Raw genomic sequence first — 46,122 nt, forward strand, 5'->3', positions numbered from 1 at the left:
GCCGCCTTTTGCAGATAGGTCGGGGACTGAATTCCGAGATAAGGCAGGCTGAGCCCCTGCAGCAACGGCGCGAAAGACTGACGATAGCTGATCACGACAGTATTTGCGTTCGGCGCCTCGATCTTGTCGATCGGGCCGAGCAACGACTTCGCATAGCTTGAGGTCGTCTTCGGATCAAGGATACGATCGAAATTATACTTCACCGCCGCCGCATCGAGCGGTGTGCCATCGCTGAAGGTCACACCCGGCCGCAGATGAAATGTATAGACCGTGTTGTCGCCGTTGATCTCCCAGCGCTCGGCCAGCCAGGGGGTGAAGCTGTTGTCCTCGGCCTGACCGACCAGCGAGTCGACGATATTGCGGGTGATGACCGCGGTAATCGAACTGCCGGTGATCGACGGGTCGATAATGGCGGTGTCCGTCCCCAAGCCAACCCTAAGGATACCGCCATCGACCGGCTTGGCGCCTTCGGACGCCGCCGGAGCCCCATGCAATGTCGTTGAGAACGCAAAAGCCGCAAAAAGGATGCGAAGGCGGCTGGTCGTCGAAAGTCTGGAAAATCTACCCCTCATAGAATCCTTCCTATCTTGATAGACGATTGCGATTATCCTGCAGGGAGTTACGGCCATCCGTATCGACAACCGAAACATGCATGATAATATTCATCTACCTCAGTTTGTATATGGGAGTTTTTCCATTTCTTTTGCGACATCAGTCAAAAAAACCATTCGCGAAGCGAGCTGGACAGGACCAATTGGGCAAATGCCGGTACTGAAATCAGTCTATGCGTACGGAGCGAGCCGCAATCTCCCTGCGCGCGCAACACCGATCGCCAAACGCACAAGATCAGATGCAGCCTTGGTGCGCCAATATCAGTGAGAAGAGCACGAAGCATTTGAACTTGCCCAGCAACATCGACTTGAAATATTCCCTGTTTGGGAAAAGCGCGGAGTTCGTGGCGCTTAGCTACGACCCTGGATGCAAGTTCACAGATCCCCTTTGGCCGGGTGAGGCAGACCACGTATCAGCCGCGGTAACGGTCAGGAAGAGTGAGTATGTGGCAGCAAGGTCAGCCGCGCGAAGAGCGATGGGCGAACTTGGATTGCCGTTGGGATCGATAGGACGAAGCAATACTGGAGCACCAGTCTGGCCCGCGGGTGTGATCGGCAGCCTTTCTCATGGTGCTGGAGATGCCATCGCCGTGGTGGGTAGCCGGTCGAACGTGTTGACACTCGGCATAGATCTCGAAGCCGCGATCCCGCTGCCGGAGGATATCGCAAGCGGCGTTATTATGCCGGAGGATCAAGTCGAGGCTGCCAACCTGAGACTACATCACCCCAAATCCTGGCAGATGGTGATCTTTTCAGCCAAGGAAGCCTTCTACAAGGCCTATCATCAATATACTGCGGAGTTTGTAGATTTCGGTGCCATCTTTCTGCGGTTCAATCTGGATGAAGCAGGATATTCCGGCGATTTTCATTGTATACCCAGAGATGATCGATTGAATAGTCGGGGTCTTTTACAACACCTGTCGGGTCGCTGGCTCGTACATAGCGGGAAGATATACACAGCGATGTTAGCGAGCGCTGCGATTGAAAATCCGACCGCAACCACCGTTGGAATGTCTCCGCACGTCGCCTGATCCTAATCTCGATACGGCGGCGCTGCTTGACGTCGCCGGTCTGTCCGCCGGTGAGTGAATCACCCGGAACACGCCTGCGGGCTGGAGCACGTCGACCGAAAGCAGGCTGGTGATGGCGCCGATCGATGCGTCGTCGAGATTGAATGTGGTTCTGGCAACGAAGGAGAAGCGGAACCGACTGCCCCACGGCCTAGGGCGGATCGACATTCATCGGAGCCAGATCATTGCGGCGGCGAGGTGGATGAAGCCTTCGAAGTGAATGGTTCGTCGGTCGTAGCGCGTGGCGAAGCGACGGAAGTGCTTCAACCGGTTGAAGCAACGCTCGATGCGATTGCGATGTTTGTAAACGGCTTCATCGTGCGGGATGATGATCCTGCGCGAGCGGTTTGACGGGATGATCGCCTCTGCTCCCATGTCGGCAATCGCTTCACGCAATGCATTGCTGTCATAGGCTTTATCCGCCAGAACGGCATCGCCGCTCTGGCCGTCCAGAAGAGCTGGAGCTTGCGTGATGTCTCCGACTTGGCCGGCGGTCACAATGAAACGCAGCGGCCGGCCCAGCGCATCGGCGATGCATGTGGATCTTGGTGGTCAGTCCGCCTCGGGAACGCCCCACCGCCTGATCCTTGGCCCCCCTTTTCCGGACGCCGCCTGTTGATGGGTACGAACGATCGTGCTGTCGATCATCAGATACTGGTTGTCGCGGTCGGCCGTCAGCGCCTCGAACACTCGTTCCCATATGCCGGCATGGCACCAGCGGCTGAACCGGCGGTGGACCGTCTTCCACTTGCCATAGCGCTCCGGCAGATCGCGCCAATGGGCGCCGGAGCGCAGAATCCAGAGGCAACCATTGACAAACAAGCGATTATCAGAGCCTGTCCGGCCGGGATCGCCAGCCTTGCCGGGCAACAACGACGCAATCTTCAGCCACTGCCCATCGCTCAATTCATACCGCTTCACACCCATGCAAAAACCTCCGTGCTTCTACACGGTGCTCTATGAATCAGCGATCAACTGATTTGGGAATCCTGAATGTCGATTGGACCTAATGTTCCGTTTTCTGGCCGCGGCCGGCAACAATCCTACTCTTGCTATCGCCCTTCCTCACCTACCCGGCCGCACCAGTGATCGTGCGATATCGATGATGTCGTCGCGCGAGGCGGTCGGATCGAGAATTCGAAAATAATGAGCGGGATAACTGGGGCTCAAATTCGTACGGCGAGCCCCTACTTCGATGGACAGCTGAAGATCTTGTGGAATCTGCGAGCGTAGGTTTGTCAACGATATAACATGCAGAAGCTGAGGACGGTCCCGCACCGATCACAGCTGCGAATTTGAAACTATCCCAAATGACATTGGAAGATGCTGGGGGTTGAGTTCGTCACTAGAAACGGTGGAGGGTGTGCGTTCGAAGGAACCGAAGTGAGCCGATGGGTGAAATTGTTGCTTCGCCTTGAAGGGATTGGAACCGACGACCTTGATGTTACAAAAAGTCCTCCGCCTCAAATTTTTCAATAGTATACGAATGACCGATTTGGTACCGCCAGCTCGAAAGGGGACTTCTGACGTTCGACCGGTGGTGTCCACATGTCGCCCGTATCAGACACTAGGAGGACCGGCTGCCGGACAAACGCTTCGCGCGAATGGTTGAGCGACTTTGCTCCACGCGCGCTTGCAGGCTAAACATCGAGCTACATTCATCACTCGATAGGAAAGCGAACAGGCTTGAGCAGAAACTTCTCCTCCCTCAACGGGGCCGATTTCGAAGATCTCGTACGCGATCTGATAGGTGAAGAACTTGGCATTCGGTTCGAAGCGTTCTGCGCCGGCCCAGACGGTGGGATCGATGGACGGCACGCCCCCTGTGCTGCCAAGACGTCGACTATTCTCCAGGCCAAGCACATGGAAGGTTCGACCTTCGCCGCGCTTAAAGCCGCGATGCGAAAGGAGCGTACATCGATCGACAAACTTGCTCCCTCGCGCTATATGCTGGCCACTTCGCGGCCGCTGACGCCTGCGAACAAGGCGTCGATCACCAGCGAAATCGGCCCGGCCCTTCTGTCGGAAAGCGACATACTCGGTCCAAACGATCTAGAGGCGCTGCTGCGCAAATATCCGAGCATCGAGAAGGCTCATATCAAGCTCTGGCTATCCAGCGCCGCCATTCTCGACCGGGTCGTACGATCCGCATCGCACGCCTACGCCGCCATCACGAAAGAAGAGATCGAGGCTAAGGTGAAGGTCTATGTCCAGAATCCCAGCTTTACGGAGGCGTCTGAGAGGCTAGAAAAACACCATCTCCTCATCATCTCCGGACCGCCCGGCGTCGGCAAAACCACACTCGGCGAAATGGTCGCCTATGCCTATCTCGGCCAGAACTGGGACCTGGTACCCATTCGTAGCCTCGAAGACGGCTTTGCAGCCATTATCGACACTAAAAAACAGGTGTTTCTCTTCGACGATTTTCTCGGGAAGATCGCCCTCGACAAGCAGGCGCTCGCCTCGAAGGACTCCGACCTCACGCGCTTCATGAACCGGGTGCGCAGGTCGCCTAACGCCCGTTTCATCCTGACGACACGGGCCTATATTTTTGAAGATGCGAGGCGGCTGTCTGAAAACCTCGCCGATCACCGCCTCGACGTCACCAAGTACGTTCTGGACGTCGGCGTCTATGCACGGCGTATCCGGGCACGCATCCTATACAACCATCTCGTCGTCGCGAGCACACCAATTGAGCATGTGCAGGCGCTCATTCACAGCGGGAAAATTCCCGAGATCGTCGACCACAGGAATTACAACCCGCGCATCATCGAATGGATGACCGATGCCATTCACATCCAGGATATTGAGCCGGGCGGCTATGTAGACGCCTTCTTGATGACGCTCAACAACCCTTCGCGATTGTGGGACAATGCGTTTCGAACCCACATCGATGATAAATGCCGCCACCTTCTTTTCACGATTTTCTTCTGCTCCGAGTACGGCGTAGATCGCGATAAGCTCCGGCAAGCCTATGATCCGCTCCACACGGCGCTGTGTGCACGCTACGGCATTGCACACGACCCCAAAGATTTTGAGGAAGCGATACGAACGCTGGAAGGCGGCTTCATCAATATCAGCGGCAGGTCGATTAGCTACATTAATCCGTCAGTCCGTGACTACATGGCGGAGTACTTGAATGACTACGCGCTGCTGGGGGCATTCGCCCGCGCTGCGCAGAAAGCCGATTACGCAGAGGCGGTCTGGAAGTTCGGGAGCAAAGATAGGTTCAATGCCCCCGCCCGGCGAGACCTGGCGCTTGCATTCCAGTCCGTAGCTGAAACTTTTTCAGCCATCAAAATGTGGGCCCAAAATCCGGGCAAGCCCAACTCATACATCCTATCGGATATAGGGATCATCGACCGGCTCAAGCTGCTTCTGGCCTGGTGGGCGGCCAGCGAAGAAGCCCGGTTCGCGGTTCTCGCAGTCGAACTGGCGGCAACCCCTCCGGGCGGATTTAGCGCATGGCGTGATGGAGCGGAGATGATCGAGCTCCTGCGCGAGCTGCCCGACCCCGACTATTTCGAAGGTTTTCCCTTTGTCGAGGTAATGATCGGGCACCTAGAGGCTGGCCTCATCGACATGCTCAACGGCTACATGGGAACGGACGATCTTCAGAAAATCTCCGACGCGATTGAGGAGCACCGAACAAGCGTCTCTCTAAACATCATAGCGGCTATGGACCGGGCCATCGTCCGCGAGATTGAAGAAATATCTGACCGCGTTGCGGAGCTGGATTCAGAGTCCACGCTGAACGATCACATGGGCTATCTAGGCGTTCTTGGTCCCCGAGCAGGGGTCCCGAAGTCCATCATCGAACGGGCCGAAAAGACCGTGAAAGAGCGGATCGAGGCCATAGAGGAAGAAACCACAACCGCTGCCGCCCCCGAAATCGGTCGCAGAAAGCGGGAAAGCGAAACCTTCGACGACGCCGCAATTCAGAGTCTTTTCGCGCCCCTTCTATCCCAATAGCGTCATAGTCACTGTTGCGCAAAAGCCACCGCCACCCTTTAGAGTGGAGCTGTCAATTCTGCATGCTCAGGTTTATGGTCAAGATTAATGCAATGGCCCCACACCGAGACCACCCATGCTGAAATCGCTCAAGAAAATAGAAAACCTAGGTGTCTTCTCCAAGTACAGTGCCGCGAACGACCTGCCGGAGTTTCAGCGCTTCAACGTGATCTACGGCGACAACGGTTCGGGCAAAACGACGTTGTCGCGGCTGCTTGCAACTCTCCCGATCGGCAGCCATCCTGAATACCCAGATCTCAAATACTCCGTTACAACGCAGTCAGGCGCTGTAACTCACGGACAAAGCTATCCAAGGAAGGTCCGGGTCTTCAACGCCGACTATGTCGAGGCAAATGTCGGCCAGTGTGAGGGGCATATTCCGCACATCTTGATCGTCGGGGAAGGCAATAAAGCCCTCGCGCAGGAAGTCGCTGACGAGCAGGCCGCCTATACAGACCGGCTCAACGGAATCGAAGCTGCGAGAAACGCCATCACAACGCTGGAGAGCGACCGGGGAAAGCTGTTTTCAGCCATTGCAAAGACGATCGGCGAGGCGACCAGCGGCGCAACCCTGCGTAGTTATCGCAAGCCCGACGCCGAAGCGGCCTATCTCAAGCTGACGAGCTTTAAGGAACTGTCCGAGGCCGAACTCACAGTCTATCGTGCGACCGTACATCAGGAGCAGCTTGAAGCCGTCGAGCGCGTGGTTCTCCCCCTTGAACACCGCAGCGACGGGGCGAACCGAAATCTCTTGGAGGTCCTCAGCAGCATTGCCACCGACGTAAGCACTCTCACCGCCCGCACCGCCCAGTCGGCAGTGATTGCTCGCCTTGAAGGGAACGGCGACCTCAATGACTGGGTCGAGCGGGGCGTCGCCATCCATCGCGATCACAAGTCGTCGCGTTGTGAGTTCTGCGACCAGCAATTGCCGGCCGAGCGCATGATGCAGTTGGCAGCGCATTTCAGTGACGAGGATCAGAACCTGAAATTCGATATCGAGGCGGAGCAGAAGCATCTCGACGTCGCGCGACACTACATTCGCCAGATGCTCGTCCCTATAAAGGCGCAGTTCTATTCCGAGCTACGGGATGAGGCCGAGGCTTCATCGCTCGCGCTCGAAAATGCAAAGACTAGCGCGCTGAAATTCGTAGATGAGGCTGATGCCGCGCTCACGCAAAAGCTCACGCAGCGCACGACGTCCTACCCGTCGAATCTGACACTGGATTTCTCAGGCCTGTCGGCAACGGTCACCAGAGCCCAGGTGCTGTGTGACCGCCATAATCAGAAAACCTCAGCCTTTGACGCCGAGAAGATGAAGGCGCGCGACGCCATCGAAGCGAGCTACCTGTCATCGATTTCGACACGGGTCATCGCGTTCGACAACGAGATCACCAAGGCCAGAAAGCTCATCGGGGATATCACAGCTGGCGCGTCAGAGCCGCATTCGACACGCACTCTCGAAGACCTCGAAAAGTCGATCACTGAGAAGCGCGCTAAAGTCGCAAACGCCCATACGGCGGGCGAAGATCTCACCAGGCGATTGAAAAACTTCCTAGGGCGTGCCGAGCTTAGCTTTGCGTCGGCGGACGAAGGCTACTTGGTTCACCGAAGAAACAAGCCGGCCAAGCGCCTGAGCGAGAGCGAGAAGACCGCCGTCGCCTTTATCTACTTCCTTGTCCAACTCGGTGATCAGGCCTTCGATATCGCCGATGGCGTGGTCGTGATCGACGACCCCATCTCGAGCCTGGATTCCTCGGCGATATACCAAGCGTTCTCCTACCTCAAGAATGCCGTCAAGGACGCCAAACAGGTCTTCATCCTCACGCACAACTTCGATTTCCTGAAGCTGATGCTGAACTGGTTTCACGGCATCCCCAAAAAAGCCGGGTTGAAGTCGTATTTCATGATTGCGTGCGCCGAGGACGAGAACGGCCGCAACGCCCGGCTATGCAAGCTCGATCAGTTGCTGCAGGAGCACGCGTCCGAATACCAGTACCTCTTCAAAAAGCTCTACACATACAAGTCCGACGGCAGGATCGAAAGCGCCTACCACATCCCCAATGTCGCCCGAAAAGTATTGGAGACATTTCTGGAGTACTACGAGCCTTCCTCCGCTAAACTTTACGAGAAACTGGACGCGATCGACTTCGATCCTCTCAAGAAGGCCGCCATTTACAAGTTCGCCAATGATCTCTCACATATGACCGGCAAAGGGTTTGATCCGGCATTAGTGGCCGAGACACAAAAGAACACTGCTTATCTGTTGGAGATGATCGCAACCTTGGCCCCGAAACATCACGCGGGGCTTGTGAAGCTCAGTGCTTAAGGCAGCGTCCGTCTCTCGGCGGAGATTGCATGTCCGCTTCTGAGCCGGCCTCTAGTCCGTTGAACGGCAAACAGGGGACCCTGGCCATTCGGTAGGACAGGGTCGGCAGCCGAATGGTCGGTTTTGGACGGCTCTCTTGGAATAGCTACCTTTGTCGAACGTAGCGCGCGCCGCCGGTTTGAGCTACGAACGTTCCGGGTGTACTGCTGGAACCCCGTTTTTGAGGTACGGCTCGTGCGCAGAATCAGCTTGGTGATGTGTTCCAGATCAAAGCGTCCGGCACGCTCCGCTGCGCGCGATCTCTATAACTCGCCGCGCTACCTGCGTGATCGCGCGGCCGCAGAAGCAACACGCGACGACTGGCTAATTCTATCCGGAAAGTACGGCTTGGTCGATCCGGACTGTGTCATCGAACCCTACGACTTCGATCTCAATGCGGCATCTCCGCTCACGAAGTTTCTCCTTCGCGTCCGTATCGGGACCCAGCTGTTACGACGGGTCGGGCTGACAAGCCCGCTGCGCGTTGAACTGTACGCCGAGGACGCCTATCGGATGTGCAGCATCACGGCTCTGTACTGGCTCGGCTTTCGCCTTTATCCTACGCAAGGCAAGAGCGGCGCGTCCGCAATATTGATTCGGACGAAGATAGTACGGGGCGAATAGTGCAGGACATTCATGTTGACTTAGTACGGCGTTACGGCCGCGCGATCGCCCACATGCGGCAATTGTCTCAGCGCAGGCACCTCGGCCTAGCTCTTGGCGCCGGCATCAGCCAGTCCGCCAGCTTACCGAATTGGAACGAGTTAATCGCGCGTCTTACCCACGAGATTGAGGCGCGCGCAACCGTCAAGGGCCCGGACTTGGGAGGTGAGACCGCACCCATGCAGGCGCAGATTCTACAAAGCCGTTTCCGAAAGTTCGTGGAGTCCGGTACCGCGTTCCCAGCTGTCGCGGTCAACAACCGCGATCGTGTGATCGCCACGGAATGGCGCAAGCTTCTGCGCGACAGCCTCTATCATACGATCGCCGATCCTGACGCCGTGGTGAACGGTCACCCTTATTTCAAAGAACTGGCCGCACTCGCCTTTAACGTGCCAGTCGTCATCACCTATAATTTCGACGATTTTCTCGAGCGCGCGCTCGTGCAGTCCTCACGCCGGCCACATGGTACTATCGGTTATTACTCTGCCTGGGGCCCGCATTTCGTGGTACAGCAAGACCGCCCAGTCGTCTATCATCCCAATGGCTACATACCCTTCCAAGCGATCGATCGATACTCAGAGGAGGTCATCCTCACTGAGGAGGCTCTGTCAAACCAAATCATTGACGCAGCCCGAGGTAGCTTCGCGCTCCTAGTCAATTATTTCGGCACGTCGCCGTGCCTGTTCATCGGTTTTTCGCTAACCGATCCCGGCATGCGAAGCGTGCTTCGTCAAGCCACTCGGGCATCGCCGGGTACAATCCATTATTATATTCGCTATTGCAGCTCCAGCGCCCCTCCGCTCGCAGAGCGGGAGGAGGCGAGCCAGGCCAATTTCGACCTCTTCAATATGGTGACACTCTATCTCAATGGCAACGAGATCAAGGCGCTTCTCGAACTGCTCTCCATGGACGATGAAGACACGCTTAACGACGTGTTCGTCCGCGCTGGCGTGTCGCAGCGTTATTTTTATTACATCGCTGGTGTCGTCTCAGTCGGGAAGACCTCGGTAATCTCCCGTCTTCAAGGACTCGAGATCGTTGACGAATGGCTGCGTCCTCGTGACCCGCTCATCGCCAAGCCTTCCGACCAACTCGGCACCAGCGAGCGCAAGCGGGTGGACGAATGGATCCTCGAGCAGGTCCGGCTAAAAAACGGGCGCTTCGCTCGCGCCGGGGTTGGCCTCCACGTTATGGATCGCGCGCCTCTAGACGCCTTCGCGTTCACCCCGCCTGACAAATATCGCGACAAGGCGGAGAGCATCTTCGAGACGGCTTACGCGGGCAATTCCGGCAGCCCTCAGTCGCTTCAGAAAGGCCATCTTGTTGTCTTGAAAGGTGACCCGCGCGTACTCCAGACGCGGCAGATATGGAGAGGCCGGGGCGGTGACGACGACTATTTGGAGGTGCAGCAGAATGCCCTAGTCGAGGTCTATGCCGACGACAATGGCGGCAAGGCGACCTTCATCGAGACCGCCGGCCAAGACGTCGAAAGCGTGACGAAACAGGTTCTGCGGGCGATCCACCGCGACTCCTACGAGGAGTTTGATTTCGATAAACGTCTTACTTCCTTCCTTTCAACGGTACCGTCATGAAACCCGTCCTCTACCTCGCAGCACCGCTTTTCTCGCATTCGGAAAAAGCCTTCAATGTAGAGTTAGCGGGAATTCTCTCAGTCAAATTCGACGTCTTTTTACCGCAGCGCGACAATCATCTTATCGTCGATTTGATCGCGGGCGGCATGTCTGTTGACGCGGCGCGTAGGAAGGTATTCGACGGTGATCTTGCCGCGATCCAGTCGTGCGACGTTTTATTTGCCGTGCTCGACGGCCGCAGCGTGGACGAAGGCACCTGTTTCGAGCTCGGCTATGCCCACGCTTCCGGCAAGACCTGCGTGGGACTTCAGACTGACCCGCGGCGGCTACTACCGATCGGCAACAATCCGATGCTGCAATGTACGTTGACACAGGTTTTGCAGTCATTGGACGAAGTGGTTGCGTGGGCGCGGTCCTAGCCGAGACCGGAACAGCTCGAACGATCTTGAGACTTGTGTATCAATGTGACCGAGGTTTGCTTGCGATTATGGCAAGGAATGTCGGGGACATACAACGTTGAAACGAAAGAAAGACAAGAGACGGGATCGGACATCGGAATTCAACATCGCGGAGTGAAATGACGTGCATTCGGCCCTTGCTGACGAAGAAGCGTGCCCTTGTCGATCAGGCCGGCTCTATCGCCAGTGCCATGGACATTATCTGAAGCATCTCGATCTTCTTTCCGGCGCATCTCGCCCGCTTGAGGACCTGATGCGAAACGGAAATCCGCAAGAGCTTCTCGCAACGAGTGTCCGGCGCATCCATGGGTATGGTCGGCCGATCGAGTCTTGGGCAAGCGGTGAAAAGCGCTCGGTTCGGGTCAATCGAACGATCCTGACATCAAAGAGCTGGCAAACCTTTCCGGATTTCCTGATGGGTCACACCATGTTCTGCTTTGGAAAGGAGTGGTGGAACCAGGAGCTGGCAAAGCTGGACATCGAACGGCACCCGGTTGTAGCGCAAGCAGAGCTCATTCGCGCAACGGCAAACGCTGGTGAACTGAACCGTAACGGCCTGGTCAACATTCAACCGACCGGGCCGATGTTGTCCTTTTTGGGTCTTGCCTACGACCTTTATCTCTGCGCCCACAACGAAGAAATTCCCGCCGAATTGATGAGGCGATTGAAGGATCCCGGCCAATTTGAGGGAGCCCTGTACGAAGCTTTTGTTACCAGCATATTCGCCCGAGCGGGCTTTGGAATCGTGTTCGAGGACGAGCGGGACCTGTCTCGACGACATTGCGAGTTCACGGCGATCAACCGGGGAACCGGCTTCAAGTTTTCAGTCGAGGCGAAGGCCGTTTCGTCGAGTTCCGCGCGCGCTGGGAGGTCGGATCTGCAACCACCGATAAAAAGCAAATTGCACGACGCGTTGAAGAAGGCCGCCGATCATCCGCGTATCATATTTATCGAAGTGAACCGATCAATTGGCGGCTCTGGCAGTCCTGCCTGGCTGAAGTCGTTCTATGAACAGATCGATGACGCCGAGAAGACGCTCACAATCGATAAGCTGCCAGCGCCGGCCGCTTACGTTTTCGTGACCAACCGTCCGTTGATCATAGAGGGGTTGGGGCCTGGTGGCGAGCATTTCGAGGCGGCATATACCGGCTTCAAGATCAACGATTTTCCGCCGGACAGGGCACCCGACATGCTTCGTCTGCACAAAGCGAGAATGCGTCACCTCGAGGCCTATCAGCTTCTTCAGGCAGTCCAATCGCTGACGGTAATTCCCATGACTTTCTCAAACGACCCATTCGTCCTGCTCTTTCAGGGCCTTGAGAACGAGAAAGCGCGCGGGCCCGTCCCGCGCCATCCGCTCGAGTTGTTCGATTTCGTGTTTCAAACCTACATCAGATCGTCGCGCGACAATCTGATGGAATGGCTTTCCGAGCATTACCCGCGAACAGAGTTGGAGAAGCTGTCCCAGATAGACTTGGCTGAACTCTACAGCGCAGGGATATCAGCTTCGATGTGGCGCGAATTCGGCCCGGCGCGAGGGCAAGGGTAGGAGCTGAGAAAAGAAAGGGCCGACGCCTGCCGGTTAACCCGCAAGAATGGCGACGCGGATCCAATGATCCCGTTATCCGCTTGTTAGCTCAGTGTACTTGGCCATGAAATGATCATGCGCAACCGTTGGCGAAAGGAAATCAACGCGAATATTTGCCTTTTGAATGCCCGAACCCGCAGCCCAATAGTCAGTACCGGCAGGCATCACCTGGCTTTGCTCCGCAGCGAGAACCCGGAGATCCGCTGCCTTGATCACCGCCTTGGAGTTTGCGTCCAAACCAAAGCGTGCAAATATTGCATTCTCAACAGAAGCCTCGATCTCCCTGTATTGAGGTAACAGCTGTTTCAGTGGACGGGTGATGTCCCCAAGAAATGCCTCTGTCGCATCGTGCAAGAGTGCCTCAAGTTTAAAGTCTTCGACGGTATCCGAGACATGGATCGAGTGTTCGGCCACAGAGTAAAAACTCCTGCACTGTCCTGCGTATCGACAAATGTTTGCCAATCCCTGTGCGATGTCACCAATAGAAAAGTCGCTATTCCAAGGGTCCAGAAGATCAAACCACTTTCCACTGGCAAGCATGATACTCGGACCAGATTTCATCTTTACAGCAACTTGAGCATTCATCGTCATCTCACTTGAGCGAATCAGTTCAACACTGCTACCTATGAGTGATTGTTATGCACTGTTTGGGTAGGAGCAAGTGTTGAAAAAGATAGTCGTTCTTTCTGGCCCGATTGCGGTGGGCAAAACAGCATTTTCAGATGAATTGATGCGGCGCTACCCCTGCGAAAAGGTTTCCACTCGAAAATACATCCTTAAAGCTAAGCAAGTTCCGAACAAGCGGAAATCACTGCAGGCGGCCGGAGCCCAGCTGGATCGCGATACTGGTGGCGCCTGGGTCTCCGAAGCAGCGGCTGAGGCTAACCTTCCTTCGGACAAAAGCTACCTCCTCATTGATTCAGTTCGAATCCCTGGCCAAGTGGAGTTTTTGAGAGAACGTTTCGGGCGGGAAAACGTTCATCACATACATCTTACAGCCCCGCGAGAAGTCCTCAAGGAGCGGTTTGAAGAACGGCCCGCTCACTTGCGCGAAGCGTCTACCTATGAGGAGGCAATAGCCGATCAGACCGAAGCTGAGGTCGAACGTCTAGCATCGATAGCCGACGTCGTTGTGGCCACGGAAAAGTCTGACGTGAAATCATGCGTTACCTTCGCGGCAGCCGGCCGTTTATCTGTGGAAGCTCCGTTATCATATGTCGACCTTTTCGTCGGTGGCCAGTGGGGTAGTGAAGGTAAAGGGAATATCTGCGCCTTGCTGGCCAAGGAATACGAAATTCTTGTGAGAGTGGGCGGTCCGAACGCAGGCCATAAGGTCCAAGATCCTGAATACACCTACCGCCAACTTCCCTCGGGGACCGGATCAAACCGAAACGCAGAAATTTTTATTGCCGCCGGATCAACCATTTCCCTGAAGCAGCTTTTTAAGGAGTTGGATGCTCATCCGTGGCTCAAGGAGAAGGGGTTGGTGATCGATGCGCAAGCCATGATCATCGATGCGAAAGATATAGCTCAAGAAAAGAAGTTGCTCGGAGGAATTTCATCCACCAAGCAGGGTGTCGGAGCTGCCGCCGCTCGGAAGATTATGGGGCGTGACGGTGACTTAGGTTGGGGCCCCAAGGTGAGGTTGGCCAGAGATGTGCCACGATTGAAGAAATATATCGGTGACGTCCGGGACAAGATCGAAATCGCTCTTTCCACCGGCAAGAAGGTCATGCTTGAGGGCACTCAAGGCACCGACCTCAGTATTCACCACGGAACCTATCCCTATGTTACTTCGCGGGAAACGTCAGCTGCCGGCTGCCTCTCCGACGCAGGCATACCATACACACGGCTAAGGAAGGTGATCGTCGTAGCCAGAACATATCCCATCCGGGTTGGTGGCACCTCCGGCCCCATGGGTGTAGCAGTGAGTTTTGAAGAAATCGCCCGTCGTTCCGGACTTCCAGTGGAGCGAATCAGTAAAACAGAGATCGGTAGTGTGTCGGGGACGCAGCGAAGAATGGCTGAGTTCGACTGGGAGCAGATCCGTCGATCCACTTACTGGAACGGAGCCACCGATATCGCTTTGACCTTTGTCGACTATCTTGGCACGGATAATGAGGCGGTATCGAGGTTTGATCAGTTGAACTCTACGTCGCGTGATTTCATCAAGGACATCGAGCGAGTCTGCGGCGTGCCGGTCTCTCTCGTGTCGAAAGGATTCGGACGGGACGGACTAATTGACCGAAGGAAGTGGAATGACTGAAGAAGAATTGGTCGCGAATTATCCGCGACTCTATCACATGGCTCACGATGGTGCTTGGCCCGCAATTCAGCAGCACGGCCTGCTTAGCGCAAGCGCTTTGCTTGATCTCTACAAGGTTACCGGGGACGAACGCTTTGCGCTAGAATCTAGGCGTCGCCCCGAATCTGTGCCGTTGAAAAGCGAACCCTTGCTTGGCGCGGTCATTCGTGACCAAAAGCCAATGCGAGACCATCTGTTAGAAAAATGCCTCCAAGACGGGTTATCTCCAAAAGATTGGTACGAAATACTAAACTCGCGGAGCTTCTTCTGGCTATCAGCCTCTCGGATCTGGAGATTACTCAAGGCAAAGGCCTACCGAAACCAACCCCAGACTGTTTTGACGATCGACTCGGCTGAATTGATTGCGGCGCACAGAGATAGAATCTGGCTCAGCACGTTGAACAGCGGCTCGACGCTGTTCAACCCGCAGCCAAGGGGGTTTCAAACATTCAGGCGAATAGAGGATTTCCCTTACAAGGATCGTTCAAAGCAGCGCCGGAAAGAAGATAACGTTGTTGAACTTGTTGTCGATTATTCGGTTCCTGACGTAGCGAAGTACGTCCTCGCTGTTCATAGGGTGGCAGGCAACGAAATCCTCGAAGAGATTTGGCGAAGCGATCGTTCCACGGCGGATGATCATCCTTGATCAACCGATTTTGCCTTGAGGCGTGCTGGCCGCTTCGCCTTTCTAAGCAGATCCGCGACGTGGCTTGTGAGACCCACCTCTCCGACGATCAGGAGCCCCTGATCGTCTCCAATTGACATTAACGCCTTCCGAAGGGCATCAAGCCCTTCGGTCACATCGAACTCAATCCAGGACGCGGCGTCGCCAGGAACGACCACATCAGCCTCGGAACCTGTTGCTCCGCAATGGAGCTGCACGATCCAGACGATATCGCCATCATGCACCCACTCAAATCGAACCGGACCAAGCCGGTTTGACAAGACCTTGTAAGTCGCCTGGACGTTTTCAATGACGAATGAAGGCAGGCTTTCCGGAGGTTGGTGGCCGAGCATGAAAAGGTCACCCTCGCCACGTCGGCCCTCGATGATGACATGCCCCCTTGAACCTGCGACTGCAGCACCTGAGAACTTTGCTCGCACAGCGGCTTGGCACAATACTGACCGCAGATTTTGTCCATCCGGATCCTCTTTGCTGAGAAGCGCAAATGGATCTATCCAACCTTTCACTGTCGTGTAGAGACCGGGCTGCGGTTCCCGGGGAGAGGTCCGCGTCCAGACCTCAGCGGACCCAGTCTCGCGGCCAAAGGTAAAGGGCGCTGTCCGTCGCGCGATGACCGTCGTTCTCGGAACAGGAAGGCCCAAGCTGTCGGCCACGAGAAGACCGTAGACCTTATCACCTAGATGTTGGCTGAAACGGTTTGGCCAGTGGACTGCAGCCGGCAAAAAATCCGACACGTCTGGTTCAAACTCCCAGACGATCGTGTGCCGTTGATGATACCCTCTCGCCCTAGGATGAATGCTAAATTCCACGCGGGCGTTCGGCGGAAAGTTCAGATCAGGAGAAAATCCATAAACAGTTTGCAGTATCCGCGAGCCCAGATGCAGCGGAAGCGAAGCAATCCCAGGCTTTTCAACACATCTCGGAGTGTCGTCAGGCGCAAATTCGATCAACTGTCCCTGAAGCACGCCCGAAACGCCGCCATCATGAATGTCGATAGTTTCATTCACAATCAGGTGCAGGCTCTCATCCGATAAACGGGCAATGGTTTCGAGCACAGCATCTATCGTTTCGAGGCCATAGACGAACTCCCGGCTTCGAGGACTGTTTGGCTCATAGCTTCTGACGTTGACCATGCGATCGGAGCTAGCAGCCAACAGGGCCGCCACCGCTGCTCTAACATCACCAAACTGGTGATTTTCCGGGTATCCCGCGACTCGGCAGTAACTCTGCGCGGTCACACCTTTGGTTGACGGACGAAAACTCACGAACTGAGCCACGTTCGCCGTTGCTGCGAGAGAGTTTAGGACTTCGTCCTTATGAAGAGCCATACCCGTTACCTGTTTATGATCGACCGCCGCTCTTAGCGAAAAAATAATCAGACCGAAACCGAGAAATCCACTCAACTGTGAGAGGGCACCTTTCGCGTTATACTATTCCCCACGCTCGAAACCTCCCCCTCCCGGTCATCTCCCGCAGGCCCAGCTCCAAGACGATCCGCCGCGCCGCCTGTGGCGTGACGTCCAGCGTCTTCGCCACCATCCCGGCCGACACCAGCGGCTTTGCCATCACCAGCTCGGCCAGCTCCGGCAATTTCGAGGAGGTTCGCCGTCCTTCAAGTTTTCGGTCCATCGACGTCTTTGCCAGCGTCAGCCGGTCATGCTCTCTCATGCCGATCTCGGCGGCCGCCAAAAATCCGTGGGCGATGGCCAGCAGCCGGGTCTCGCGATCGCGATGCCGGCGCCGATCGACGGGAATGGTTTTGAGGCCAAGATTGATCGCTGCGAGATGGGCGCCTGACGTGATGCCGGCCTGGCGCGGGATCGAGGCGGCCAACAGCCGGCCGAGCCAGGGCGCATGCTGCAGGACGGAAAGGTCGTTCCAGGCATCGACGGCCTGCAGCACCGCCGGCAGATGTTCGGCCTGCCGCAGCACGCCGCGCCATTCCTCCAGCCGCTCGTCCTCGTTCCAGTCGAGATCATAGACCAGCGGATCGGCCGGAGCCCGGCCGGGCTTCCTTGCTTGCGCGATGGCGGCGTCGGAGCGGGCCAGCACTGCATCGATGGCGGCATAGTCGATGCCGGGTAGATTCTCCCCCGTCATCACCATCATCCCCATCCCCTTCCGGAGATCGATAACGACCGCGGGCCGAATGACGCCGGCCGGCTCCACCGCCTCAGCGCTGACCGGATGGATGTCCGACGTCTGTCGTAAAGTTCGGGTACCCTCTGTCGATAGTGCCCAATCCGGCGATTGCGCGACGATCCGTCGACGGGTGCGCAGGACGTCGCGGGCGATGGTCAGCTCATGGGTTGGCGTGCGAATATCCCGCGTGGCGTCGTGGAGGACAAGGTCTTCGAGATGGACGAGTTCGCCGTCGATCCACAACGAGGCGCAAGCGTCGGTGAATTGGGTTCGCTCGATCCAGCCTTCGCCGACCGGCGAGCGGGCGATGCGCTCGTCGAGACGGGTAAGCGCGGAACCGGCGTCGAAAGCCGGCCGCATCAGAGTTGTCATGCTGATTTTCGCGAGATCGTAAGCCATTGAAATCATGGTAAACGATTTTCTAAAGGAACTCTATAATAATACAGTTCCTCACATGGTATTGGCAGCGGTTGCAATATCTACCATCGATAACCATCGCTTATCGATGTATTATGCCTCGGCAGGTTATATCTATATCCGTGTAATACTTAATACGTAGTCATCGCGGGTTTCTGTTCCGGTGGATAAATCTTTCCAAGACTATCTCCATCAAATGGCAAGCGCTCGCTTAAGATCGTCATGCTCGAAGGCGCTGGCCATACGATTGATCTCGCTGCCCCGCGCTCCAATTGCCTTTGCAGCATTACGCCAGGTTGCGGTGACGGTCGCGACCTCCTTGATAATGGCGCGCGCCTGGGCGAGCGTGAGCGCAAAATATTCCGATGCAGCTTCCAGAAGATCGAGGGAGCAGGTGCCCTCATCGAGATCTATATTGGTGGTCAATACCCGGGCCTTGAGATCGATCGGGACTGGATTAAGATCGTAGGCCGGCGACAAGGACCACCCCGCCTTGCCCGACCACAGGAATCCGTGATTGCGCAGGTGATCGTCGACATTGGAGATCAGCACGTTGAAGACCACGCGCCGGTAGAGAGCGTGCGCATCCGTCTTCCCCTGCGCGCCGTGCTCAGCGAGAGCATCGACAATCTCCGGATAGCTGCCGCGCTCGCCATCCCTGGCGCCCATCATCGCCATCGCTGACAGAAATGGAATGCGGACGGCGCCGTTGCGGTCGAAGCGACGAGACAACATGACGGCTTTGCCGGCCACTTCGATGAGTTGGTGTTGTGGGGTCGCGATACCGGCTTGGTCGGCGAGTCTAAGTGCGATCTCCTCCCAGGTCTCCATGCTGTATTCGTCGGTCTCTTTCGGAAACTTGGCAATGGAAAGATGGCCGTATTGATCAATGACAGATGCCTTCGGCCTGGCGCCGCCCAGCGATGAGCCTGGAGCAAAAATGAGTTGGAGGTCTTCGTCTGTTTCCTCGTCACGCAGAATGCGTTCGGTTATCTGCAAGAGCCGACCGAGTTCGATGACGGCTGGAACACCAGTCTGGATTGGAGCCTGGAAGACATCCTCCCCAACCCACCGGAACCGAAGCGCGCCTAGCCGGGTCTCGTCGGCGACACCCAGCAAGTAGTCGCTTTCGGTCAGCGTGCGAACGGCTCGGGCGTCACGCTCCGCGCTCCGACGTTCGGCACGTTGCATCAGACGCCGGCCCCAGGTATCCGGAGCCGAGTCGCCGATCGACCCGAACATTGCCGACCCTGCCGGCGGAGCGAAGGCCCCGCGGGTCAATGCAAGAGCAGGTTCCAGCGAGAAACGATCAGGATCCTTCAGCCAGATATCGTCATACTCAAACAGTATGGTCTCTGAGCCTCGGATACGATTGCTTCTTGCCAAGCCAATCCGGCGCGTGCCTCCAGCAAGGTCGATATGAACTTCGAAATCAGCCATTCCGAGAGGATCCCGATGCCCGCTTCAGGTGCACGCGCTTCGGCAGATCAGCACTGGCAAGCGCCTGGCCTACACTGTCGTTGCTGATGTCAGCAACCTGGCTCAGCCCGTCGAGCAGACCCAAAGCCTGAAGGACTCCCGCGTAGATACCGATGCTGACATTCGTATCGCCAGCCTCGATCTTTTGCAGAGTCGAGCGAGAGGTAAAGGCTCGTTCCGCCACGACAGCCATCGGCAACTTACGGCGCCGGCGAGCATCATGGATGTCCGCGCCGAGCTTCCGCAAAGCGCGCCGCACGGCTGCCGGTGGTTGATGAGGAGTGGGCATTTGTTACCTTCACACTACAAAATAATAGTTTATGTAGCATGAAGCTCACAGAAACTCCAGCACGTTGCGGTGGACCAGTCTGCTTCATCAAGCCTCTGCATTCATCTGCGGCGGAGCCGGTGACCAAACAGGAGCTTTGCGTCGCTTTCCCACCCGTTGCGCTCCGATGATGGCGAGCCGCGACAAATGGCCAGTCCAGGAGCACTTCACTGGGATCGTCGCGATAGTCCTCTGCTATTTGGCTATTCAAGCTACCCGATACATCTTTTGTTAAATGTCCGCTCCTATTTCCGCTCGCCCTCGGCATTGGTGTCGAGAGCTACGGAAAGCGAGCATGCCAAAACAAGATACTTCATCACGCCATTTTCAACGAAAAATCTCGGAATTCTGCGAGGTGCGAATTGCGCCGATCGCATCAAAGCGGGTTGTCGAGAACGTCAGGCCCTACCTCATCAGCCTGATCATCTATCGCAAGCCGCCGCCGCTATTAAACAGTCGCATCGACTGGACGACGATTGGCGAAGCCTGCGGCATAGAAGACGAGATGACGGCCGAGTTGCGGAGGCAGCTCCGACCTGGCCTCGATGCTATTATCCGGTGGCTTGGCGCGCCTGCCGCGGCCGAAGACGGACGACCTTCAAAGCGGGATGCCGGAACAGATCAGCCTACCAAGCGTGCATCATCAACGACAAGACCGACCCACCGCAAGCCCCGACTGATGGCCAGCGACGATGCTCCGACACATGCCGCTTCAGCACCGCCAGGGCCGCAACCGAATTCGATCCAAGAGTTTCCCGAACCGCTTTTCGAAGCCGCAGAGGATCCCGTCAGCTTCCAGGACGCCCTGATTTATCACATGCGCCGGTTTGGCGACAGCTATCGGCAACTCTACCGCGCGATCATCCGTCTCGGCGAGAGCCTCGACGACAAGACTCTGTTGTCCTGGGTCCAGGGTGAACGCATACCAAGATCGATCGCCAGTTTCGAGATCCTCTCACGCATCGAACGCCGCTACCGCCTGCCGGCGGGCTATCTCAAAGACAAACTTCCGCATCAACCCCGCTCGCTCCACTGGCACGACATGGGCGATATCAGTCCCGCTGAACGGCGAAGGATCGCGCCGCACTTGCCGGACGATTTCAGCAGCCTCCCATTCTCCAAACGTGAAGAAATCTTGGACTGGGTGCGGCGAACCATCATCTCGGGCACCACCGATTATCGTCGCTACCAGGCCGCAGCCAGCAAGCAGCGTTATGCCATTCGCTTCCCTGGCGTCACGTATGGCGGAGGCTCTTTATCACCTCGGTTACTTACGCAGGCAGCTGGCGCCAACCACGATACTGCGGAAGATCTCGAAGACCCTGACCTGCTATCCGGCGTGGTCGACGCGCCGCCACGGCTGGCAATGGAAATGGCAGACCTCGTCCGCTTCAAGACTTCGACGCTAACGGCGATCGGCTTTCAGCGAAACGGCGTATGGGGCGAGGAAACCGCATCGCAAAAGATTGAACATCTCGGGCTGATGTTCGGTGCGCTCGCCGCTTCCCCCGCAGGCGTGGTGAAGGGTCGCGGCGTTCCGCTCAGCCAACTGACCTTTGGCCTGCTGATCTTCCCTGGCGTCTGGGACTGGTATCTGCAATGGCGCGAGCAACGCCGCGGATTCTATACCAAGTGGGAAGAGGATATGCTGATGGTGGCGCAAGCTCTCACCCGCTCGGAGGTGGGGTGGATTCGGCAGCATCCCGAGCTCCTGAAGAACGTCAGTCCGATCGAGGGTCTGATCGCGCCAGAGGAAATTGAATTCGCTTCGCGCGATTGGCACGGCGCCTGTGATGCCTTTCATCGGCATGCCGCCAATCGGTCCAAGGAAGTCCAGAGGGTAATGCGGGTGCATCGCGATCCGTTCGAGCCGATCATGGTGATCCTCGAAGCGGACAGCCCGCTCGCAGAATATCGCAAGATCACCGATGAGATCCTGAAGCGCATGCCAGACGAAGACCGCTATCCGCGACCGGCCGCTGAAGCCGTCCGTTCCTTCCTGATGCTTCGGCTCGGACTCCATCTTGGACTACGCCAAAAGAACCTCCGCCAGCTCCGCCTTTGCCCACGCGGTCATTTTCCGACATCGGAGCGCAGGCTCGAGGACATGAAATGTGGCGAGTTGCGCTGGAGCGAGCGCGAACATGGTTGGGAAGTGCTCATCCCATCAGTCGCCTTCAAGAATTCCGGCTCGTCCTTCTTCGGACAAAAGCCGTTCCGGCTGATCCTTCCCGATCTGCTCGATCTCTATAAATACCTGGAGTCCTATATCGATCGGCATCGCGGTGTGTTGCTCGGCAATGCTAAGGATCCCGGCACACTGTTCGTGAAAACGGTGAAGACGACCAGCATCGACGCGGCCTACGACTCCACCAAATTCTACGAAGCCTGGAGGACCGTCATCCAGCGATATGGGATCTATAATCCCTACACCGGCCGCGGCGCGATCAAGGGCTTGCTGCCGCATGGGCCGCACAATGTCCGAGATATTCTGGCGACCCATATCCTCAAGCAGACCGGATCTTATGAACAGGCAAGCTACACTATCCAGGATACTCCGGATGTTGTGCAGCAGCACTACGGCCGCTTCCTGCCGCAGGACAAGGCGGCATTGGCCGCGAAGATTCTGAACCAGGTCTGGGAAGCGGCGTAACTAAAACGGGGGGTTACAACACTCCCCACACTCGAAATCTCCGCAGCGCGAGCTCGCCAGCGATCCGAACAGCCGTCATGCATCGAAGCACTCATGTCGGAGGCCATCGCCATTTTCCATCGACATGTCGGTTGCCTAAGCCACCAATAGGCTCATCCCCACGGCAACGAAAGCCAGGACGGAGTTTGGCCTCAGTCGAATACCCGCGTCGTGGAGCGACTGTCCACGACGCGGGCGAAGACGTCAGCCGAAGAACAGAGATTTGATCAGCGCTGCGATCACGAGGACGACCACGACGAGCGCGAGAAGACCCGCGAGGCCCGTACCCCACATCATGGTGCCGCCCATCATACCGTTCATCGTCGCATCCTCCTTTCATTACTCGGCCGCCTGGAGGCCGTCTTCGCTATCTTCGACGGGCGCATCGGACAGCGATGCCGACGGCAGTTGCCACCCCTTGACCAACCCGTAGACCGCCGGGATGACGATCAGCGTCAGAAGCGTCGACGACACCATGCCGCCGATCATCGGCACGGCGATGCGCTGCATGATCTCCGATCCCGTGCCGGTTCGCCACAGGATCGGCACGAGACCAGCCATAATGGCGACGACCGTCATCATCTTCGGCCGCACGCGCTCGACCGCGCCAACCATGATTGCCTTGTTGAGATCAAGCCTGGTGAACGGACGCCCTTCCGCCGCGCATCTCTCTCGCTGTTCCTTCATCGCGTGGTCGAGATAGATCAGCATGATCACCCCTGTCTCCGCGGCGACACCGGCAAGCGCGATGAATCCGACGGTGACGGCAACCGAGGCGTTGAAGCCCAGCCACCACATCAGCCAGATGCCGCCGACGAGCGCGAACGGCAGGGACAGCATGACGATCAGGGTTTCCGTCAGCCTCTTGAAGTTCAGGTAGAGCAGCAGGAAGATCAGCGCCAGCGTCAAGGGGACGACGATCGCGAGCCGCGCCTCGGCCCGTTCGAGATATTCGAACTGGCCGCTCCAGGCGACGGAATAACCTGGCGGCATCTTCACGCTCTTCGCGACGGCCTGCTGCGCTTCGCTGACATAGCCGCCCAGGTCCCGGTTGGCGATGTCAACGTAGATGTAGACAGCGAGCTGGCCGTTCTCAGTGCGGATGGTCGTGGCCCCGCGGGTCAGCTTGACGTCCGCCACCTCGCCAAGCGGAACGGTGCCGCCTCCTGGAAGGGAAATCTGCACATCCCTGGCAATGGATTGCGGATCACTTCGCGACGATCGCGGATATCGGATGGCGACTCCGTAGCGTTCCCGACCTTCGACGGTCGAAGTGACGACCTCGGAGCCGAGCGCCATGCCGACCACGTCTTGGACGTCCTTGATCGTCAGCCCATAGCGCCCGAGTGCTGTTCGATCGGGAACGATGTCCAGATAATAGCCGCCGATCACCCGTTCCGCATAGGCGCTCGACGTTCCGGGAACCGTCTTCAGCACGCCCTCAATTTGGCGGGCAATCTTCTCCATCTCGCCGAGATCGGTGCCGTAGACCTTGACGCCGACGGGCGTTCTGATCCCGGTCGATAGCATGTCGATGCGGGCGCGGATCGGCATCGTCCAGGCGTTGGAGACGCCCGGAAACTGCAAGGCGGCGTCCATTTCCTGCTTCAGGCTGTCGGTCGTCACGCCAGGCCGCCACTCGGATTTGGGCTTCAACGTGATGATCGTTTCGAACATCTCCGTCGGCGCCGGGTCGGTGGCGGTCAGCGCGCGTCCTGCCTTGCCGAAGACGCTTTGGACTTCCGGGAAGGACTTGATGATCCGATCCTGCGTCTGCATCAATTCCGCCGCCTTGGTGACGGAGATGCCGGGCAGGGTCGTGGGCATGTACATCAGCGTGCCCTCATCGAGATTGGGCATGAACTCGCTGCCGATATGCTGGACCGGCCATACGGTCACCGCCAGGATCGCGATAGCGGCCAAGATCGTCAGTGATTTCGCCTTCAGGACGCCGGCGATGACCGGACGGTAGATCCAGATGAGAAATCTGTTCAACGGGTTCTTGTGTTCCGGAACGATGTATCCCCGAACGAAGAGGATCATCAGGGCGGGCACCAGCGTCACCGACAGTAGCGCCGCCGCCGCCATCGAGAAAGTCTTGGTGAAGGCGAGCGGGCCGAACAGACGGCCCTCCTGGGATTCCAGCGTGAAAATCGGCAGGAACGACACGGTGATGATCAGCAGGCTGAAGAAGAGCGCTGGGCCGACCTCGGTTGCCGCTTCGACCAGGATGTCGATGCGCGGCTTGTCGGGCGGTGCCCGTTCCAGATGCTTGTGGGCGTTCTCGATCATAACGATCGCTGCGTCGATCATTGCCCCGATGGCGATGGCGATACCGCCGAGGCTCATAATGTTCGCACCAATCCCGAGCAGCTTCATGGCTATGAAGGCAATCAGTATGCCCACAGGAAGCATGATGATGGCAACGAGCGCGCTGCGGACGTGCAGAAGGAAGGCGATGGTCACCAGGGCGACGACGATGGATTCCTCGACCAGCGTGCCTTTCAGCGTTTCGATCGCCGCCTCGATCAGCGTCGAGCGGTCGTAGACGGGAACGATCTCGGTACCGGCAGGAAGACTGCTCTTGACCTGATCCAGGCTCTTCTTGGCGTTGTCGATGACCGTCAGCGCGTTGGCACCGAACCGTTGCAGCACAATGCCGCTTGTGACCTCGCCGTCGCCGTTCAGTTCGGTGATACCGCGCCGTTCGTCCGGCACGAGCTCCACCCTGGCGACATCGCTCAGCTTGAGCGGCACGCCGTTCTGGCTTTTCAGGACGATGCTCTCGATGTCGGGGATGCCTTTCAGATAGCCGCGCCCGCGCACCATGAACTCGAACTCCGACAGTTCGACGGTACGGCCGCCGACGTCCGTGTTGCTGGCCCTCACCGCATTGGTGACGTCGTTGAGCGTGACGCCCTGCGCCTTCAGCCGGGCCGGATCGACAACGATCGAATACTGCTTGACGAAGCCGCCGACGCTCGCGACTTCCGACACGCCTTCGGACTTCGAGACGGCAAAGCGGACGACCCAGTCCTGCAGCGACCGCAATTCCGCGAGCGACAGTTGCTTGGCGACGACCGCATACTGATAGACCCAGCCGACGCCCGTTGCATCGGGGCCGAGCGTCGGCGTGACGCCCTGCGGAAGACGGCTCTGCGCGGCGTTCAGGTATTCCAGCACGCGGCTCCGCGCCCAATAGGGATCGGTGCCATCGTCGAAGATGACGTAGACGAAGGAGACACCGAAGAAGGAGAAGCCGCGCACGACCTTCGACTTCGGCACAGTGAGCATCGAGGTGGTTAGCGGATACGTCACCTGGTCCTCGACCACCTGCGGGGCTTGGCCGGGATATTCAGTATAAACGATGACCTGGATGTCGGAGAGATCGGGAATGGCATCGAGCGGCAGGGACCGCAGCGCGTAGACACCACCGGCGACGGCAAGTGCCGCGCCGACGAAGATCAGCACCAAGTTATGGGCCGACCACGAGATGAGGCGGGAGATCATGGTTTGGCCTCCTCGGTCATGGCGCTCAGCGCCGAGTTCAGGTTGCTTTCGGCATCGAGCAGGAAGTTGGCGGCAACCACCACCTGATCGCCGGCGGCGATGCCTTTGGTGATTTCCGTCTGATCCTGGCCGCGAACCCCGAGCTTGACGTCCTTCGGCTCGAACTGCCCGTCGCCCTTGTCGATGAAGACGACCTGACGGTCGCCCGTATCGATGATGGCGCTGTTCGGGACGGCGACGACCGGATCCGGCGCGCCTGCCTCAATGCCGACGTCGGCATACATGTTGGCCAAAAGCACCCCGTCCGGATTGGGCAGTTCGATGCGGACCTTGGTCGTCCGCGTCTGCATGTCGACCTGTGGATAGATCAGGTCGATTACGCCCTTGAATGTTTTGCCGGGAAGGCTGCGAACAGTGACGTTGACTTCGGCCCCGTTGCGGACCGAGGCGAGATCGTATTCCGGCACGTCGGCGATCACCCAGACGTTGGAGATATCGGCGATGCGGAACAGCACGTCGCCGGGCTTGGCCATCATGCCGGTCGTCGCCATGCGTTCGAGGACGACGCCGTCGCGGGGGGCGACATAGCTGATGCTCGGCGGCACCTGACGGGTATTTGCAATATTGTCGATGACCTCCTGCGGTACGCCGAGGTTCTTCAGCCGCAGCGCCGATCCGGCATCGCCGTTGCCACGCGTATCGCTCCTGCCGGCGGCATATTCCGACGCCGCAGTGGCGATCTCCCTTGAATAGAAGCGGAAGAGTTTCTCGCTCTTGCTGATGTGGTCGCCCGTCGTGACGTTGGCGACGTCGTCGACGAAGGAGTCCGTTCGCATCGAGATGAGGCTGACAAGACGCTCGTCCAAGCTGACGGTGCCCGGCACCTGGATTTTCCGGCTGATGCTTGCCATCTCGGCGGTCGCCGTCTTCACGCCCGTGCGCTGCAGCTTGCCGAGCGACACCTTGACCGTCGAGGCGTCGCCTTGATCACCCTCGTAGACCGGGATGTAGTCCATGCCCATCGAGTCCTTCTTCGGCACCTTCGAAGTGTCGGGCAGGCCCATCGGGTTGCGGTAGTAAAGCAGCTTTCCCTTCGCCGGGGCGGCGGACGACGATGTCATGGCCGTTTCCATTTCCACCGGCCTTGGTGTTGCGGCGTCGGCGAAGCTTAGATCCTCACTCGCATGCACGGCAACGAACGGCCGGCTATCCTCGGCATTCTTCGGCGTCGCCGAGAATTGCGGAAGGCCGTCCGGATGACGGTAGTAGATGATCGCTCCGGTCGGAGCCGGCTTTGAAGCCGCGGGCGTGGCGAGCGCCGCTTCGACGACATGAAGGCCGAACCGTGCGCCAAGATTGTTCGTGCCAGCCCAATAGCCTCCCCCGCCGAGCAATATGGCGAGGGAGAGCGTGGCTGCCACACGCGATGGCGTGTTCACGGAGCCGCCTTCAGGACAAGTTCGCCCTGGACGGTGTCCGGCTCGCCCTGGACCTTAGCGGCAAGCTTGAAGCGCCAGCCGCCCGCCATGGTGAAGTCGGTCTTGAAGGCGTAGACGCCGGGTTCCGTCGAGGTTGCCGCCTCCACCGGGGTGGTCATCATCTCCATGCCCTCCGGCGCCATGTCCATGCGGGTGGTGAAGATGACGGCGTCGGCGACGGGCTTGCCTGTCCGCTTGTCGACCAGGCGGATGGAGACCAGTGATCCCTGACCTTGTTTCACGTCGGTCGAGACAGGCTGGAATTCGTAGTCCTGGGAGGCTGCAAGGGTCACGGTGGCGGAGCCGGCAACCAGCACGCCGGCGAGGAGCATCGCTCCTGCTGAAAAGGAAGTGTTGTTCATGATTTCCGATCTCATCGGGACGGATCTCCTTGATCGCGTCCTCGGGTCAAGTTTGATGGCCATCGGATCAGCGCAGACGCAGTCAAGCGCGTGGCGCGAACCTTAGGCATGTTCAAAAATGGCTTGAGATCAGGCTTTCGGAGGTCTGATCGGCGGAGCGACCAGAACCGATGCCAACTGCGCGTGCCGCATCAGGTTGAAACGGTGAGATGTCCAGGGGACATTGACGGACCAGCTATGGCCGCTCGGCATCTGCGCAAAAATAGCTGACGCGCAGATTAGCGCCAGGGGGCAGTTCTTGCCACAATCGGACTTCTGAGATTGCTGCTCCGGACAGCCGGGCATTGCCTGCGGCATGTCCATGTTCATGCCCGGCATTTCGCCCATTGCCGTGCCCCCCGAAGACGCCATCGCAATTTCCGCCATTCCAATGCTCACGGGACCAAGGACGATCCCGAGCATTGCGAAGACGCAAAGCAGACGTTGAATGGCGGCGACGAATTTCATAACTATAATCATGGCATGCGGTTTACAATAACGGAAGCGGGCTCACGGAGATGTGTATCTTTGCTGTGTCTTTCATCAATATCGTCACTCGGACCCATGTTACTGCCAACAGGACAGCATCTTGGTTTGCCGAGTCTGAAGACTGATCTGTGCCAATCAGTTTTCCGATCCGTCTAGTTGTCGCTCTCAGTTCCGAAATCCGAACGCCAAGATTTCATGCACTGGTTGGGTTTAGCCGTCACCATCGGCCTCGGTTTCAGCCATTGATTTTACTTTCGGATTAGAATTGCAAAAGCAGTCGAGAGCCTTGGATGATGGCGAATGTCTGTGGGGCGGTGGTTACTTGTGCGACGCATCGCACGCAAGGTGAATTGTGTTTTCGTATTTTCGTCGATAGGCCGAAACCCTACCCGTCGCGCGTTTTGGCGCTTGGGTGACGTATCCGATTTTCAACTAAGTGCTGCAATTGCAATCGGTAACTGAAATCGAGAGCAGTGCCCCCAAAATCAGCCCCTTTTACGGCGAGATTTCCAGATTTTCTACTCATTAACCATATGAATTAACGCTATTCTTTGTTCTATTTGAACCAAAATATCTAATTATTTCCGTTATGCATACAGCATTTAGATGCGAGTCATGCTATCGATAAGTATCAAGTATCGATAGTGATGGTTTTGGGACCGAAAATCCGGTAAAGTCGGGGCAAATCACAGCCCGCGAGCCGCTCACGCCAAAGCCCAAAGCCTTCCCCTCTCCTGTTGATCCGGTGCATCGCCGCGCCGAAGAACTCGATGCGCTCGATGCCATCCTACCTTTTGATCGCCGCGACCAGTTGGCCGCACTGCTGACGGACGACGAAGTCGCCACCTTAAAACATCTGGAGCAGCAAGGCATGGGCGACAACACCTTGCGGGCGCTGGCCTCCGACCTCGGCTATCTCGAGGCCTGGTGCGAGTTCGCGACCGGCGCTCCCCTCTCCTGCCGTGTCTGACCATCAATCTCGGTCGCACCAAGACGACGACAGCTGAAGACAAGGCGCATGCCATTCTGATCGGCCGTCCGGTCGAGGCCTTAAAACAATGGATTGAGGAAGCAGAAATCGAGACCGGGGCCATCTTCCGTCGTATCGACCAGTGGGGCAATATCGATCGGCGGGCACTGACACCGCAATCGGTCAATTTGATCCTGAAGGCGCGTTGCAAGCATGCTGGTCTCGATCCGGAGCTATTTTCAGCGCACGGGCTGCGATCGGGCTACCTTACCGAGGCGGCCAACCGCAGTATCCCCCTGCAAGAGGCCATGCAGCAATCACTGCATAAGTCGGTGACGCAGGCGGCAAGCTATTACAACAACGCCGAGCGCAAGCAGGGGCAGGCGGCACGATTGATCGTGTGAGCCTTAGCATCGACGATTACTTGTAGTTCTACACGACACTATCGGCGCTGCGCTCCCTTGCGGAACAAAGCAGAACATGGCGTTCTGTGCCTGCTTATTCGGAAGCACAGGAGGATGGTTGCTATGAAGACGCAGATCGACGCGGTTATCGAGAGGGCCATCATGGCCGGCAAAATCGTCGGCACCGTCGTGATCGTCATCAAAGACGGAGAGACCGTCTATAGCCGCGCTGCTGGTTATGCTGATCGCGAAATCGGAAAACCCACTGAAACGCGGACCATCTTCCGCCTCGCTTCTGTGACTAAACCGCTCGTCGCAGTGACGGCACTGGCTCTTGTCGACAAGGGCAGGCTGTCGCTTAGCGACCTCGCACGAGATTATCTCCCCTATTTTCGGCCGAAACGGCCGGACGGGGAAGTCGCGGATATCACCATCCACCACCTTCTGACGCATACGGCAGGTTTGAGTTATGGCGCAGATCCGAAAACCACACCACCAGAGCAGATGTTCAATGCCGGCCTTTCCGACACAGATCTCGATTTCGAGGTGAACTTCAGCCGACTGTCTTCCTTTCCGCTTTTGGCCATACCGGGCACGCTTTGGTCTTACTCGATCGCCATCGATGTCCTTGGAGCCGTTATCGCCCAGATCGAAGCTTGCAGCCTGGATGAAGCGGTGCGTCGTCATGTGACCGAGCCGCTAGGGATGAACGACACCGGTTTCTCGGTCAGTGATCCGGAGCGGCTTGCCACACCCTATTCCGATGCCCGTCCGGCAGCCGTCAGAATGGGTGATCGTCATCTGGTTCCGGATAATGACGGCAACCTGCTGACGTTTGCACCGACCCGGCTGTTCAACCCAAAAGCCTTCCAGTCCGGTGGTGCTGGCATGGTGGGCACTGCCCCGGACTTAATTGCCCTTCTCGAAGCAGTTCGTCGCGGCGGCGCACCCGTCTTGAAAGGCGAAACGGCAAAAGCAGCGCTTTTCAACCAGATCGGCGACATCCCACGCCCAGGCAAGCCAGGGCAAGGATTCTCGTTCTTGGGCGCAGTGATTCAGGATCCGGTTTTGGCAGAGGTTCCGATGTCTAAGGGATCGATAACGTGGGGAGGAGTTTATGGGCACAATTGGTTTATCGATCCCGTGGAAGGGATTTCCGCCGCGATCATGTCCAACACGGCGGTCGAAGGCTGCTTAGGCACCTATCCGCGAGATATCGCTCGGTCGATCTACGACGCTTGACGCCTGTTGCGAGAAAGAGTGCAGCGGCTTTGCTAGAACGATGCGGCCCCATGGTTGTTGTGACGCAATACGAATCTCACCCTATTTGTCGCCGCGCATTCGGCAGTCGCATTGTGCCAGCCCACATCCTCGTCAGAAACCGCGCTCTGTTGCCCCAATTCTTGTTTAGATACGCCTGCAAAGGGTCATTTTCTCACGCATTCCTTATCTGTACAAAGCACCTGAAAACGCGCGAGAAAACCATGGCAAAACGGCAAGTCGTCAATCCATCGCCGGCCCCCAAACGTCTTATCGGCTATGCACGCGTCTCGACCGACGATCAGGTCCATGACGCGCAGATGGACGAGTTGCGCGCCGCCGGCTGCGAGCGGATTTTCCAAGAGCACGGATCTGGTGCATCACGTGCCCGACCAGTTCTGACACGACTGCTCGGCGAGCTCGCTGCCGGCGACGTTCTGGTCGTTGTCCGGCTGGATCGCCTCGCCCGGTCTGTCAGCCATCTGCTACAGGTGATCGAGGACCTTGAAGACCGTGGCATCCATTTCAGGTCGATCCGCGATCCGATCGATACGTCGACGCCGCAAGGCATGTTTTCTCTCCAGGTCCTTGGTGCCGTCGCGCAGCTCGAACGAGCGCTGATCTCTGAGCGAACCAAGGCAGGCATTAAGGCGGCAAAAGCCCGCGGCAAGCTGCCAGGCAATCCTGGCCTTCGGGAGAGGCGACCGGAAGCGATCAAGGCAGTGTCGAGGGCCCGGGAAAAAATCTATCTCGATGAGCTGATCTCCTCCGCGCAAACTTGGCTTCCGACCGTTCGGCAACTTCGCCCAAAACATAGCTGGGACAATGTCGTGCGGGTCCTCAATCGCCGAGGCCATGACTGGACGGTGGAAAGGCTACGTCGCGCCGTGCATCGCATGGTCCGCGAAAAGCTGGCAGATCCCGAGCTATTGGTTCGCTCTCCGCGCCGCGTGCCAGAAGATCACCTGATGAAGCTCGTCGCGGCGATCGCAATTGCCGATCCCGGCCTGTCGCTGCGCGACATTGCCAGCCAGCTTGATCAGATGGGAGAGCGACCGGCGCGCGGCGGACGCAAATGGCAGCCATCGTCCGTTCGTAACCTGCTGGACGAGGCGCATCGGTTCGGCCTCATCCGTCATTGAGGGCACGGAGCATCTACCTCCCGATTGCGCGATTTCTCACAGCGTCCAGTTTTCAGGTAACGATAAAACTAGAACCGGTCTGAAAATGCCACCGGTGCTAAACAACAAGCAGAGGATCGATTATGTCCGCTCCGTTTATCTGCTCTGTCGTCGAACATGAGTGGCGCATGCTCAATGCCCTCCCGACCTTAAGAGCAAGCCATTCAATACTGTCTCGGCATGCTGGGTGGCCAGCATGTCGAGGTTGGGGGCATGCAGGCTGTCCGATCCGAACACCTCCTGGAATAGCACGCCCAGCACCATGGGCCCCACGATCGATATGGCGAACAACCCTGGATCGCCCGCGCGCACTTCTCCCCGGTCCTGTGCGGCTGAGACCAGCTCCGTCAATCGTCCGAGGATGCGAGCCACGACCTCGTCGTGCCAGATCCGCGCCAGATCGGGAAAAGCCCGGCTTTCCGCAAGAACCATGCGCACGATACCAGGGACGCGCCCGTCACCCATCCGGCCGGCCGCCCGTTTCAGCAGCACTGGCACTAGATCCACGATGGAGCCATTGAACGCGGCCGAACTCTGTTCGACCGCCTCCAGATTGGCTGTCAGCGCCTCACGCGCCGTGGCGCGAAACAAGTCTTCCTTGGTCTCGAAATAGAGATACAGCGTCCCCTTGGCGACGCCCGCGCGTTTGGCGACGTCGGTCAGCTTAGCGCCGGCGAAGCCGTGTTCAACGAACACGTCCATGGCGGCGTTGATGATCTCCGCCGGACGGGCATCTTTCCGGCGGCGCCTCTTAGCTGTCGTGTCTGTCATGTGCTTTTTCTAACTTGGGAGCCTAAGCCTTCAGGATAATACCCCGATCAAGCAGGTACTTGTCGAGTGTGGCCGCCGATTGCTGAGGGTCTGCGATGGCCACGTAGGTATCGGGGCGTAGCAGATAGGCCGCGTTGTGCGCCAGCCTCGCCTTTTTGTGCTCTGGCTGCCAGCTGAAGACGTGAAGCGGAATGCCCTTGTCTTGGCACCAACTGCTAAGATCGGCCTGGGCTTCGCCATACACATGCACCTGCCAGCCGATCGCCGTCAGTGGCGCGAAGTTATCGGCACCTGCAGCAGGCGCCCATGGCAGGCGATCACCGCCCTGCACGCTGCCAGCCTTGCCCGCGCTGAGTGGACTGTCGTCATAGCTGAGGGTCGTCTGGGAGACGATCCGGAACATATACTCGCGCACATTTTCGCTGCGATAGGCGACACTGATAAAAGTCGGTGCGATGCGCGTTCGCACGAACTCCGCAAAGCCGCCTTCGGCGGTTGCGAAGGTGAACAGCTTGTCGGTGGTTTCGACGAGCTTGCGAGCGAACGCCTGGCGCTCCGCCGCATAACTGTCGAGCAGGCTGTCGGGCGCCTGACCCTTGACCACGGCCGTGAGCTTCCAAGCCAGATTGATAGCGTCGAGGATCCCAGTGTTCATTCCCTGGCCACCGGCCGGGCTGTGGACATGGGCGGCGTCGCCTAGCAGAAACACCCGCCCGCGTCGGAACTGGTCCGTGACGCGGTGGTGGACGCGGTACGTCGAGAACCAGTTGACCTTGTCCACCGTGACATTGAGGCCTCGAATGGCCTCTTGGCCCACATCTTCGAAGCTCAGGGTTTCGGGGTGTTCGGCGCGCTCACCGCGCACGGTTCCGATCAAACGGTACTGGTTAGTCTCGCCGTAAGGCATGACCAGCACAAAATCAGACTTATCCAGAGCCACATGGGCCTCGCCCGCAGGGTTCACACCGCTTGCCACAACGTCCGCGACGTAAAACAGCTGCTTATAGGTACCGCCCTCGAACCCACCGCCGATCTGGTGGCGGACGGGGGAGCGTGCCCCGTCGCAGCCAGCGAGGTAGGCAGCCGAAAAGGTTTCTTCATCCCCATCACGATGCCTCAGGATAGCGGTGACCTGGTCGCCCTTGTCTTCAAACGACAGCAATTCGGTCTGGCGCTCGACCTCGATCCCGAGGGCGCTAAGCCGCTCGACCAGCAGCCGTTCATGCCGGTCTTGGGGAAACACCAACACGAACGGGTAAGGCGAGATCTCTTCGCCCGCGTCAGCCAACTGGACCTGCGCCTGCCGCTTACCGCGAGCCCACATGTTCATTGCCGGGGTCTTGTAGCCCGCCTTAACGACGGCATCCGCCATGTCGATCTGGCGGTAGAATTCCAAGGTACGAGCCTGGACAGCCATGGCACGCGAGGTTTCGCCCGGGCCGCTGCTTTTATCGATGATCCGAATTTTAAGGCCCTGCTTCGTGAGCCAGAGCGCCAGGGCCAGGCCGGTCGGGCCCGCCCCGACGATGAGAACGTCTGTGGTTGTCATAGTTTTCTCCTTTTAATGACTTTTAGGTCATTAAAAGGTCAGTCCAGCCAAAAGTCAATGTCGCAGGTCAGCGCCAGATGCTGCCCGACTGCGGGAAGTTAGGCATTTCCGGCGGACTAAGCAGATTCCAACGATCTCGGCAGGCAAAAAGTGTTATGGATGCGAAGAAATGGAGTCCGCTTGTTAAGGCCGTTCGACACCAGTAAAGTCGTGGCCAAATAGCCCGCGAGCCGCCCATTCTAGAGCCCAAACCGCTGCCCTCCCCACCGATCCAGTGCTGCGCCGCTCGGATGAGTTATTTAGGTATCGATAGTTAGCCATCTGCTAGGGCTTTTCTTGCCATCTCGGGCCGGAATCGCTATATTTGACCGGATCTCGATAGAGGAAAGCCGATGTCTGAAACACAACTCTCCGTCCGCAGCACAAAGGCGAGAGACCTGGCCCATGCGATGGCGCGCCGCACCGGGCAGCCAATCAATAAGCTCGTCGAGCAGGCGCTCGAGCGCTACGATCTGGAACTGCGCCAACAGTCTGCTCGGGCGCCGATCGATGTCCTATCGGACTTGATGGCCGAGGGCCGGCGTGCTGTGCCGACCGGTACGACATCTGCGCATGACGATTTCTACGACGCATATGGTTTGCCACGATGATCGCTGTCGATACGTCGGTCATTCTGGCGATGGCCTTGGGAGAGCCGGAGGCCGAACGGTTCATATCATTGGTGGGTCGGGAGGCACTTGCAATCGGCTGGCCGACCCTGCTTGAGGCTCGAATGGTGCTGACAGGAAGAGGATTTCCAAATGCTTCGGACATCGTTGATCAGTTTATCCGGCTTCCAAACGTAACCGCGATTGCTTTCGACGAAAAGCATTATCGTGAAGCGGAACGAGCGTTCGATCGCTTCGGTAAAGGTCGCCATCCAGCCGCACTCAATATGGGCGACTGCTTTTCCTACGCTGTTGCCGCGGTCGCCAAGGCGCCGCTCCTGTTCAAGGGCCAGGATTTCGGCAGGACCGATGTGAAATGCCATCCCGCGTCGGCAAGCCAATGACACGCAAAGCCATCACCCAACCCGTCCCTGCCGATCCAGTGCAGCGTCGTGCCGAAGAACTCGATGCGATCCTTCCCTTCGACCGCCGCGACCAGCTGGCAACGCTGCTAACTGACGATGATGTCGCTACACTCAAGCATCTGGCAAACCAAGGCATGGGCGCCAATACGCTCAGGGCGCTTGCCTCCGATCTTGGCTACCTCGAGACCTGGTGCCGGCTTTCCACCGGCGCTCCCCTCCCCTGGCCTGCGCCCGAAAGCCTATTGCTCAAATTCGTCGCCCATCACCTCTGGGATCCGGCCGCGCGCGCCGAGGATTCGAGCCACGGCATGCCGGCACAGGTCGAGGACAGCTTGCGCGCCCAAGGGCTGCTCAGGGTCGACGGACCGCATGCACCCGACACAGTGCGCCGTCGCCTAACCTCCTGGTCGATCCTGACGCGCTGGCGCGGTTTAACCGGTGCGTTTTCGGCGCCGTCGCTGAAGACGGCGCTCAGGCTGGCCGTTCGCGCCGCGCCGCGGCAACGTCGCCGCAAGAGTAAAAAGGCGGTGACCGGCGATGTCCTGGCGAAACTGCTGGCGACCTGTGCCGGCGATCGTCTCGTCGATCGCCGCGATCGGGCGCTGCTGCTCCTCGCCTTCGCCTCCGGCGGTCGACGGCGGTCGGAAGTAGCCGGGTTGCGGGTCGAGGACCTGGTCGACGACGAGCCAGTACGCGCTGATCCCGCCGACGCAAACTCCCCTCCCCTGCCCTGCCTGACGATCCATCTTGGCCGCACGAAGACGACCACGGCCGATGACGATGAACAGGTGGTACTGATCGGCCGGTCGGTGATCGCCTTGAAGCAATGGCTGGCGCAGGCCAGGATCGAAACCGGACCGCTCTTCCGGCGCATCGACCAATGGGGCAATATCGATCGGCAGGCGTTGACACCGCAATCGGTCAACTTCATCCTCAAGGCACGCGTCAAGCAGGCTGGCCTAGACCCGGAGGCGTTTTCGGCGCACGGGCTCCGATCGGGATATCTCACTGAGGCGGCCAATCGTGGCGTCCCTCTGCCCGAGGCGATGCAGCAGTCCCTGCACAGGTCAGTGACGCAAGCGGCGCGCTATTACAACAATGCCGAACGGAAGAACGGACGCGCAGCGCGACTTGTCATTTGAACGATTTGGTGGCCAATGCGTCGATGCTGGACGATCATTTAGATCGGAGGGCAGATTTTTGCGGCCGCTCGCATGACGGGCCCCAACCGCCATGAGCAATAGATGATGTTGCTATAACTCACAAATATTGCGATAGTGAGTTATAGAAGGGATGCCTATAACTCATGAAATGGAACTGGACACAGCGAGGCTGGCCGCAATTCACCTATGATGCGGCCGCACTCGAGCCGCTCGAACGCCGATTTCTTCTGTCATCGGGGGAAGTAATCGGCGCTGTCCGCCATATCAGTGACGAGGAACGTAATCTACTGCGGATCGAGCTTTTAAGCGACGAAGCGGTGAAGACCTCGGAGATTGAGGGCGAGATGCTTGATCGATTGAGCGTGCAATCCTCACTGCGCCGGCAATTCGGCCTCGATGCCGACAACCGGCCAATAAAGCCGCAAGAGCGCGGAATCGCGGAAATGATGGTCGATGTGTACGATTCCTGGTCGGTCCCGCTCAATCACGAAACACTGTTTCGTTGGCACGACATGCTGATGACTGGAAACCGCCATATTGGAACGATCGGCGGATATCGGACCCATGACGATGCCATGCAGATTGTGTCCGGCCGCCTCGATCGTCCAACCGTCCACTATGAGGCCCCGCCATCGAGGCAGGTGCCAGCGGAAATGGCGGCTTATACGGAGTGGTTCAATAGATCGGCGCCGAAGGGTGAAATCCCCCTGCCCGCGCTGACACGGGCTGGCATAGGCCATCTGTATTTCGAAAGCATTCATCCGTTTGAGGATGGCAATGGTAGGCTTGGCCGAGCACTTACGGAAAAATCGCTTGCGCAAAATATAGGGCACCCAAGCCTGATTGCGCTTGCCTATACAATCGAGCATGGCCGCAAAGCCTACTACGACCAGCTCGAACGCCATCAGCGCACGCTCGATATCACCGAGTGGCTGGTTTACTTCGGCGAGACCATCCTTGAGGCGCAACAGACGACCCTGATGCGTGTGGCCTTCTACATCAGCAAGGCGCAATTCTACGATCGGTTCCGCGGCCAATTCAACGAGCGGCAGGAAAAGGCCGTTGCGCGCATGTTCCGCGAGGGCCCGACGGGCTTTAAGGGCGGGTTGAGCGCTGAGAATTATATTGCGATCACGCGGACCTCGCGAGCGACGGCTACGCGTGATCTTCATGATTTGGTGGAGAAAGGTGCGCTCACGCGCTCTGGTGAGCGTCGGCACACACGCTATGTGCTGAACCTGTGGGAGATTAATGGGACGGAATAACCACTATAGCTGGAATGCTGGGATAATGTCGTGCGAGTCCTCAGCTGATCAGATGCCGGCAGACCTTAAACGCGCTTGCCAATCCCATAGTGATAGTCGCGTGGCTTGCGAAGTCTGACGGCCAATTCACGTTCACGGTCTGTAATCGTTTCGCCTTTCGACCGTTGTGATGAAGCTTCCCGGATCTGTGCCGCGCCAAGATTGGGCACTCGGCGCGGCCGCGGTGGGTGATCAATTTGCCTGGCGATCGTTGTGTCGATTACTGCTGCGCAGGCGCGGATTTCTGAAGCTTGTCCTGAAGTTTCTTAACGAGCACCGGATCGTTCTGTGCAGCCGTTAGAATAGCCTTGTATTCGTCCACTGACATGCCCGGAGACGTCTGAACAGCCTGTACCATCTGTTTGCTTGCCTCGGTCTGTAGCTGTTGCTTCGCGGTCGGATCCGATGTTGCGCCGATCTTGGCCGAGTATTCCTGCCTGATTTTGTCCACCTGGAGATATGCGACCGTAAAAGCCTCGAGTTTTTGATCGCTCACGGTCGCAGCCGTACGATTGCTATCTGGTTGTCCTTGGGTAGGTTGCTTCTCCTGCGTTGCTTGCTGTGCGGACGCAGGACTGTTGAGAAACATCAAGCTCAAGACTGCAGCGGCAAACGGTGCGGCAGGGATATAACGAGTGATCATCTGAATTCCTCTCTCGTAGCGTGGGGGAGAACACCTCTTTGATGGCGTTGAGCGAACGGCGGCATGTCGCATTGATGTAGCCGTCGCTTAGGGTTGAAGAACGATCCGGCGACAATGTGGCCGTCAAACGTTTTCTATGGGGCGATAGCGCGGCGACCTGTTGACGGCCAAGCGGCGGCTTTGTGGCTGTCGCCAGTTAATCCGATGCTTGTTATCGCGGCATCCCGCTGCACGCGGCGGCAAGGTTTAACGACAACACCGGTCATACGATGGGCCGGTCGGTGTGTGAATAAGCATGGTGAAATACCCCCTGTGGCGCCCGCAAAAACAAACGTTTAGCGCACGTATCGGCGCCGGAACCCGGTACCGCATCACAGGTTGGCCATTTGATGAAACTGACGCCGCTCAATCTCCCGTAGCCAACATATCAACGTAGGCATGCGATAAAGGCCGCATGATGCCGGCCGCCGCACAATGGCGTTCGGTCCTCATTGCTGAACCTGACCGCTATGACGACGACGCAAGGAATTGACCAATGTCAAAAGCCGCGATAGTTCCAAGCGCTACGATAGGCCAGAGAACAGCAAATGTGATCGCGTCTCCGCTATTTTCGTATGGTGTACCTTCGAGAACAGCGAGATGATGCCCACCTGATCAAGTTAGATGCTGCAAGTGAGTTTGCCGCCAAGCGGCAGTTTATTAGCCCTCCGACGTCATTCTCGCACGGTGATTTCGACAAACCCAGCACGGGAGCAGTTGCCCCAGATTCCGGCCATCGAAGTTGGGCTGCGGCGATTGAGCGTATACTCACATTTCGACGATTTCCCCGGCTTCAGAGCACTGGTTTCTTTCCAGGATAGCTGCTCGTTGCCAGCGACCCGTCCCTTGATCAGGGTAGTGGCGCCCGACTTATCCCAACTCAACGTGGCGTTAAAATTATTATGATCGATCGACATGAAATGATCTACGCGGAAAGATAGTATCCTTTTTCCGTTTCGGACCGATCCCGAAAAACCGTCTTTCAATCTTTCAATCAAAGCCGCATTTGCTGCTTCAGCTGTATCGGATGCTCTCGTTCCATTGGGAGGCTCCATGTTTGCGGCGAGTGCCGTTTTGAACATGGTTTCGGCGGCCCTGCAGATTTTGACAGGAATTTTCCCGTGGGGGAATAGAATCATCAGCCGTTTTTGCGCGTCTGACTCCACCGCCTTTCGCACATTTTCGGAAAACCCATAACGCGAACCATACTGGATGATGCCGACGTCGATGCGGTTCTCCCAATTGCTACGCGATCTTCCCCTTCGAGTGTCACATTTTTTGACGAGGACTGAATTTGCGACATAGTAACCAAGCTGGACAGCCGCGTCGACCGGGCCGCTTCCATTCAAATGGGGACTACTCTCGAATAGGTATGTGGCAGAAGTTTCCCCTGCATGCGCGACGACAGGCAGCTGAGAAAACAGGCAAGCCAGCAGAATGAACATTCTTAGCAAAAGAGCCCCCGATTTATGAATGGTAACGATCTTGCCTCTCTTGCCGATGGCCCGGTGCAGCTAACGCATAACCCGAAGCTGGGAAGATTGCCGTGACGGCCGGATCCGTCAATCGCGTGATTGAAATTGGAGAAATCAGGTGCATTAGGCGGCCGAGAGATTCGTCTGCACTTGGTGTAATCCAGTCGCCGAAGGTCCTGTCATAAATACGGCCCTTCCGTTTTGGACTCTCGATTGACTATCATCTTCCATCAACCGCAAACCGATTACCTGACTATGGCTTTCAACCACCGAACAAAAGCCGCTCGAACATGCCGTTTGGACTCTCGAAGAATAGATCTTTGAACAATTTTGAAACAACACGTGGGCGCAAACCAACGCTCTCGTCGATCAGCACTACCGAGAATTTTTTTATTTCGATGGTGATTGTGCGCGTATCGTCGCAGCGACGATACGTCTCCGAATCGAGCGAATTGAAGCCATTCTGTGTGGCCCATGCAGCGATAGCCTGCGCCGTCATGACGTGTCCTATTGCGGAGATGAAGACGGCGACCATGCACGTTCAAATCATTCCGCTACTCAGTGAATAGCTTGGGTGAATCAAAGAGATCCAGTGCCAAATTGACCAGGCCGTAAATTGTCTGAGGGCTGTTGCATGTTAGACTCACGTCTAAGGGCACGTGGCAGGCTTGCCGGCAATCCCGGGTGTGAATAAGCAGGGTGAAATAACCCCTGTCACGCCCGCAAAAACAAACGTTTAGCGCACGTATCGGCGCCGGAACCCGGCGCCGCATCACATAGGGTTTTGCCTACCCTACCCCTTTGGGCAGCCTATACCCTCGGCGATGGTGGTTGTATCGTTGGGCTGTTCACTACCCGGTGAACTTCTCTACGCCAGGCGTCCACGCCCCCAACCTGAAGACGCCTGGCGGCCCTCTTAGATCGCAAGCCGACGGGGCTTCTGACGGAGCTCGAGTTTCGATAATTTATCCTTGCAATTGTGGAGCTGCACTCCATAAATGCAAGGATGATTGAGCGCCGAATTACCGCTTGTGCGGCGCCTTGAGCCTTGGCATGCGAACGTTGGCAAACACCTGGTCAAGTCACCACGGGTCTACGTTCGTGACAGCGGCATCACGCATACCCTGCTCGGACTGACCACCCAGGAGGACCTGCTCGGTCACCCGGTGGTTGGCGCAAGCTGGGAAGGGTTCGTGATCGAGACGTTGATAGCCGCAGCACCGGCCGGAACCGAGAGCAATTTCTATCGGACGTCGGCGGGCGCGGAGATCGACCTACTTCTCATCCCGCCAGGCGTAGTCCTTGGGCTATCGAAATCAAGCGCAGCCTGACACCGAAACTTGAGAAAGGCTTCTATCTTGCCTGCGAGGATATCGATCCGGCGCGGCGGATTGTCGTCTATCCCAGACAAGAGGTTTTTCCGCTGAAGAACGGTATCGAAGCGATGCCCCCCGCCTCGCTAGGAAAAAGCCTGCTTGATCTCCTTTAGGAGAAATGGCTTTTGTGGAGAGCCATGACATCAGTCATTACGACGTCTGCGCCACACGTTTACGCATCGAAATAGATGCGTGGCGCTTTCTTAGATCCCCGAACATGCTTATGCCTTGAAGCGATCGAAAGCGGTCAGATGCTGGATGGGTGGGTCGGCCTCCTCCCAGCGGTAGATCTCCGAGCGTAGGTAATGCAGTTCGTCACGCAACGCGTCCTCGTCGATTTCGATCCACCAGGACTTCGGCCGGCCATCGCTGCCATCGGACCAGCGATATCCCCTGCCCTTCAGATGATCCTTCATCTCGAACGGACTATGCTCGGCAAAAATACGAACCCGTGACTGCCCGCTGGTGCGGACCAACTCCGCGAATGGCGTCTCTTCCTCCCCCACATTGCGGTCAAGAACCTCAAGCAGCGCGAAACAATCGTCGATGGCGCGATGGCCGTCATGAAAATAGCCGGCCTGCCCAATCAAATATCCAAGCTTGGTGCCCTCAAAGCCGCGGGCATTCCAGTCAATTTCAGAAACCGAGCAGGCCCAGGCTTTGGTGGCAAAGACATTTGAAAGCGCTTCACAGAACGGCCGATCGAAGCCGGCATTGTGCGCTATTACCAGATCCGCCGGCACCACCATTCTGCGGACCTGCTGCATGTCGATCATCTGACCCTCGACCATCTCATCGGTAATGCCGGTGAGCCGGGTGATTTCGGGAGGGATTGGCGTGCCCGGTTGTTGCAACCCGCCATAGACGCCGATGACATCGCCGATGTGGCCAAAATCATCGAATGTGAAAGCAACCAGACCGATTTCGATGATCTCATCATTGCGATGATTGAGACCGGTCGTCTCGGTATCGAGGATCACGCCAACCCGCTGGAACTCCGGACGCCTGCTGACTGCGATCTTCCTTGGTACAAGCTTGCGAAGAATGCGGTACTGGCCGCCATCCTCGAGTTTGCGCACCATCTCTTCGTCCGCGAGAGAGGCAGGCACTGGCAACGATCGGCTCTTCCGGGCAGGCGCTTCACGCGGTTGCAATCGTGCCTCAACCGGCTTCGCAAACATGTCGAGTTGAGGGTCCATGCGAGCTTTCGATGATTGATGATCAGGCTTTAGAATAGAAAACAGTCAAACACCGGGCAACACACAATGCAGCTTTTGCACCGTTGCAGGTAGATGCTCCCATCATTTAGAGCTGTTGTGCGGCCAAGGCGGTGAGCAGCGATGGGCATATGCCACCGAAGTAAAGAAGTTGATCGGCGAGACCAGTACGCTTCAGGCGTTTTGCCTTCACTAAGCCTTGGGCTCGCCAGGCATGAGTGCAAGCAACATCGGCCCAGGGGAGGACTCGCCCTTTTCGGCCCGTCGCGTCAGATCACATAAATAATCGCCGCCCGAAATGATATCGTCTTTTTACGGCTCACAACCAGAGAGCCAAAAGGACTCCAATAGTCCCTGTCAACCTTCATAAGGGCGATGTCACGTTGTCTGCAGCTTAACGGTTGAGGGATAATTGGGCGAGGATGAGCTCGACGACGATCAGTTACAAGAATCACCGCTTTTCACCGTAGATCATCGCCCATGCGGTGTGGCTGTATTTCCGGTTTCCGTTGAGCCTACGGTTGGTCGAGGAAATGCTGTTGGAGCGGGGCGTTGTCGTATCGTACGAAACGATCCGGCGATGGGGCTTCAAATTCGGGGCGGCTTACGCCAAGCAGTTGCGCAGAAAGAAGCCGTCGCAAAAGGATATCTGGCATTTGGACGAGGTCCTGATTTCCATCGGTGGCCGAAAACATTGGCTTTGGCGCGCGGTTGACCAGGACGGCTACGTTCTCGACGAGATCGTCCAGGCTCGCCGCGATACCAAGGCTGCCAAGCGATTGCTGGTCGGACTGTTAAAGAAGCAAGGCGTGTCGCCGAAGCGCATCGTCAGCGACAAACAGCGCTCATACGGAGCGGCAAGACGCAATGTCATGCCCGGCGTCGAACATCGATCCCACAAGGGCCTGAACAATCGCGCGGAAAATTCTCACGCACCACTTCGGAAACGAGAACGGATGATGCAGGGATTTCGATCCGTCGGCGGCTTGCAACGTTTCATCTCGGTCTTTTCAGCAATCAGAAATCTTTTCGTCCCGGCGCACCAGAAACACTCAGCCCTCGCCACCCACATTCATCGCATCTGCGCAATGGCGCATTGGAAAGCCGTGACCGGCGCAACTGCGTAAGTTCATCGGCAAACACCTTGACGGGGATTAAGCGAACAACGTGACATCGCCGGTGCCGTCCTTGCCATGCAGGTCGACTGCAGCCTTGATTGCTTCGGCATCGCTCAGGGATTCCCAGCCGTCGACAATGGTGTAGTCAGTGCTCATGCTCGTCTCCTTCGGTTTGATGGGTTGTTTCCGCATCTGCAGGTGCCCCCTACCCTGCAGTCTCTTCGTCATCGCCGGTCAGGACCTGGATCAGGGCAAAGGTTCGGGTTCTGAGCCGCGGCGGAAGCCGCAGGATCTCTTCGACGAAGCGCCGACCTTCGCTTGTTGCCAGGTAAGCGATACGCTCATCGATCTCAGGCAAGCCGCCATTCACCAGTTCTGATCCAGCCTGCGGCAGACCATCGTAGAAGCGGGAGATCGGAACGTTCAGGCAGTTGGCGATCTCGTAGAGCACCGAGGCGCTCATGCGGTTCTTGCCGCTCTCGTATTTCTGGATCTGCTGATAGCTCAAATCCACCTTATGGCCGAGCTCTGTCTGCGACAGGTTGGAATGGATCCGGATGATCCGAAGTTGCTGGCCGACATGGCGGTCGATCGGGTGGATCGAGGGGGTGTCGATATCCCTGCCCGCTGAGCGCGGGAAGTGGGAGTGTTTGACGAAGGCTTCTGCTGCTCGATCATCCATCGATGTCATCCCCGCATTCAAGAGTTTCATGCGGTGCGCCCCCGATGAAAAATCTCGCTCAACCTGACTGATCGGGGAGTTGGAAACCGTACGAGACGGCCCTATGGCCTTTAGTTCGGAGAACCTGGACATACGCCACAGGCTCCCCGACCTGAAGGTCAAGGAGTGCGATGTCGTTCGGCCGACATCAACCGCTCGTAGGGGTTTCCACGCCCCAGGGCAGCGCGTACTGCCCCGCGCAATTTATAGCCAGTTCCTTCTTGTTTGCCAATAGGATGGTTGGCGACTCAGTGGCTGTAACGGCATTTTGATTTCAGGCAGGAGTAGGGTCATATATTGGGTATGACAAAGCAGACGACGCAGAGAGTTTCAGGCAAGGGCGATAAAGCCTCTTCGGGTGCGTACAAGAGTGCCGGAACGCTTTCCGATGGCGTTGTTATTCTCACCCCAAAAAGCAAACCCACACACTTTACCTCCCGAGAGATCAAGACGACGATCGAAAAGGTAAGGCGTGATGCTTCAACGGGCCGTTTTCTTGATGTCACGGACCTCAAGAAATAAATGGCAGGCGAAAATCGACCGTGTTGCACGGATCAGATCGGAACCAGTATTTAGCCTTTGAGCAAATGATCAGCTGACACGCTCGTAGTTTGCCCGTCCGAAGTCGGACATGCGGTTCAGCGCGTTGGCGGCGATGTGCGTTTCGGTGGTCTGGCTTTCGATGCTTCTGGCGTGCAGGCGATCGCCGATGACCGACTACCAGCGCCTTATCTGAGTTTCGATCCGGATCTCTGATTGTAGCCGGTCGCGGCCTGCCAGGCCATCCGGCCGTGTTTGGCGATATGCTGGTTCCGCTGCCAATTGCCGCCGGGAACAGCGTTCTTCGGAGGCGGGACGACGACATCGTATCCGAAAGCGGCCGCCAGGCAATCTGAAACGCCAGAGCCATCATAGGCGCCGTCTGCCAGAAACCAAGCTACCGGTGCATCGACACGCTTGAGAAGACTTGGAAGCGCGGTCTCGTCGCCAACGTGCTCGGTCGTCAGTTCCGATGCGAGAATGTCTCCGCTGTCAGGATCGAGGACAAGGTGCAGCCTTTCGCCAGGTCTTACGAGCGCCTTTGGCACCGTGCTTGTGACCGTTCCAGCCAACCTCGCTGTGAACCTTCAGTCCTGTGCTGTCCACAATCAGAGTGATCGGCTTGTCGGGCGCACGGCTCTTTTGCGCCGCCTTCAAGCCCATGCCGCGCCGAGAAAGGGTCGAGAAATCCGGCACCGGCAGGGCCAACCCCATCAGCTTTGCAATCGACCGCATGAAGCCTTGGGTCTGGCGCAGCGGCAGGCTGAACGCAACTCGCAGGGTCAGGCAGATCTCGATCGCAAGATCGGAATACCTGCGCTGTCCGCCTGGCGTCTGGCGCCGTGCCGCCATCCATTCTTGCGCGACATCCTCCGAAACCCAGATCGTCAGATCATCTCGACGGCGAAGGCTCTCATTATACGCCGGCCAGTTCGTAACCCGGTACCGCCCCTTCTGGAATTTGCCATGACGGCTATCGTGAAATTTGTAGGGCATCGGACCGGCTCACAGTGTAGAAAAATTCGGCAATAGCTC

General features: G+C 57.5%; 37 protein-coding genes and 2 pseudogenes. 19 read left to right on the top strand and 20 right to left on the bottom strand.

What is annotated here, in order from left to right:
- Positions 1 to 572, bottom strand: a 572-nt coding sequence (locus RRH01S_RS28475) for an ABC transporter substrate-binding protein (protein WP_042476129.1), incomplete at its 3' end; no start/stop codon positions are given.
- Positions 573 to 850: 278 nt separating this feature from the next.
- Between RRH01S_RS28475 and RRH01S_RS33255 the strand changes: the two genes are divergently transcribed.
- Positions 851 to 1,642, top strand: coding sequence for a 4'-phosphopantetheinyl transferase family protein (locus RRH01S_RS33255; RefSeq protein ID WP_374188772.1), 792 nt, complete (start codon positions 851 to 853; stop codon positions 1,640 to 1,642).
- A gap of 207 nt (positions 1,643 to 1,849) precedes the next feature.
- On the opposite strand, the pseudogene RRH01S_RS33720 reads toward RRH01S_RS33255, so the two are convergent.
- Positions 1,850 to 2,608, bottom strand: a pseudogene (locus RRH01S_RS33720) (IS5 family transposase).
- Positions 2,609 to 3,367: 759 nt separating this feature from the next.
- Between RRH01S_RS33720 and RRH01S_RS28495 the strand changes: the two are divergent.
- The 6 genes from RRH01S_RS28495 to RRH01S_RS28520 all read left to right on the top strand — a co-directional run bounded on the left by RRH01S_RS28495 (position 3,368) and on the right by RRH01S_RS28520 (position 12,319).
- Entirely contained in the window at positions 3,368 to 5,653 is a 2,286-nt protein-coding gene (locus RRH01S_RS28495) for an nSTAND3 domain-containing NTPase (RefSeq protein ID WP_042476141.1), read from the top strand.
- Between the two features lie 115 nt (positions 5,654 to 5,768).
- The gene (locus RRH01S_RS28500; RefSeq protein WP_042476143.1) at positions 5,769 to 8,018 is read left to right on the top strand and encodes an AAA family ATPase; all 2,250 of its coding nucleotides are present in this window, start codon (positions 5,769 to 5,771) and stop codon (positions 8,016 to 8,018) included.
- A 234-nt stretch (positions 8,019 to 8,252) separates the two neighbouring features.
- Complete coding sequence (locus tag RRH01S_RS34240) at positions 8,253 to 8,681, top strand: DUF6884 domain-containing protein (RefSeq protein ID WP_131597899.1); 429 nt, start codon at positions 8,253 to 8,255, stop codon at positions 8,679 to 8,681.
- Positions 8,681 to 10,312, top strand: coding sequence for an SIR2 family NAD-dependent protein deacylase (locus RRH01S_RS28510; RefSeq protein ID WP_131597901.1), 1,632 nt, complete (start codon positions 8,681 to 8,683; stop codon positions 10,310 to 10,312). Before RRH01S_RS34240 ends, RRH01S_RS28510 begins: the two co-directional genes overlap by 1 nt.
- On the top strand, positions 10,309 to 10,731 hold the full coding sequence (locus RRH01S_RS28515) for a nucleoside 2-deoxyribosyltransferase (protein WP_042476149.1): 423 nt from the start codon (positions 10,309 to 10,311) through the stop codon (positions 10,729 to 10,731). The genes RRH01S_RS28510 and RRH01S_RS28515 overlap by 4 nt, the downstream gene beginning before the upstream one ends.
- Before the next feature lie 163 nt (positions 10,732 to 10,894).
- Positions 10,895 to 12,319 carry a YecA family protein gene (locus RRH01S_RS28520; RefSeq protein WP_110924671.1) on the top strand — a complete coding sequence of 475 codons (1,425 nt, stop codon included), beginning with the start codon at positions 10,895 to 10,897 and terminating at the stop codon, positions 12,317 to 12,319.
- Positions 12,320 to 12,391: 72 nt separating this feature from the next.
- Here the strand turns inward: RRH01S_RS28520 and RRH01S_RS28525 are convergent, their stop codons facing one another.
- Positions 12,392 to 12,943 carry a hypothetical protein gene (locus RRH01S_RS28525; RefSeq protein WP_042476154.1) on the bottom strand — a complete coding sequence of 184 codons (552 nt, stop codon included), beginning with the start codon at positions 12,941 to 12,943 and terminating at the stop codon, positions 12,392 to 12,394.
- Positions 12,944 to 13,022: 79 nt separating this feature from the next.
- Between RRH01S_RS28525 and RRH01S_RS28530 the strand changes: the two genes are divergently transcribed.
- The gene (locus RRH01S_RS28530; RefSeq protein ID WP_042476157.1) at positions 13,023 to 14,624 is read left to right on the top strand and encodes an adenylosuccinate synthetase; all 1,602 of its coding nucleotides are present in this window, start codon (positions 13,023 to 13,025) and stop codon (positions 14,622 to 14,624) included.
- A complete protein-coding gene (locus tag RRH01S_RS28535; RefSeq protein WP_042476160.1) occupies positions 14,617 to 15,309 on the top strand; it encodes a DUF7002 family protein in 693 nt (230 codons plus the stop codon). Before RRH01S_RS28530 ends, RRH01S_RS28535 begins: the two co-directional genes overlap by 8 nt.
- On the opposite strand, the gene RRH01S_RS28540 is transcribed toward RRH01S_RS28535, so the two are convergent.
- From RRH01S_RS28540 to RRH01S_RS28555, 4 genes are all read right to left on the bottom strand, one after another.
- Entirely contained in the window at positions 15,300 to 16,751 is a 1,452-nt protein-coding gene (locus RRH01S_RS28540; protein WP_042476163.1) for a hypothetical protein, read from the bottom strand. The genes RRH01S_RS28535 and RRH01S_RS28540 overlap by 10 nt on opposite strands.
- 22 nt (positions 16,752 to 16,773) lie before the next feature.
- Entirely contained in the window at positions 16,774 to 17,898 is a 1,125-nt protein-coding gene (locus RRH01S_RS28545) for an RHE_PE00001 family protein (protein ID WP_042476166.1), read from the bottom strand.
- A gap of 201 nt (positions 17,899 to 18,099) precedes the next feature.
- The gene (locus RRH01S_RS28550; RefSeq protein ID WP_042476169.1) at positions 18,100 to 19,347 is read right to left on the bottom strand and encodes a type II toxin-antitoxin system HipA family toxin; all 1,248 of its coding nucleotides are present in this window, start codon (positions 19,345 to 19,347) and stop codon (positions 18,100 to 18,102) included.
- Positions 19,340 to 19,675, bottom strand: coding sequence for a helix-turn-helix domain-containing protein (locus RRH01S_RS28555; RefSeq protein ID WP_042476173.1), 336 nt, complete (start codon positions 19,673 to 19,675; stop codon positions 19,340 to 19,342). The genes RRH01S_RS28550 and RRH01S_RS28555 overlap by 8 nt, the downstream gene beginning before the upstream one ends.
- A gap of 334 nt (positions 19,676 to 20,009) precedes the next feature.
- On the opposite strand from RRH01S_RS28555, the gene RRH01S_RS28560 reads away from it, so the two are divergent.
- On the top strand, positions 20,010 to 22,367 hold the full coding sequence (locus RRH01S_RS28560) for a hypothetical protein (protein ID WP_042476175.1): 2,358 nt from the start codon (positions 20,010 to 20,012) through the stop codon (positions 22,365 to 22,367).
- A 378-nt stretch (positions 22,368 to 22,745) separates the two neighbouring features.
- Here the strand turns inward: RRH01S_RS28560 and RRH01S_RS28565 are convergent, their stop codons facing one another.
- The 4 genes from RRH01S_RS28565 to RRH01S_RS28580 form a co-directional block, all read right to left on the bottom strand.
- Positions 22,746 to 25,916 (bottom strand): efflux RND transporter permease subunit, encoded by a 3,171-nt coding sequence (locus tag RRH01S_RS28565; RefSeq protein WP_042476178.1) that lies wholly within the window; start codon positions 25,914 to 25,916, stop codon positions 22,746 to 22,748.
- Positions 25,913 to 27,355, bottom strand: a complete 1,443-nt coding sequence (locus tag RRH01S_RS28570; protein ID WP_234711773.1) for an efflux RND transporter periplasmic adaptor subunit — start codon at positions 27,353 to 27,355, stop codon at positions 25,913 to 25,915. The genes RRH01S_RS28565 and RRH01S_RS28570 overlap by 4 nt, the downstream gene beginning before the upstream one ends.
- Positions 27,352 to 27,771, bottom strand: coding sequence for a FixH family protein (locus RRH01S_RS28575; RefSeq protein WP_174010468.1), 420 nt, complete (start codon positions 27,769 to 27,771; stop codon positions 27,352 to 27,354). The genes RRH01S_RS28570 and RRH01S_RS28575 overlap by 4 nt, the downstream gene beginning before the upstream one ends.
- A gap of 114 nt (positions 27,772 to 27,885) precedes the next feature.
- Positions 27,886 to 28,167 (bottom strand): hypothetical protein, encoded by a 282-nt coding sequence (locus tag RRH01S_RS28580; RefSeq protein ID WP_234711774.1) that lies wholly within the window; start codon positions 28,165 to 28,167, stop codon positions 27,886 to 27,888.
- Positions 28,168 to 28,969: 802 nt separating this feature from the next.
- Here RRH01S_RS28580 and RRH01S_RS33725 point away from each other — a divergent pair.
- The 3 genes and pseudogenes from RRH01S_RS33725 to RRH01S_RS28595 all read left to right on the top strand — a co-directional run bounded on the left by RRH01S_RS33725 (position 28,970) and on the right by RRH01S_RS28595 (position 32,060).
- A pseudogene (locus tag RRH01S_RS33725) lies at positions 28,970 to 29,658 on the top strand (tyrosine-type recombinase/integrase).
- Positions 29,659 to 29,781: 123 nt separating this feature from the next.
- Positions 29,782 to 30,900: a serine hydrolase domain-containing protein gene (locus RRH01S_RS28590; protein ID WP_052365336.1), complete on the top strand. Its 1,119-nt coding sequence runs from the start codon at positions 29,782 to 29,784 to the stop codon at positions 30,898 to 30,900.
- Positions 30,901 to 31,142: 242 nt separating this feature from the next.
- Entirely contained in the window at positions 31,143 to 32,060 is a 918-nt protein-coding gene (locus RRH01S_RS28595; protein ID WP_042476187.1) for a recombinase family protein, read from the top strand.
- A gap of 171 nt (positions 32,061 to 32,231) precedes the next feature.
- Here the strand turns inward: RRH01S_RS28595 and RRH01S_RS28600 are convergent, their stop codons facing one another.
- Positions 32,232 to 32,870, bottom strand: a complete 639-nt coding sequence (locus RRH01S_RS28600) for a TetR family transcriptional regulator (protein ID WP_042476190.1) — start codon at positions 32,868 to 32,870, stop codon at positions 32,232 to 32,234.
- Between the two features lie 22 nt (positions 32,871 to 32,892).
- Positions 32,893 to 34,419 (bottom strand): FAD-dependent oxidoreductase, encoded by a 1,527-nt coding sequence (locus RRH01S_RS28605; RefSeq protein WP_042476192.1) that lies wholly within the window; start codon positions 34,417 to 34,419, stop codon positions 32,893 to 32,895.
- 392 nt (positions 34,420 to 34,811) lie between these two features.
- On the opposite strand from RRH01S_RS28605, the gene RRH01S_RS28610 reads away from it, so the two are divergent.
- From RRH01S_RS28610 to RRH01S_RS28625, 4 genes are all read left to right on the top strand, one after another.
- Positions 34,812 to 35,069: a type II toxin-antitoxin system VapB family antitoxin gene (locus tag RRH01S_RS28610; RefSeq protein ID WP_042476197.1), complete on the top strand. Its 258-nt coding sequence runs from the start codon at positions 34,812 to 34,814 to the stop codon at positions 35,067 to 35,069.
- Entirely contained in the window at positions 35,066 to 35,470 is a 405-nt protein-coding gene (locus tag RRH01S_RS28615; RefSeq protein ID WP_042476200.1) for a type II toxin-antitoxin system VapC family toxin, read from the top strand. The genes RRH01S_RS28610 and RRH01S_RS28615 overlap by 4 nt, the downstream gene beginning before the upstream one ends.
- Complete coding sequence (locus RRH01S_RS28620; RefSeq protein ID WP_042476203.1) at positions 35,467 to 36,633, top strand: site-specific integrase; 1,167 nt, start codon at positions 35,467 to 35,469, stop codon at positions 36,631 to 36,633. Before RRH01S_RS28615 ends, RRH01S_RS28620 begins: the two co-directional genes overlap by 4 nt.
- Before the next feature lie 164 nt (positions 36,634 to 36,797).
- Positions 36,798 to 37,919: a Fic family protein gene (locus RRH01S_RS28625; protein WP_042476206.1), complete on the top strand. Its 1,122-nt coding sequence runs from the start codon at positions 36,798 to 36,800 to the stop codon at positions 37,917 to 37,919.
- A gap of 259 nt (positions 37,920 to 38,178) precedes the next feature.
- Here the strand turns inward: RRH01S_RS28625 and RRH01S_RS28630 are convergent, their stop codons facing one another.
- The 3 genes from RRH01S_RS28630 to RRH01S_RS28640 form a co-directional block, all read right to left on the bottom strand.
- On the bottom strand, positions 38,179 to 38,601 hold the full coding sequence (locus RRH01S_RS28630; protein ID WP_042476208.1) for a DUF4168 domain-containing protein: 423 nt from the start codon (positions 38,599 to 38,601) through the stop codon (positions 38,179 to 38,181).
- A 713-nt stretch (positions 38,602 to 39,314) separates the two neighbouring features.
- Positions 39,315 to 40,085 carry a hypothetical protein gene (locus tag RRH01S_RS28635; protein ID WP_042476210.1) on the bottom strand — a complete coding sequence of 257 codons (771 nt, stop codon included), beginning with the start codon at positions 40,083 to 40,085 and terminating at the stop codon, positions 39,315 to 39,317.
- Between the two features lie 292 nt (positions 40,086 to 40,377).
- Entirely contained in the window at positions 40,378 to 40,614 is a 237-nt protein-coding gene (locus RRH01S_RS28640; protein ID WP_042476230.1) for a hypothetical protein, read from the bottom strand.
- A gap of 511 nt (positions 40,615 to 41,125) precedes the next feature.
- On the opposite strand from RRH01S_RS28640, the gene RRH01S_RS28645 reads away from it, so the two are divergent.
- Positions 41,126 to 41,446 (top strand): DUF4143 domain-containing protein, encoded by a 321-nt coding sequence (locus RRH01S_RS28645; RefSeq protein WP_234711775.1) that lies wholly within the window; start codon positions 41,126 to 41,128, stop codon positions 41,444 to 41,446.
- A gap of 266 nt (positions 41,447 to 41,712) precedes the next feature.
- On the opposite strand, the gene RRH01S_RS28650 is transcribed toward RRH01S_RS28645, so the two are convergent.
- On the bottom strand, positions 41,713 to 42,690 hold the full coding sequence (locus tag RRH01S_RS28650) for a 3'-5' exonuclease (protein ID WP_042476214.1): 978 nt from the start codon (positions 42,688 to 42,690) through the stop codon (positions 41,713 to 41,715).
- 488 nt (positions 42,691 to 43,178) lie between these two features.
- Here RRH01S_RS28650 and RRH01S_RS28655 point away from each other — a divergent pair, with 488 nt between their 5' ends.
- On the top strand, positions 43,179 to 43,835 hold the full coding sequence (locus RRH01S_RS28655; RefSeq protein WP_374188773.1) for an IS6 family transposase: 657 nt from the start codon (positions 43,179 to 43,181) through the stop codon (positions 43,833 to 43,835).
- A 196-nt stretch (positions 43,836 to 44,031) separates the two neighbouring features.
- Here the strand turns inward: RRH01S_RS28655 and RRH01S_RS28660 are convergent, their stop codons facing one another.
- The 3 genes from RRH01S_RS28660 to RRH01S_RS34965 all read right to left on the bottom strand — a co-directional run bounded on the left by RRH01S_RS28660 (position 44,032) and on the right by RRH01S_RS34965 (position 46,083).
- Complete coding sequence (locus tag RRH01S_RS28660) at positions 44,032 to 44,508, bottom strand: helix-turn-helix domain-containing protein (RefSeq protein ID WP_034522198.1); 477 nt, start codon at positions 44,506 to 44,508, stop codon at positions 44,032 to 44,034.
- A gap of 767 nt (positions 44,509 to 45,275) precedes the next feature.
- Positions 45,276 to 45,635 (bottom strand): transposase, encoded by a 360-nt coding sequence (locus tag RRH01S_RS34960; RefSeq protein ID WP_234711777.1) that lies wholly within the window; start codon positions 45,633 to 45,635, stop codon positions 45,276 to 45,278.
- On the bottom strand, positions 45,580 to 46,083 hold the full coding sequence (locus RRH01S_RS34965; RefSeq protein WP_234711778.1) for an IS5 family transposase: 504 nt from the start codon (positions 46,081 to 46,083) through the stop codon (positions 45,580 to 45,582). Before RRH01S_RS34965 ends, RRH01S_RS34960 begins: the two co-directional genes overlap by 56 nt.
- Positions 46,084 to 46,122: the final 39 nt, after the last annotated feature.

The organism is Rhizobium rhizogenes NBRC 13257, assembly GCF_000696095.1.
GTDB lineage: Bacteria > Pseudomonadota > Alphaproteobacteria > Rhizobiales > Rhizobiaceae > Rhizobium > Rhizobium rhizogenes.

Excerpts from the sequence above, each read along its gene's own strand:
- RRH01S_RS33255 (WP_374188772.1), top strand. The coding sequence starts at position 851 with ATGCAGCCTTGGTGCGCCAATATCAGTGAGAAGAGCACGAAGCATTTG.
- RRH01S_RS28500 (WP_042476143.1), top strand. The coding sequence starts at position 5,769 with ATGCTGAAATCGCTCAAGAAAATAGAAAACCTAGGTGTCTTCTCCAAG.
- RRH01S_RS28515 (WP_042476149.1), top strand. The coding sequence starts at position 10,309 with ATGAAACCCGTCCTCTACCTCGCAGCACCGCTTTTCTCGCATTCGGAA.
- RRH01S_RS28525 (WP_042476154.1), bottom strand. The coding sequence starts at position 12,943 with ATGAATGCTCAAGTTGCTGTAAAGATGAAATCTGGTCCGAGTATCATG.
- RRH01S_RS28535 (WP_042476160.1), top strand. The coding sequence starts at position 14,617 with ATGACTGAAGAAGAATTGGTCGCGAATTATCCGCGACTCTATCACATG.
- RRH01S_RS28545 (WP_042476166.1), bottom strand. The coding sequence starts at position 17,898 with ATGATTTCAATGGCTTACGATCTCGCGAAAATCAGCATGACAACTCTG.
- RRH01S_RS28550 (WP_042476169.1), bottom strand. The coding sequence starts at position 19,347 with ATGGCTGATTTCGAAGTTCATATCGACCTTGCTGGAGGCACGCGCCGG.
- RRH01S_RS28555 (WP_042476173.1), bottom strand. The coding sequence starts at position 19,675 with ATGCCCACTCCTCATCAACCACCGGCAGCCGTGCGGCGCGCTTTGCGG.
- RRH01S_RS28560 (WP_042476175.1), top strand. The coding sequence starts at position 20,010 with ATGCCAAAACAAGATACTTCATCACGCCATTTTCAACGAAAAATCTCG.
- RRH01S_RS28565 (WP_042476178.1), bottom strand. The coding sequence starts at position 25,916 with ATGATCTCCCGCCTCATCTCGTGGTCGGCCCATAACTTGGTGCTGATC.
- RRH01S_RS28575 (WP_174010468.1), bottom strand. The coding sequence starts at position 27,771 with ATGAGATCGGAAATCATGAACAACACTTCCTTTTCAGCAGGAGCGATG.
- RRH01S_RS28580 (WP_234711774.1), bottom strand. The coding sequence starts at position 28,167 with ATGGCGTCTTCGGGGGGCACGGCAATGGGCGAAATGCCGGGCATGAAC.
- RRH01S_RS28590 (WP_052365336.1), top strand. The coding sequence starts at position 29,782 with ATGAAGACGCAGATCGACGCGGTTATCGAGAGGGCCATCATGGCCGGC.
- RRH01S_RS28595 (WP_042476187.1), top strand. The coding sequence starts at position 31,143 with ATGGCAAAACGGCAAGTCGTCAATCCATCGCCGGCCCCCAAACGTCTT.
- RRH01S_RS28600 (WP_042476190.1), bottom strand. The coding sequence starts at position 32,870 with ATGACAGACACGACAGCTAAGAGGCGCCGCCGGAAAGATGCCCGTCCG.
- RRH01S_RS28605 (WP_042476192.1), bottom strand. The coding sequence starts at position 34,419 with ATGACAACCACAGACGTTCTCATCGTCGGGGCGGGCCCGACCGGCCTG.
- RRH01S_RS28610 (WP_042476197.1), top strand. The coding sequence starts at position 34,812 with ATGTCTGAAACACAACTCTCCGTCCGCAGCACAAAGGCGAGAGACCTG.
- RRH01S_RS28615 (WP_042476200.1), top strand. The coding sequence starts at position 35,066 with ATGATCGCTGTCGATACGTCGGTCATTCTGGCGATGGCCTTGGGAGAG.
- RRH01S_RS28620 (WP_042476203.1), top strand. The coding sequence starts at position 35,467 with ATGACACGCAAAGCCATCACCCAACCCGTCCCTGCCGATCCAGTGCAG.
- RRH01S_RS28625 (WP_042476206.1), top strand. The coding sequence starts at position 36,798 with ATGAAATGGAACTGGACACAGCGAGGCTGGCCGCAATTCACCTATGAT.
- RRH01S_RS28630 (WP_042476208.1), bottom strand. The coding sequence starts at position 38,601 with ATGATCACTCGTTATATCCCTGCCGCACCGTTTGCCGCTGCAGTCTTG.
- RRH01S_RS28635 (WP_042476210.1), bottom strand. The coding sequence starts at position 40,085 with ATGTTCATTCTGCTGGCTTGCCTGTTTTCTCAGCTGCCTGTCGTCGCG.
- RRH01S_RS28640 (WP_042476230.1), bottom strand. The coding sequence starts at position 40,614 with ATGACGGCGCAGGCTATCGCTGCATGGGCCACACAGAATGGCTTCAAT.
- RRH01S_RS28650 (WP_042476214.1), bottom strand. The coding sequence starts at position 42,690 with ATGGACCCTCAACTCGACATGTTTGCGAAGCCGGTTGAGGCACGATTG.
- RRH01S_RS28660 (WP_034522198.1), bottom strand. The coding sequence starts at position 44,508 with ATGGATGATCGAGCAGCAGAAGCCTTCGTCAAACACTCCCACTTCCCG.
- RRH01S_RS34965 (WP_234711778.1), bottom strand. The coding sequence starts at position 46,083 with ATGCCCTACAAATTTCACGATAGCCGTCATGGCAAATTCCAGAAGGGG.